The 54,913-nt window shown below is 60.8% G+C and carries 57 protein-coding genes and 1 pseudogene (2 of these 58 only partly in view); 26 read left to right on the forward strand and 32 right to left on the reverse strand.

Annotated features, from left to right (window positions below):
* Positions 1-196, forward strand: partial view of a cupin domain-containing protein gene (locus K3819_RS11990; RefSeq protein ID WP_007957093.1) — the 3' portion only. It extends 353 nt beyond the left edge of the window; the window shows 196 of its 549 coding nt (coding positions 354-549); the start codon falls outside the window, past its left edge; the stop codon is at positions 194-196.
* 137 nt (positions 197-333) lie between these two features.
* On the opposite strand, the gene K3819_RS11995 is transcribed toward K3819_RS11990, so the two are convergent.
* Entirely contained in the window at positions 334-696 is a 363-nt protein-coding gene (locus K3819_RS11995; protein WP_143492976.1) for a hypothetical protein, read from the reverse strand.
* 247 nt (positions 697-943) lie between these two features.
* Positions 944-1,219 carry a fructose-bisphosphate aldolase gene (locus K3819_RS12000; protein ID WP_085613025.1) on the reverse strand — a complete coding sequence of 92 codons (276 nt, stop codon included), beginning with the start codon at positions 1,217-1,219 and terminating at the stop codon, positions 944-946.
* 591 nt (positions 1,220-1,810) lie between these two features.
* Between K3819_RS12000 and K3819_RS12005 the strand changes: the two genes are divergently transcribed.
* From K3819_RS12005 to K3819_RS12030, 6 genes are all read left to right on the forward strand, one after another.
* A complete protein-coding gene (locus tag K3819_RS12005; RefSeq protein ID WP_039770908.1) occupies positions 1,811-2,236 on the forward strand; it encodes a hypothetical protein in 426 nt (141 codons plus the stop codon).
* A 62-nt stretch (positions 2,237-2,298) separates the two neighbouring features.
* Complete coding sequence (locus K3819_RS12010; RefSeq protein ID WP_007957072.1) at positions 2,299-2,712, forward strand: hypothetical protein; 414 nt, start codon at positions 2,299-2,301, stop codon at positions 2,710-2,712.
* Between the two features lie 201 nt (positions 2,713-2,913).
* Positions 2,914-3,303, forward strand: coding sequence for a hypothetical protein (locus tag K3819_RS12015; protein WP_221399375.1), 390 nt, complete (start codon positions 2,914-2,916; stop codon positions 3,301-3,303).
* Between the two features lie 15 nt (positions 3,304-3,318).
* On the forward strand, positions 3,319-3,741 hold the full coding sequence (locus K3819_RS12020; RefSeq protein WP_221399376.1) for an HD domain-containing protein: 423 nt from the start codon (positions 3,319-3,321) through the stop codon (positions 3,739-3,741).
* Between the two features lie 27 nt (positions 3,742-3,768).
* Positions 3,769-4,788 carry an AbrB family transcriptional regulator gene (locus K3819_RS12025; protein ID WP_221399377.1) on the forward strand — a complete coding sequence of 340 codons (1,020 nt, stop codon included), beginning with the start codon at positions 3,769-3,771 and terminating at the stop codon, positions 4,786-4,788.
* Between the two features lie 79 nt (positions 4,789-4,867).
* Positions 4,868-5,308 (forward strand): YMGG-like glycine zipper-containing protein, encoded by a 441-nt coding sequence (locus K3819_RS12030; RefSeq protein ID WP_064595416.1) that lies wholly within the window; start codon positions 4,868-4,870, stop codon positions 5,306-5,308.
* Here K3819_RS12030 and K3819_RS12035 read toward each other — a convergent pair.
* Genes K3819_RS12035 through K3819_RS12045 form a run of 3 tightly spaced genes read right to left on the reverse strand, consistent with a single transcriptional unit; the run spans position 5,293 to position 8,951 of the window.
* Complete coding sequence (locus tag K3819_RS12035; protein ID WP_221399378.1) at positions 5,293-6,318, reverse strand: DUF2955 domain-containing protein; 1,026 nt, start codon at positions 6,316-6,318, stop codon at positions 5,293-5,295. The genes K3819_RS12030 and K3819_RS12035 overlap by 16 nt on opposite strands.
* Complete coding sequence (locus K3819_RS12040; RefSeq protein ID WP_221399379.1) at positions 6,308-7,405, reverse strand: HlyD family secretion protein; 1,098 nt, start codon at positions 7,403-7,405, stop codon at positions 6,308-6,310. The genes K3819_RS12035 and K3819_RS12040 overlap by 11 nt, the downstream gene beginning before the upstream one ends.
* Positions 7,398-8,951: an efflux transporter outer membrane subunit gene (locus K3819_RS12045; protein WP_221399380.1), complete on the reverse strand. Its 1,554-nt coding sequence runs from the start codon at positions 8,949-8,951 to the stop codon at positions 7,398-7,400. The genes K3819_RS12040 and K3819_RS12045 overlap by 8 nt, the downstream gene beginning before the upstream one ends.
* 131 nt (positions 8,952-9,082) lie before the next feature.
* Between K3819_RS12045 and K3819_RS12050 the strand changes: the two genes are divergently transcribed.
* Positions 9,083-9,598 carry a transporter suffix domain-containing protein gene (locus K3819_RS12050; RefSeq protein WP_221399381.1) on the forward strand — a complete coding sequence of 172 codons (516 nt, stop codon included), beginning with the start codon at positions 9,083-9,085 and terminating at the stop codon, positions 9,596-9,598.
* Positions 9,599-9,624: 26 nt separating this feature from the next.
* On the opposite strand, the gene K3819_RS12055 is transcribed toward K3819_RS12050, so the two are convergent.
* On the reverse strand, positions 9,625-10,401 hold the full coding sequence (locus K3819_RS12055; RefSeq protein ID WP_085613032.1) for an NAD(P)H-dependent oxidoreductase: 777 nt from the start codon (positions 10,399-10,401) through the stop codon (positions 9,625-9,627).
* 84 nt (positions 10,402-10,485) lie between these two features.
* Here K3819_RS12055 and K3819_RS12060 point away from each other — a divergent pair, with 84 nt between their 5' ends.
* The 3 genes from K3819_RS12060 to K3819_RS12070 are packed head-to-tail and all read left to right on the forward strand — an operon-like array spanning position 10,486 to position 12,412.
* Positions 10,486-11,379, forward strand: coding sequence for a LysR family transcriptional regulator (locus tag K3819_RS12060; RefSeq protein WP_221399382.1), 894 nt, complete (start codon positions 10,486-10,488; stop codon positions 11,377-11,379).
* A 7-nt stretch (positions 11,380-11,386) separates the two neighbouring features.
* A complete protein-coding gene (locus tag K3819_RS12065) occupies positions 11,387-11,584 on the forward strand; it encodes a hypothetical protein (RefSeq protein ID WP_064595429.1) in 198 nt (65 codons plus the stop codon).
* Between the two features lie 42 nt (positions 11,585-11,626).
* A complete protein-coding gene (locus tag K3819_RS12070) occupies positions 11,627-12,412 on the forward strand; it encodes a DeoR/GlpR family DNA-binding transcription regulator (RefSeq protein ID WP_221399383.1) in 786 nt (261 codons plus the stop codon).
* Between the two features lie 49 nt (positions 12,413-12,461).
* Here the strand turns inward: K3819_RS12070 and K3819_RS12075 are convergent, their stop codons facing one another.
* The 8 genes from K3819_RS12075 to K3819_RS12110 form a co-directional block, all read right to left on the reverse strand.
* On the reverse strand, positions 12,462-13,745 hold the full coding sequence (locus K3819_RS12075) for an FAD-binding oxidoreductase (RefSeq protein WP_085613035.1): 1,284 nt from the start codon (positions 13,743-13,745) through the stop codon (positions 12,462-12,464).
* 143 nt (positions 13,746-13,888) lie between these two features.
* A complete protein-coding gene (locus K3819_RS12080; protein ID WP_085613036.1) occupies positions 13,889-15,253 on the reverse strand; it encodes a glutamine synthetase family protein in 1,365 nt (454 codons plus the stop codon).
* 424 nt (positions 15,254-15,677) lie between these two features.
* Positions 15,678-17,021 (reverse strand): chromate efflux transporter, encoded by a 1,344-nt coding sequence (gene chrA / locus K3819_RS12085; RefSeq protein ID WP_221399384.1) that lies wholly within the window; start codon positions 17,019-17,021, stop codon positions 15,678-15,680.
* Between the two features lie 71 nt (positions 17,022-17,092).
* Positions 17,093-17,554 carry a molybdopterin synthase catalytic subunit MoaE gene (moaE, locus tag K3819_RS12090; RefSeq protein WP_085613038.1) on the reverse strand — a complete coding sequence of 154 codons (462 nt, stop codon included), beginning with the start codon at positions 17,552-17,554 and terminating at the stop codon, positions 17,093-17,095.
* Positions 17,555-17,557: 3 nt separating this feature from the next.
* On the reverse strand, positions 17,558-17,809 hold the full coding sequence (locus K3819_RS12095) for a MoaD/ThiS family protein (protein ID WP_221399385.1): 252 nt from the start codon (positions 17,807-17,809) through the stop codon (positions 17,558-17,560).
* The gene (gene moaC, locus K3819_RS12100) at positions 17,806-18,291 is read right to left on the reverse strand and encodes a cyclic pyranopterin monophosphate synthase MoaC (protein ID WP_221399386.1); all 486 of its coding nucleotides are present in this window, start codon (positions 18,289-18,291) and stop codon (positions 17,806-17,808) included. Before moaC ends, K3819_RS12095 begins: the two co-directional genes overlap by 4 nt.
* Positions 18,288-19,130 (reverse strand): formate dehydrogenase accessory sulfurtransferase FdhD, encoded by an 843-nt coding sequence (gene fdhD, locus K3819_RS12105; RefSeq protein ID WP_085613040.1) that lies wholly within the window; start codon positions 19,128-19,130, stop codon positions 18,288-18,290. Before fdhD ends, moaC begins: the two co-directional genes overlap by 4 nt.
* A 160-nt stretch (positions 19,131-19,290) precedes the next feature.
* The gene (locus tag K3819_RS12110; protein WP_007957027.1) at positions 19,291-20,190 is read right to left on the reverse strand and encodes a LysR family transcriptional regulator; all 900 of its coding nucleotides are present in this window, start codon (positions 20,188-20,190) and stop codon (positions 19,291-19,293) included.
* A gap of 298 nt (positions 20,191-20,488) precedes the next feature.
* Here K3819_RS12110 and moaB point away from each other — a divergent pair, with 298 nt between their 5' ends.
* Together moaB and glp are read left to right on the forward strand one after the other, a co-directional pair.
* A complete protein-coding gene (gene moaB, locus K3819_RS12115) occupies positions 20,489-21,028 on the forward strand; it encodes a molybdenum cofactor biosynthesis protein B (RefSeq protein WP_039770868.1) in 540 nt (179 codons plus the stop codon).
* On the forward strand, positions 21,025-22,230 hold the full coding sequence (glp, locus tag K3819_RS12120; protein ID WP_221399387.1) for a gephyrin-like molybdotransferase Glp: 1,206 nt from the start codon (positions 21,025-21,027) through the stop codon (positions 22,228-22,230). Before moaB ends, glp begins: the two co-directional genes overlap by 4 nt.
* Positions 22,231-22,236: 6 nt before the next feature.
* On the opposite strand, the gene K3819_RS12125 is transcribed toward glp, so the two are convergent.
* From K3819_RS12125 to K3819_RS12145, 5 genes are all read right to left on the reverse strand, one after another.
* Complete coding sequence (locus K3819_RS12125; protein ID WP_221399388.1) at positions 22,237-23,034, reverse strand: MipA/OmpV family protein; 798 nt, start codon at positions 23,032-23,034, stop codon at positions 22,237-22,239.
* Positions 23,035-23,134: 100 nt separating this feature from the next.
* Entirely contained in the window at positions 23,135-23,623 is a 489-nt protein-coding gene (locus tag K3819_RS12130) for a GFA family protein (RefSeq protein WP_221399389.1), read from the reverse strand.
* A gap of 86 nt (positions 23,624-23,709) precedes the next feature.
* A complete protein-coding gene (locus tag K3819_RS12135) occupies positions 23,710-24,327 on the reverse strand; it encodes a DNA-3-methyladenine glycosylase (RefSeq protein WP_221399390.1) in 618 nt (205 codons plus the stop codon).
* 3 nt (positions 24,328-24,330) lie between these two features.
* Positions 24,331-25,128: an isocitrate lyase/phosphoenolpyruvate mutase family protein gene (locus tag K3819_RS12140; protein WP_221399391.1), complete on the reverse strand. Its 798-nt coding sequence runs from the start codon at positions 25,126-25,128 to the stop codon at positions 24,331-24,333.
* Positions 25,129-25,151: 23 nt separating this feature from the next.
* Positions 25,152-26,234 (reverse strand): bifunctional transcriptional activator/DNA repair enzyme AdaA, encoded by a 1,083-nt coding sequence (locus tag K3819_RS12145; RefSeq protein WP_221399392.1) that lies wholly within the window; start codon positions 26,232-26,234, stop codon positions 25,152-25,154.
* 109 nt (positions 26,235-26,343) lie between these two features.
* Here K3819_RS12145 and K3819_RS12150 point away from each other — a divergent pair, with 109 nt between their 5' ends.
* Positions 26,344-26,757 (forward strand): VOC family protein, encoded by a 414-nt coding sequence (locus K3819_RS12150; RefSeq protein WP_039770856.1) that lies wholly within the window; start codon positions 26,344-26,346, stop codon positions 26,755-26,757.
* On the opposite strand, the gene K3819_RS12155 is transcribed toward K3819_RS12150, so the two are convergent.
* The gene (locus K3819_RS12155; protein ID WP_085613047.1) at positions 26,754-27,374 is read right to left on the reverse strand and encodes a LysE family translocator; all 621 of its coding nucleotides are present in this window, start codon (positions 27,372-27,374) and stop codon (positions 26,754-26,756) included. The two genes, K3819_RS12150 and K3819_RS12155, sit on opposite strands and share 4 nt — an antisense overlap.
* A gap of 275 nt (positions 27,375-27,649) precedes the next feature.
* Here K3819_RS12155 and K3819_RS12160 point away from each other — a divergent pair, with 275 nt between their 5' ends.
* Together K3819_RS12160 and K3819_RS12165 are read left to right on the forward strand one after the other, a co-directional pair.
* Positions 27,650-28,255, forward strand: coding sequence for a biliverdin-producing heme oxygenase (locus tag K3819_RS12160; RefSeq protein WP_085613048.1), 606 nt, complete (start codon positions 27,650-27,652; stop codon positions 28,253-28,255).
* Positions 28,252-30,489 carry an ATP-binding protein gene (locus tag K3819_RS12165; protein ID WP_221399393.1) on the forward strand — a complete coding sequence of 746 codons (2,238 nt, stop codon included), beginning with the start codon at positions 28,252-28,254 and terminating at the stop codon, positions 30,487-30,489. The genes K3819_RS12160 and K3819_RS12165 overlap by 4 nt, the downstream gene beginning before the upstream one ends.
* 8 nt (positions 30,490-30,497) lie before the next feature.
* On the opposite strand, the gene K3819_RS12170 is transcribed toward K3819_RS12165, so the two are convergent.
* Entirely contained in the window at positions 30,498-31,253 is a 756-nt protein-coding gene (locus K3819_RS12170) for a type 1 glutamine amidotransferase domain-containing protein (protein ID WP_221399394.1), read from the reverse strand.
* A 141-nt stretch (positions 31,254-31,394) separates the two neighbouring features.
* Here K3819_RS12170 and K3819_RS12175 point away from each other — a divergent pair, with 141 nt between their 5' ends.
* A complete protein-coding gene (locus K3819_RS12175) occupies positions 31,395-32,021 on the forward strand; it encodes a LysE family translocator (protein WP_221399395.1) in 627 nt (208 codons plus the stop codon).
* 1 nt (position 32,022) lies between these two features.
* Here the strand turns inward: K3819_RS12175 and K3819_RS12180 are convergent, their stop codons facing one another.
* The gene (locus tag K3819_RS12180) at positions 32,023-35,676 is read right to left on the reverse strand and encodes a hypothetical protein (RefSeq protein ID WP_085613052.1); all 3,654 of its coding nucleotides are present in this window, start codon (positions 35,674-35,676) and stop codon (positions 32,023-32,025) included.
* Positions 35,677-36,363: 687 nt separating this feature from the next.
* Here K3819_RS12180 and K3819_RS12185 point away from each other — a divergent pair.
* Both K3819_RS12185 and K3819_RS12190 read left to right on the forward strand, forming a co-directional pair.
* Positions 36,364-36,735, forward strand: a complete 372-nt coding sequence (locus tag K3819_RS12185) for a DUF6124 family protein (RefSeq protein WP_085613053.1) — start codon at positions 36,364-36,366, stop codon at positions 36,733-36,735.
* Between the two features lie 185 nt (positions 36,736-36,920).
* Positions 36,921-37,658: a hypothetical protein gene (locus tag K3819_RS12190; protein ID WP_085613054.1), complete on the forward strand. Its 738-nt coding sequence runs from the start codon at positions 36,921-36,923 to the stop codon at positions 37,656-37,658.
* 38 nt (positions 37,659-37,696) lie between these two features.
* Here the strand turns inward: K3819_RS12190 and K3819_RS12195 are convergent, their stop codons facing one another.
* From K3819_RS12195 to K3819_RS12210, 4 genes are all read right to left on the reverse strand, one after another.
* Positions 37,697-38,530 carry an AraC family transcriptional regulator gene (locus K3819_RS12195; RefSeq protein ID WP_221399396.1) on the reverse strand — a complete coding sequence of 278 codons (834 nt, stop codon included), beginning with the start codon at positions 38,528-38,530 and terminating at the stop codon, positions 37,697-37,699.
* Positions 38,531-38,565: 35 nt separating this feature from the next.
* Positions 38,566-39,069 (reverse strand): VOC family protein, encoded by a 504-nt coding sequence (locus K3819_RS12200; protein ID WP_085613056.1) that lies wholly within the window; start codon positions 39,067-39,069, stop codon positions 38,566-38,568.
* Positions 39,070-39,187: 118 nt separating this feature from the next.
* Entirely contained in the window at positions 39,188-39,859 is a 672-nt protein-coding gene (locus K3819_RS12205; protein WP_221399397.1) for a bifunctional 2-polyprenyl-6-hydroxyphenol methylase/3-demethylubiquinol 3-O-methyltransferase UbiG, read from the reverse strand.
* Positions 39,860-39,897: 38 nt separating this feature from the next.
* Positions 39,898-41,046 (reverse strand): GGDEF domain-containing protein, encoded by a 1,149-nt coding sequence (locus K3819_RS12210; RefSeq protein ID WP_085613061.1) that lies wholly within the window; start codon positions 41,044-41,046, stop codon positions 39,898-39,900.
* A 110-nt stretch (positions 41,047-41,156) separates the two neighbouring features.
* Between K3819_RS12210 and K3819_RS12215 the strand changes: the two genes are divergently transcribed.
* Positions 41,157-41,549 carry a GFA family protein gene (locus K3819_RS12215; protein WP_221399398.1) on the forward strand — a complete coding sequence of 131 codons (393 nt, stop codon included), beginning with the start codon at positions 41,157-41,159 and terminating at the stop codon, positions 41,547-41,549.
* A gap of 38 nt (positions 41,550-41,587) precedes the next feature.
* Here K3819_RS12215 and K3819_RS12220 read toward each other — a convergent pair whose 3' ends face one another.
* A complete protein-coding gene (locus tag K3819_RS12220) occupies positions 41,588-42,418 on the reverse strand; it encodes an alpha/beta fold hydrolase (RefSeq protein WP_221399399.1) in 831 nt (276 codons plus the stop codon).
* Positions 42,419-42,658: 240 nt separating this feature from the next.
* On the opposite strand from K3819_RS12220, the gene K3819_RS12225 reads away from it, so the two are divergent.
* The 6 genes and pseudogenes from K3819_RS12225 (at position 42,659) to K3819_RS12250 (ending at position 48,653) form a co-directional block, all read left to right on the forward strand.
* Positions 42,659-43,114, forward strand: coding sequence for a (2Fe-2S)-binding protein (locus tag K3819_RS12225; protein WP_085613064.1), 456 nt, complete (start codon positions 42,659-42,661; stop codon positions 43,112-43,114).
* A gap of 17 nt (positions 43,115-43,131) precedes the next feature.
* Positions 43,132-45,294: a xanthine dehydrogenase family protein molybdopterin-binding subunit gene (locus K3819_RS12230; RefSeq protein ID WP_064595483.1), complete on the forward strand. Its 2,163-nt coding sequence runs from the start codon at positions 43,132-43,134 to the stop codon at positions 45,292-45,294.
* 1 nt (position 45,295) lies between these two features.
* Positions 45,296-45,874: a hypothetical protein gene (locus tag K3819_RS12235; protein ID WP_085613065.1), complete on the forward strand. Its 579-nt coding sequence runs from the start codon at positions 45,296-45,298 to the stop codon at positions 45,872-45,874.
* Positions 45,875-45,935: 61 nt separating this feature from the next.
* On the forward strand, positions 45,936-46,901 hold the full coding sequence (locus K3819_RS12240; RefSeq protein WP_064595489.1) for a sensor domain-containing diguanylate cyclase: 966 nt from the start codon (positions 45,936-45,938) through the stop codon (positions 46,899-46,901).
* A gap of 144 nt (positions 46,902-47,045) precedes the next feature.
* A pseudogene (locus K3819_RS12245) lies at positions 47,046-47,228 on the forward strand (LysR family transcriptional regulator); the annotation flags it as partial.
* 213 nt (positions 47,229-47,441) lie between these two features.
* Positions 47,442-48,653, forward strand: a complete 1,212-nt coding sequence (locus tag K3819_RS12250) for a hypothetical protein (RefSeq protein WP_143492978.1) — start codon at positions 47,442-47,444, stop codon at positions 48,651-48,653.
* Between the two features lie 62 nt (positions 48,654-48,715).
* Here the strand turns inward: K3819_RS12250 and fabI are convergent, their stop codons facing one another.
* The 5 genes in view from fabI to K3819_RS12275 are tightly spaced (at most 19 nt apart) and all read right to left on the reverse strand, a layout consistent with a single transcriptional unit that may run on beyond the window.
* Positions 48,716-49,510, reverse strand: a complete 795-nt coding sequence (gene fabI / locus K3819_RS12255; RefSeq protein WP_003202751.1) for an enoyl-ACP reductase FabI — start codon at positions 49,508-49,510, stop codon at positions 48,716-48,718.
* Between the two features lie 19 nt (positions 49,511-49,529).
* Positions 49,530-51,140, reverse strand: a complete 1,611-nt coding sequence (locus tag K3819_RS12260; protein ID WP_221399400.1) for an ABC transporter ATP-binding protein — start codon at positions 51,138-51,140, stop codon at positions 49,530-49,532.
* Between the two features lies 1 nt (position 51,141).
* The gene (locus K3819_RS12265; protein ID WP_007956945.1) at positions 51,142-52,161 is read right to left on the reverse strand and encodes an ABC transporter permease; all 1,020 of its coding nucleotides are present in this window, start codon (positions 52,159-52,161) and stop codon (positions 51,142-51,144) included.
* 1 nt (position 52,162) lies between these two features.
* Positions 52,163-53,236 (reverse strand): microcin C ABC transporter permease YejB, encoded by a 1,074-nt coding sequence (locus K3819_RS12270; protein ID WP_039770815.1) that lies wholly within the window; start codon positions 53,234-53,236, stop codon positions 52,163-52,165.
* Positions 53,237-53,240: 4 nt separating this feature from the next.
* Positions 53,241-54,913: the 3' portion of an extracellular solute-binding protein gene (locus K3819_RS12275; protein ID WP_064595499.1), read on the reverse strand. Its footprint extends 169 nt past the window's final position; 1,673 of the gene's 1,842 nt are visible here — the last part of the coding sequence; its start codon lies beyond the right edge, outside the window — the gene reads right to left on this strand; its stop codon occupies positions 53,241-53,243.

The following is a 54,913-nucleotide window of genomic DNA, read 5'->3' on the forward strand; positions in this document are numbered from 1 at the left end:
GCCGATTGTTCACTCGGAAGGTGAGGAGTGTGGGTTAGTGACCCGTGGCACCGTGGAGTTGACGGTGGATGGGCAGGTGAGCGTGTTGAGTGCGGGGGATGGGTATTACTTTCCGACGACGCTGCCGCACAAGTTCCGGAATATTGGGGCGGATGAGGCGGAGATTATTAGTGCGAATACGCCGGCGAATTTTTGATGATTCGCTTCGCGTTATGCAAGCTCTATTGTTGTCGGTTTTATTCAAAGCCATACCTATTACGCCAGGGGATGGCTTTGATTGATTTTTTATGATTAATGGGCTGGCGGTCCGAATTTTTCTAGGTTCTGACTTGCTTATTCGCCCCGATTTAGCTCCGCTGCCGTTACCCTTTGTGGCGTGTTTGACTCTTTGATAAAATCCATTTGAGCATAACCAGCACCATTTAGAGTGGCAGTCCAATTGTTAAAGGATGGCGCGCCGCCGACGTAGTCCGCTTCCCATCTCCAGGAACCATGTGAAGTATTGAATTGAAGTACTGTCTCATCTTGACCTTCCCCGTAAAAGTGGTAGTGGCCTGTCACTTTTTCCCACTTGTTTGTCTGAGCGTCGTGGAAGTAGCCGCTGCACCAACCGGTTGATTCGTTGAAGTTTTCAATCACAAGGCGGTATATGTTTCCGCTTCCGCCATCATAGTTTCCATTCAGTGGGTATGTCATTTTCAATCTCCAGTTTCGAAATGGGCGTGATTTCCAGAATGCATATTTCTGTGGAGTGATTGTGTTTTAGGTGAGAGATATTGTCACCTGTAATAAATGACAGGTTTTAATAACTTTCACTAATTGTGATTATTCCGATTGGTGCTTGTCCTTTCTTTTCAAGCGCCATGTACTTGGCAAGGCTTAAAACGGGCATAAAAGTTGAAAAGTTTAATTGTGTAAGTCCTTCAGCTTCCAGGCAAGAACATCAAAATCCTCGTTGCTCTATAACCCGAAACACGTCACTCACGTCCTGAATCAAGATTCTGGCGATGGTGCTGACGGTGTTGATGTCATGCTCGGCGTGGTCGGGGAGATGTATGCAGGCCATCAGATCCAAGTATTTCAGAACAGCATCGAGCCGTTCCCTAAGGCAGGCGTGAAGATCGCTCAGTGTGGTGTCGGCGTCGATGAGCAGGACAGGGTGGTCGGTAGCGGGATGGGACATCTTCGCGTGGCGGTGGAGCGGTGTTTTGATCGTCATATGGAAAGGTCTCTTGGTAAAGATGAGCCACCTTTCTGCTGCGAAACAAAGTGGGTGGCAGATGTGTGCGGGTTCGCAGACCGAGGAAGAGACCAAACCCGGCAGACCCGTAAGTCTCCCGCACACAACTGCCGTAAAACGTAATGCCGGCGAATTTTGCCAGAATTGTAGTTTGACGGTGTTAGTCAATTTTCCTTAGGGCTGCGAAACCCTATCGCCAAATTCGTTCAGCGACAGACCCACTCTAGGCACCGATTCCCACCGTCGCAATCAGCCTGTAGGACGTGAAATCACCACGTCTGGCCAGAGAGTTCGCTCCCGTTCGGCGGCGCAACCGGCGTAAATCAGGGGCTGCGGCGTGTCAGGGAAAAAACACTTGCCGGGTTTGGAACCGCTTCGCAGCCCCGCAAGAACAAGCTCCCTCACCACACGGAGTAATTTCCTACGCCGTTTTCAGATCAAAAAATCCCTCACACATTCCAACCCCGGAACTTTCCCCAAAACCGATGTCAATTTGATGGCGTGTCGCGACGCTCATTCATCGGCTCAAGCAGTGCCAGGCTGGTTCCTGGTCAACCAAGGAAGTGTGTGATGAGACTATTACTCGCAATGTTGTTGATGTTCAGCGGCTACAGCTTTGCCAGTTGCGGCAACATTGATGACCACGATCAGCGCGCCTATTGCAATGCAAGGGAGAGCGGCAGCAGTTGCGGCAACATCGACAATCACGATCTGCGGGCGGCTTGTAACGCGGAGCAGGGCGGCAGTTCCTGCGGCAACATCGACGACCACGACCAGCGTGCCTACTGCAATGCCAAAAAGAGCGGCAGCAGCTGCGGCAACATCGATGATCATGACCTGCGTGCGCGGTGCAACGCGGAGCAGGGGGGCAGTTCCTGCGGCAACATCGATGACCACGACCAGCGTGCCTACTGCAATGCCACAACGGGCGGCAGTAGTTGCGGGAACATCGACAACCATGATTTGCGTACGCGGTGTGAGGCCATGAAGCGCTGATCTGGTTTTGATTGCTTTACCCAGTGCCAGGCTGTTTCCCGGCAAGCTCAAGGAAGTGTGAGATGAAACTGATTCTTGCGATGTTGTTGCTGTTCAGCGGTTACGTTTCCGCCAGTTGTGCCAGCATCACTGACCCAGACAAACGCAATTATTGCCAGGCCATGGAGGAAGGTAGCAGTTGTTATTCCATCGACAATTACGATTTGCGCACGGCCTGCCAAGCGGAGAAGGGTGGTTCATGCGCGGGTATCCAGGATCGTGACCAGCGCGCCTATTGCGACGCCAAGAAAGGCAGTAGTTGTGCCTCGATCGATAATTACGATCTTCGCACCGCTTGCGAAGGGGAGAAAGGCGGTTCATGCGCGAGTATCCAGGATCGTGACAAACGCTCCTTCTGTGAAGCGAAGCAGGGCAGCAGCTGTGCGAGCATCGGCGACGGGGATCTGCGCAACCAGTGTGAAGCCATGAAACGCTGATCCATCAACCTGAATCCAAACGCAAAAAGGGACACCCAGCGGTGTCCCTTTTTTGTGGGCGACTGAAACAAAATCCCCGGACTACCCATTCAAACTTTTCACTTGCCACGTCCCGGCTCATCGCCAAAGGTTCCCCCCATCAGCACCACGTCGTAGACTGCGAAACAAGTTGTAACGCCTCTCCCACGGACGGAACCGCGCATGATTCAAATCGGCAGCCGCAACAACGCCCCCACGCCGCAGCACAAAACCCAGGACATCTACATCTTCAGCATCGACCTGTCTCGCCCGGCGACGCCGTTCTGCTTCGAGCAGTCGATTGGCGGCGGGCATGTCGAGCAGGGCGGTGCGCGGTGGCTGGCGCTGCATGAGCTGGATGGTTGGCCCGGTGAATGGCGTGAGCATTTGAAGAAGGCCGGATGTGCCTGGGTAGCCGAGTTGCTGGACGCGCGTTCGGGGGAGAGTCAGGCTGATCTGGTCTCGCTGATCCTTCAGCGGTACGCCGAGCCGGCGCAGCCAGCCGGACGTTTGCAGGCGATTGGGCGCTGGTTCAAGCGTCACTTCTATATTGGCGGCCGGTACGGCGTCTGACCCGAGGAAAAGCCCATGACTCAGACACTGGAACGCGCCATCGCCATTGCCGCCACGGCCCACGAGGGGCAGGTGGACAAGGGGGGGGCGCCGTATATTTTGCATCCGCTGAAGGTCATGTTGCGCATGAGCAGCCTGGAAGAGCGCATCGTCGCGGTGCTGCACGATGTGGTCGAGGACTGCGGCATCAGCCTGGAGGATTTGCGCAAGGAAGGCTTCAGCGAAGCGGTTTTGTCCGCCATCGAATCGGTGACCAAAGTGCCCGGTGAATCCTACGAGGACTTTGTCGAGCGCGCCGCGCAGAACCCGATCGGGCGGGTGGTGAAACTGGCGGATCTGGAAGAGAACAGCGACCTGTCGCGGATTGCCTCGCCGAGTTGGGAGGATCTGGAGCGGATCGAAAAGTATCGGCGGGCGATTGGACGGTTGCGCGCCTGACTCACTTGAATAGCCAGGAAGGCGACCATGAAATCCATTCTGTGTTTGTTGATTGCTGCCGGCTTCGGCGCACTGTTGCAGTTCGAAGGCGTGCCCCACGGTTTGCTGTTGGGCTCGATTCTCGTGACGGCACTGGTCGTCACCAAATTCAAATTCGCGCCAGCGACGCCCTATGGCTTGGGCTACATTCAGGTCACGCTGGGTATCGCCACCGGGTTGATGTTCGAAGCGTGGGACAGTGCGACGGTATCGACGATGTTGCCGAGCCTCGGCGTGTTGCTGCTGTGCCTGGCAGTGCAAGTGGCGTTGGCCGCCTGGTGGCTGTCGCGCGGTGCGGGGTGGAATCGAACGGATGCCTTGCTGGCGGTGTATCCGGGGGCGCTGGCGGCGGTGTTCGATTTGCTGGAATCGCATCAGGCGTCGAGCAAGGTGATCATCGTGCACTTGATGCGGCTGCTGCTGATCACGGTGCTGGTGAGTTTGCTGATTCCCGGAACTGCATCGGTTGCCGTGACCGAAGTTGATCCCCTGTCCACGGGCATGGCGCTGACCGTGCTGTCGGTGATCGGCTTGAGCGTGGTGGTTGGGCGATTGTTGCTGGCCGTTGGCGTGCCGGCGCCGTTCATGTTGACGGCAATCATCATCACCGCCGTGTTCGTGAAATCAGGATGGCTGCAGGGCTTCCACATGCCGGACTGGAGTTTGAATCTGGCGGCGCTGATTCTCGGTGTGCGGATTGGTTCGCGATTCCAAGGGCTTGGCCTCGCGGAGCTGGGACGTCACGGCCGCACGGCGCTGGTATCGGTCGGTTTGATGATTCTGGTGGCGGCGGTTTTTGCATTGGCGGCCGCGCGGTTGCTGGGCAGCGATGCTTTGTCGCTGTGGCTCGCGTACATGCCAGGAGCAATCGAAACCATCGCAATCGTGGCGTTCGCCGGCGGGCTGAATGTGGTGTTTATCCTCACTCACCATCTGGCGCGAATGGTGGTACTGCACTTCGCGCCGGCGTTGCTTGTGCAGGTTCGGCGGGTGCGGGAAGACGTTTGAACACGGGCTTTGCGCCCCGTGAACTACACTCCCAGATTACCCCGCCCCCCAGGCAAACCCCGCCGCGTCGGAGGTCATCATGTTCCGCTTCTCACTCTTCATCGCAGCGTGCCTGTGCGCCACACAGGCCAGTGCTGAATCCGTCGTCCCGCTCAAGGGTCAGACTTCCCAGCAAACCCAGATCGACATCAACGATTGCCATTCCATTGCGTCCACTTCAACTACGTCGACACCGCAAGCCGGTGGTCGGCTGAAGGGCGCCGCAGTGGGTGCCGCTGCCGGCGCTACTGCCGCTGAAGTGCGCGGGCGTCAGCACGACGAGTTCTATGAAGCCGTGGACGATGACCGCAAGCAGGATTACCGCCAGAACCGCGCCAAAGAGACGGCTGCCGCCGGTGCGGTGGTCGGCGGTGCGCGGCAGCGGCAGGATCGGCGCGAGCAGCGGCGGACCGATGCTTCAGCCAGTTCAAGCGCCTACACCGGTTGCCTGCAAGGGCGGGGTTATCAGGTCACGCCCTGACGGCTTTCCCGATGCGCGACGAGCAGGTGCATCATCACGCCGCTGTAGAGCGTCACCAGAATGAACAACCCCATGCGCACCGCGAAGGCGGTGTAGACGTCCTTGCCCGCCGCGCTGTCCTCAACGGACTGACCGAGCAGGATGATCATGGTGATCAGGGTGTTGAGCCAGAACCCCGGGGTGAGTTGCGTCGGGTGCAGCCGATAGAGTTTGCGCGCCAGAAACAGCCCGAACAGCAGCATCCAAAGAAAGAACATCCACAAGTGCACGAACAGGCTCAACGCGCACCAGAACAGCACCGCCAGCAGTCCGCCGAGCAAGGTTGAGCCGAGCAGTTCGCGCCCGGCATGGTGGGTGCGAGTCGTGGTGCTCTGCTGGCCGAGGCTGACGGCTTTGAGGATGATCGGCAGGTAGCTGGCCGGGTCGATCAGCACCAGCAGGAAGGTCGGCAGCACGATCAATGTTGCGCGCATCGCTACGCGAGGCACGTCTTCGGCGGGCAGGGCGGGAGCGGGTGGTGGCGCGGGGCTGTTGGCCGGTTCCGGGAACAGGATGTGGCTCAGGCCGACGATGACGACGGCCAGCAACAAGCCTTTGACCAGCGCGCTGATCACCGCCATCGCCAGTTCGAATGAGGCAAAACCGGCGGCGGAGATCATGGTCATGCCGATCACCAGAAACGTCATGATCAGCACGTTGCCGCCGCGCAAGCCGTAGGTGAACACCAGAAACAGTCCGACACCGATCAGCAGCACGCCGCACACCGGGTAATAACGCAGCAACGGCACCAGCAACAGCCCGAGGCTGGTGGTGAATGCGGCGACCAATGTCAGCACCAGCGCCATTTTGACTGGCAACGGTCGAGGCATGCTGGCCAGCAGCAACACCGCGAGCACCGGCGACAAAAACGACAGCGGCAAGGCGAGGCCGTAACTGGCGGCGGTGCACAACGCCGTGCCGCAGGCCAGGCGCAAGGCACGTTGCGCCGGAACGCTGCGTTCAGTAGGCATACGATAGCCAGCTCATCAACCAGACAAACATCCGCCCGAGTGGATTGAGCAGATTGCCCTCGCTCGGAAACGCCATGACTTCCGCCTGCCCGCCGGCGCGAATCGAACGGCTCTCGAACAGGCGCTTTTTCGCCTCTTCGCTGAACTCGATGATCACCGGAAAACGCTGGGCCGGACGCAGCCAGTCGCGGCTGTTCTGGATTGTCGGCAGGGTGCCGGGCGGCGGCGTCTGGCCGACGCTGACGCCATAACCGACGCTGCGCACCCGGCCATCGAGCACTTCGCCGGGCAGGGCGTCGAGGATGATCGATACTGGCGTGCCGGGCTTGATTCGGCCGAGATTGTTTTCGGTGAGGTCGGCGCTGACCCACACGTCCTGGATCGTGATCAGCGTCATCACCGGGCTGCCGGCAGCGGCGAACTGGCCGACATCGGTACGCAGGTCGGTGATCAGGCCCGCCGAACGCGCACGAATGCGGGTGTTGGCCAGATCCAGTTCGGCCTTGGCCAGCGTGGCGGCGGCGCTGAGCAGTTTGGCGTTGGTGTCGGTGTTGCCGCCTTCCTGCTCCTGGGCGCGCAGTACTTCGGCCCGAGCGGCGGCGACCTGGCTGACAGCGGCCTCGTGATTGGCCCGGGACACTTCCAGCAGCCGAACCGAAACCGTGCCCGGATCTTCTTTGTACAAGCCTTCCAGCCGTCGATTGTCCTGGCGCGTTTTGAGTTCATTGGCTTGCGCGGCCCGCAACGACGCCTGTGCCGAAGCGATGCCCGCGGTGCTGGCGCCGACCGTGCGCCGGGTGTTTTCCAGATCGGCGCGGGCCCGGTCGACAGCAATTTGCAGCGGCTGCGGATCGAGTTCGAAAAGGATGTCGCCGGCCTGCACGTCCTGATTGTTGCGCACGTTGACCTTGATCACCCGGCCCGCGACTTCCGCCGCCACCGGGATCACGAACGCGCCGACCCGCGCTTGCTGGGTGTAGGGCGTAAAACGGTCGGCCAGCAGATACCAGACCAGGCTCAGCACAATCACCAGCAGCACCCGGCGGATGCCTTTTTTCGCCGGATCCGGCGGCGCTTCATCACTCATGGCGGTCTACCTGCGAGGGAATCGGATAGGTCGGTTGCGGCGGCGGGGCGCTCAGCAGATCGCCCCAGTCGGTGCGTTGCTGCATCTGCTGCCGGGTCGCTGAATCAATCTGCGGCCCGGCGCTTTGCCAGCCGCCGCCCACGGCGCGGTACAGGGAGATCAGGTTGCTCACGGCGTTGCTGCGGCTGACCAGATAGTTGTCCTGTAGCTCCAGCAACGCGCGCTGGGCGTCGAGCACCCGTTGAAAGTCCGAATAGCCTTCGCGATATTGGGTATTGGCCAGCACCAGCGAACGCCGCGCCGCGCCTTCGGCCTCGCCGAGAATGCGTTCGCGCTCCAGCGCTTTGGTCAGGCCGCTGGCGGCGTCGTCGGCCTCGCGGGCAGCCTGGCGGACCTTGTCGCGATAGGCTTCGATCAGTTGCTGCAAGCGCGCATCCTGCACGCGAATGTTGTTGTGAATACGACCGTAATCGAACAGGTTCCAGCGCAGGCTCGGGCCGCCGATCAGATCGAGGCTGCGCGGGGTGGCGCCGAGGGTGTCGCTGGACCAGACGATGCTGCCGAGCAGGGTCAGCGAGGGATACAGATCGGTCTCGGCCACGCCGACCAGCGCCGATTGCGCGGCAACGTTCAGCTCTGCCGCGCGGACATCGGGACGGCGCAGCAGCAGGTTGGCCGGGACATCCTGCAACACGGCGCGATCCACCAGCGGAATCAGCCCCGGTTGCTCCGCCAGAAACGCCGCGCCACCGGGCGGCTGGCCGACCAGCACCGCCAGCGCATTGCGGGTGCGCAGCAACTGGTCTTCGAAAGCCGGAATGCTGCTCAGGGTGCCGAGGTATTGGGTTCTGGCCTGTTGCAGGTCGAGTTCGGCGGTCTGGCCGCTGCGAAAGAGTTTTTCGGTGATCTCGAAATTGCGTTTTTGCTGGGCGGCATTTTCCCGTGCGACCCGCAGCCGGGCTTCGGTGGTGCGCAGGGCAAAGTAGGTATCGGCCACTTGAGCGCGCAGCAGCACGAGGGCGTCTTCGTAGTTGGCCTGGGCGGCGAAGTAGCTGGCGTCGGCGGATTCGATGGCACGGCTGAAGCGCCCCCAGAAATCCAGTTCCCAACCGACATCGAATGCGGCGCTGTGCTGCCAGAAGTGCAAGTCCTGCGGGTTGTTGCCGCCGGACTGACGGCGGTCGATGTACAGGCTGTCGGCGCTGGCCTGTTGCAGCTGCGGGTAGCGACCGCTGTCGGCGATGCCCAGTTGCGCGCGGGCTTCGAGGACCCGCAGGCCGGCGATTTTCAGGCTGCTGTTGCGGGCTTCGGCGTCGCTGATCAAACGGTCGAGGATCGGATCGGCAAACACCTGCCACCACTGGCGCAGATCCGGCACGGTGCCGCGTTCGCTGGCCTGCTCGAGCGCCGGACTTTGCCACTGCTTGCTCCAGTCCTGCGCCGGTGGCTGGAAATCCGGGCCCAGCCGCAGGCAGCCGCCAAGGCTCAGCGCACCGAGCAACAGCAGGTGGCCGGGACGGATCAGCAGGGCTGGCGTTGCAGGCATACCGGGAGGCCCCAGCGGGAAATGTCACTGGAGCATAGACCGCAGATTGCGGGTTGTTCGAAGCAATCAGCTGCTACGCTTTTTCAGGCGAACGCCACCGAACCCCGCCCCGGATAAAAAGGTAGGAAGCCATGGACACTGCTCAAGAACCGCTTGCCCCCTCCAGCGCCAGTTGGCGTTTCAAGGTCGGCGTGGCAATCATCTGCCTGATGCTCGGTTCGTGGCTGATGGTGCCGATTGCCGCCGCCCTCGACGTGCCGGGCTCGAAAGTCGCGGCGCTGACCGGGGTGCTGTTCATCAGCAATAAAGTGCTGTTGCTGCTGGTGATCGCGGTCATGGGCAAGGCCGGGTTCGCCGAACTCAAGCGCACGATCGGCCACTACATTTCCGGCGTGATTCCGACCCCGGTGGCCGAAGTCAGCCCGATGCGCCACAAGATCGGCGTGGTGATGTTCTGCCTGCCGCTGCTGTCGTCCTTCCTGGAACCGTATTTCGATAACTTCTTTCCGGGTGTGCGGCCCAACCTCTGGCAGATGCAGGCGCTGGGCGACTTGATGTTCGTCGGCAGCTTTTTCGTGCTGGGCGGCAATTTCTGGGACAAGGTGCATGCGTTGTTCGTGCGCAAGGCGCGGGTGGTGGTGGAATGAAAACAGGGGGCATAAGCCCCCCTGTGTCATTTGAGGTGGGCGGCGAAGCCCTCGCTGCCTGGCGCAATGTCGTCCTTTAAGGTCAGCGACGGAATCTCGTAATCACCGCCATTTTGCTGCCGATACGCGATCGGCCGCGTGCTCCACAGTTCATCGAGCCGCGTGCCCAGCGCCTCACAGGTCTGGGCAAACCGGGCTTCATCCATCCGGCTGGTGCGGTACACCACGAAGGGCGGCATCACGTCAAAGCCAGGGTAGTAGAGGATTCCGTGCTGGATGGGGAACAGCACGTCGTCGATCGGGCCGTTGATCCCGCGCGGGCTGTAGTGTGATTCCCAGCCTCCGGTGGTGACCATCAGCATGGCCCGCTTGCCTTTCAGGTGGCCTTCACCGTAGCGGTCGCCCCAGCGAGCATCGGAATGCTCGCCCACGCCGTAGGCAAATCCGTAGGCATACACGCGCTCGACCCAGCCCTTGAGAATCGCCGGCATGGAGAACCACCACAGCGGGAATTGCAGGATCAGTGCGTCGGCCCATTGCAGTTTTTCCTGCTCGCGGGCGATGTCGGCGGCTTGTCGGCCCTGCTCGAAAGCAAGTTTCGAATCGAGGGAGGCATGAAACGGCCGGGTCGTGTCGCGACCGGGACTGTCGTCGGCGTCGAGGGTGGTTTTCCAGTTCATCGCATAGAGGTCGGAGACCTGCACGGTATGGCCGGCGGCTTGCAGGCGCTGGACGGTGAAGTCTTTGAGCGAGCCGTTGAGTGAGGTCGCTTCGGGATGGGCATAGACCAGAAGTACATTCATGTTGAAGCTCCGTTGCTGTGTGACAGCAGGATCGACGTTTGCCGGGTATATTGGAAATGAATGTCTGATATGTCTGGTATAGCCATGAATAATTTGAGACGGCTGGATATCAACCTGCTGCTGACCCTCGATGTGTTGCTCGCGGAGCACAACGTCACCCGTGCCGCCCAGCGGCTGAACCTGTCGCAGCCGTCGGTAAGCGTGCATCTGGCCAAGTTGCGGGACATCTTCGGCGATCCGCTGTTGCTGCCCGGCCCACGAGGCATGCGTCCGACGGCGCGGGCGGATGAGCTGCGCGAGCCGTTGCGGGACGCACTGGAGGCGCTGGAACGAGCGGTGGCGCCGGCCAGGCCGTTCGACCCGGCGCAAGCGACGAATACCTGGAAAATCGCGGCAACGGACTACGGCGGGTCGACCATTGTCCTGCCGGGCCTGAACGGTTTGCGCAGGCAGGCACCGGGCACACGGCTGGCGGTGATCGACCTGATGCCCAGAGAAATGGTCAAGCAGGCGGAGCAGGGGGTGTTCGATCTGGCATTGCACATCACCGAAGACGCGCCACTGGAGTTGTATCAGCGCCGGCTGTTCACCGAGCGTTATGTGTTGGCCGGACGAGTCGGGCATCCGGGCCTGAACGCCAGACCGACTCGCGAACAGTTCTGCGCGCTGGAACACGTCATGGTGTCGCGCGAGGGCGGGGGCTTTTTCGGGGTGACGGACAAGGCGCTGGCCGAAGTGGGCCTGTCGAGAAAAGCCGTGCTGTCGGTGCCGCACTTTCTGTTGGTGATGTCGGTGCTCGCCAGCACTGATCTGGTGGCGATGCTGCCGTCACGCCTGGTGCGTGACAACCCTGCACTGCAAGTGGTCACTGCGCCGCTGGAGGTGCCGGGCTACGAGATGGCGATGTTCTGGGGCGAACGATCCCATCGTGATCCAGCGCACAGATGGTTGCGCGAACACCTGGCGGCGTCGGTGTGAATCAAGCGTGGCCGAGGGCAATGGCAAACGACACGACGACCATGCAGGCGAAAGCGAAATTGAGGTTCATGGGGGTGTTCATCCTGGTCCTTTTGAAAGTGGGGCCATTCTGCCGGGGGCCGGTCAAAAGAAAAAATTCGGCTTTGTGATTCCAATGATCGAAGCCATTGATACCGGCGTTGTGTTTGCCGGTTTGCTTGGCTAAGCTCGCGAAAACCTGCAATTAAAAGCACAAACAGGCAAAACCATGCACGATCATTCCGCTTCCGAGCTTCCCTCCCTGCGCCGGCAGAAAATCCTTCTGATCCTCGAACGTGACGGCAAGGTCATGGCGTCCGAGTTGAGCCAGCACTTTGCGGTGTCTGAAGACACTATCCGCCGCGATCTCGCCGAGCTGGACAACGCCGGACTGGTGCAGCGAGTGCACGGCGGCGCGCTGCCGCGGCCGAAGGACACCGGCAAGGATTACTTCACCCGGCTGGACGAAATCGACGAGGTGAAAATCCGCTTGGCGCAGTTGGCGGCGCAGCAGGTACAAAACGGGCAGACGGTGATGTTCGACTCCGGTTCCACCTCGTTACAAGTGGCGCGCTCGTTGCCCAGGGATATCAGCCTCACGGCGGTCACGGCGTCGCCGATGACGGCGATCGCGTTGTCAGAATATCCGGGCATCAAGGTGATTCTGGCGGGTGGGCAGCTCAATCCGAAAACCATGTCGGCTGGCGGTCACGAGGCGTTGCGTCTGCTGTCGGGGATCAAGGCGGATCTGGCGATCACCGGGGTCTGCGCGATTCATCCGGAGGTGGGCATCACCTCGCTGCATTTCGACGAAGTGCCGGTCAAGCAGGCGCTGCTCGACTGCGCGGCGCGGGTGATTGCCGTGACCACGGCGGACAAGCTCGGCGCGGTGGAGCCGTTTGTGGTCGCGCCTTGCGAGCGCTTGCACACGCTGATCACCGAGCGGCATGTGGCGTCGGGGAGTGTCGAGGATTATCGGCGGTTGGGGATTGAGGTGGAGCAGTTGCGTGACTGAGGTTTTGCGGCAAAAAGAGGCCCCATCACTGGCGATGGGGCCCGCTCGATCAGCGCAGTTTTTCCAGCATCTGGTAGTACCACATGCCCGCCGCCAGCATCGGATTCCCCAGCAGATCGCCCATCGGCACGCGAATGTGCGAGCACGCGGCAAACGTGTCGAACTGCTGCATCTGCCCGGTGATCGCCCGGCTCATGATCTCGCCCATGATGTGGGTCGTGGCAATGCCGTGGCCGGAGTAGCCCTGGCAATACCAGACGTTGTCCGAGAGCTTGCCCAGTTGCGGGATGCGGTTGATGACGATGCCCATCGCGCAGCTCCACTGGTAGTCGATCTTCACCCCTTTGAGCGCCGGGAAGGTCTGTTCGATGCACGGCCGCAGTTCGCCGGCGATGTCCCGTGAGTCCTTGCCGCTGTAGTTGGCGCCGCCGCCGAACAGCAGGCGCCCGTCGGCGGTGAGGCGGTAGTAGTCGAGCACGAAGCGGCAGTCGTAGACGGCGAGGTCTTCAGGGTTGATCTGTTTGGCCAGATCGCCCAATGGTTCGGTGGTGACGATGCCGCCCATGGCCGGGAAAATCTTGCCCTTGAGCTGGCCCGGTTCGAGTTTGTGGTAAACGTCGCCGGCCAGCAGCACCTGATTGGCGTCGATCCGGCCGTGGGCGGTGCGCACGGCAGGGCTGTCGCCGTGAATGATCTCCAGCACTTCGCTGTTTTCGAAGATCAGCGCGCCGAGGCTTTGCGCCGCTCGCGCCTCGCCGATGCACAGGTTGAGCGGGTGCAGGTGCATGTTGCGGGTGTTCTTGATGGCGCCGTGGTAGAGATCGCTTTGCAGCAGATCACGGACCTGGCTGCGGTCGAGCAGACTGACCTCATCGCCCATGCCTCGGCGCACGGCTTCGTCGTAGTCGCTGCGCAAACCGGCCATATGGCTTGGCTTGTATGCCGCATGCAAATGGCCGTGCTTGAGGTCGCAATCGATCGCGTATTTCTCGACCCGTTGCTTGATGATTTCGTGCCCACGCCAGCGCAGGTGCCAGATGAAATCGTCGACCTCATCGCCCAATGTGTTGCGCATCTGTTTGCGCATCGCGCCGTCGCCGGACAGGCTGCCCGTGACCTGCCCGCCATTGCGCCCGGTGGCGCCCCAGCCGATCTTGTGGCTTTCGACGATGGCGACTTTCAGGCCTTTTTCGGCCAGTTCCACGGCCGTGGCAACGCCGGTGAAACCGCCGCCGATGATCACCACATCGACCTTGTGCCGGCCTTGCAGGGTCGGGTAGTCGGTGTCGCGGTTGAGGGTCGCGGTGTAGTAGGAATTGCTGCGTTCAGTCATTTCAGTGTCCAGATTCGGGAGTCGGTGCACGGACCCTGTGGGAGCGGGCTTGCTCGAGAAAGCGATGTGTCAGTCACCTGAAGTGTTGGATGTGACGACGCCTTCGCGGGCAAGCCCGCTCCCACAGGGGAAGTTGTGAAAGATCAGGCCTCTGTGAGGTACCAGCGCCAGTCCTGCTCACCCACTTCGGCCATGAACTGCCGGTATTCCGCACGTTTCACTGCCAGATACACCCCGAGAAATTCCTGCCCCAGCGCATCCCGCGCCCACACCGAATTTTCCAGCGCCGTAAGCGAGGTCAGCCAGTCGGTCGGCAGCAATTCTTTCGCCTGCGCGTAACCGTTGCCTTCCACCGGTTCACCCGGATCGATGTCTTCTTTTATCCCGCGATGAATGCCCGCCAGGATCGCCGCCGCTGCCAGATACGGGTTGGCATCGGCGCCGCAGATGCGGTGTTCGATGTGCCGGGTGTTGGCCGGGCCGCCGGGCACGCGCAGGCTGACTGTGCGATTGTCGACGCCCCAGGTCGGTGCCAGCGGTGCGTAGCTGTTGGCCTGGAAACGGCGGTAGGAGTTGGCGTTCGGGCAGAACAGCAGCAGCGAATCGAGCAGGGAGGCGAGCATCCCGCCAATCGCCGTGCGCAGCAGCGGGGTGCCGGCCGGGTCTTCGGAGGCAAACAGATTGCGCCCCTCGGCATCGGCGAGACTGACGTGCATGTGCATGCCGGTGCCGGCCAGGTGATCGAACGGCTTGGCCATGAACGTCGCCTGCATCCCGTGCTTGTGCGCCACGGCTTTGACCAGCCGTTTGTAGCGCACGGCCTGGTCCATCGCCTCCAGCGCATCGCCGTGTTCGAGGGTGATTTCCACCTGGCCCGGCGCGTATTCCGAGATAGCCGTGCGCGCCGGAATGCCGTGCAGTTTGCAGGCGCTGTAGAGGTCGGCAAGGAACGGTTCGATCTGCTCCAGCTCACGCAAACCGTAGACCTGCGTGTGTCGCGGTCGCCCACCGTCGGCATCCAGCGCCGGTTGCGGACGGCCGTTGTGATCGCGTTTGGCGTCGAGCAGATAGAACTCCAGCTCGCAGGCCATGACCGGGTGGTAACCCTCGGCTTTCAAGCGGTCGATGACCTTGATCAACAGGTGGCGCGGGTCGGCGATGCTCGCTGGCATGCCTTGTTCCGGGTGCATGCTGACCTGCACCGCCGCAGTCGGAATCTGCCGCCACGGCAGGCGCACCAGACTGCCTTGCAGCGGGTAGGCGCGGCAGTCGATGTCGCCGACGTCCCACACCAGGCCTGAGTTCTCCACGTCTTCGCCATGCACGGTCAGGCCAAGGATGGTACTTGGCAGCGGCCGGCCGCTTTCGTATACGGCGAGCAGTTCTTCGCGGTGCAACAGCTTGCCGCGCGGCACGCCGTTGGCGTCGAGGATGAACAGCTCGATCATGTCGATGTCGGGGTTCTGCTCGAGAAAGTGACGGGCGTCTTCAATGGCTGCGAATTTCATAATCAATCACTCACGGTGGCGCCGCACAGGCGCGCAGATTCGGGCCGGACGCAGCTCGGCAAAAGGCGCGGGCGTCCTGGCAGGGATATCGAAAAAAGAGGGGGAGCTGTCGCGGTTTTTACCGGCGCGATCAGACAGGCAGGCAGATATCCGGCGGGCGTGCGGAGTGACGCAGCTTGGAACGGCTCAGGGCCATGGGGAGATTGACGATGCGATTCATGCGCGGCCCCTGTGAAGGAGGGCGCACGGTGCAGAGACGTTCAACGATTCTGATTGTTGGAGTGACGTGCTCATAACGCGTGTTTCCGTTGGCGGAAAACGTCGGCGGCGGGAGTGTCCCGCCAGGCCGGTGTGGCTGGATAGTAAGGGGGAATCCCCGGATAAGTAAACGCCTGTTTCCGCAGGCGTTGGCGTGCACCCCGGTTCAGCGCAGCAGGTAAAACCCCAGCCCGACGAGGGCGCAAACGATCAACACCTCGATCACCCCGCGCTTGAAAAAGAACAGGGCGACGGCGGCAGCCAGGGCCAGCAGGATCGAGAAAATGTCCGGTTGCCCGGCGAATCCATTGGGCCAGAACACATGCCAGGCAAAGAAACACGCCAGATTGAGGATCACCCCGACCACCGCCGCTGTGATCGCGGTCAGCGGCGCGGTGAACTTCAGTTCATTGTGCGTCGACTCCACCAACGGCCCGCCGGCGAGGATGAACAGGAACGAGGGCAGAAAAGTGAACCAGGTCACCAGCGTCGCGGCCAAGGCTCCGGCGGCGAACGCGTGTTCCGGGCCGAACGTCGGTTGCACGTAAGCGCCGACGAACCCGACAAACGCCACGACCATGATCAGCGGTCCCGGCGTGGTTTCGCCCAGGGCCAGGCCGTCGATCATCTGCGTTGGCGTCAGCCAGCCGTAATGCCCGACCGCGCCCTGATACACGTAGGGCAGCACGGCGTAGGCGCCGCCGAACGTCAGCAGCGCCGCTTTGGTGAAGAACCAGCCCATCTGCGTGAAGGTGCCGTCCCAGCCGAACAACGAGGTCAGCAACGCCATGGGCAGACACCATAGCAACGCACCGATCAGCGCCAGACGCAGCAGCCTTGGCAACTTGAACTGCGCATGTTCGGGCGGCGGTGTGTCGTCATCGATCAGCGCCGGGCCGAAGGATTTTTCGCCGCCGCGATGGCCGCCGTTGCTGAACCGCTGCGGCGCCCAGCGTCCGCCGAAATAACCGATCAATGCCGCGCCGAGCACGATCAGCGGGAACGGCACGTTGAAGGCAAAAATCGCCACGAACGCCGCTCCGGCGATCGCCCAGAGCCAGCTGTTCTTCAAGGCTCGGGAGCCGATGCGATGGGCCGCGTGCAGCACAATCGCGGTCACCGCCGGTTTGATCCCGTAAAACACCCCGGCCACCGCCGGCACGTCGCCAAGCGCAATATAAATCCAGGAAAGAGCGATCAGGATCAGCAACGAGGGCATCACAAACAGCGCTCCGGCCAATATGCCGCCACGGGTTCGGTGCAGCAGCCAGCCGATGTAAGTCGCCAGTTGCTGGGCCTCCGGGCCGGGCAGCAACATGCAGTAGTTGAGCGCATGCAGGAAGCGCCGTTCGGAAATCCAGCGCCGACGCTCCACCAGTTCCTGATGCATGATCGCGATCTGCCCGGCGGGGCCGCCGAAGCCGATGCAGCCAAGTTTCAGCCAGAAGGGCCAGGCCTGGCGCAGGCTGACGGGTTGAGGGCGGGGCAAGTCCTTTGGCGTTTGGCTCAAGTGCGGCTCCACGTTCGAATCGGCGAGAGTCGCTATCTAATCAGGCTTTTGTCGCATTCGACAGTACCCGGTTAGGCATGCGCCAGACTCCAGCGAAACGCCGCATCCTGATCACTCTCCCGCGGCTCAACCCAATGCGAACCCTCCGGCGTGGTCTCACGTTTCCAGAACGGTGCACGCGTCTTCAGCACATCCATGATGAACGCACAGGCCTCGAACGCCGCATGCCGATGCTTGCTGCTGACGCCAACGAACACGATCGGTTCGGTCACCGACAGCGCGCCGACCCGATGCACAATCTCCACCGTCAGCAACGGCCAGCGCTCCCGGGCCTGTTCGGCGATCTGCTCCAGAGCCTTCTCGGTCATGCCCGGATAATGCTCCAGAAATAGCTCGGTCACCGACTGCCCGACGTTCAGATCCCGTACATAACCAATGAAATTCACCACCGCGCCCACCCGTGGATTGCGCGCATGCAGATCGGCAATCAACTGACCGGCATCGAAGCCTTTACGCTGGACTCGAACACCCATGTTTCAACCCCCCGTGACCGGCGGGAAAAACGCAATCTCGTCGAAATCCTCGATTGCCTGATCCGGCTGACACAGTTCCTGATTCACCGCGCACATCAGGTTGCCGGCGCCGAGCACTTCACGCCAGACATCGCCGCGCTGCATCAGCATCTGCCGCACGTCCTCGACACAGGTAAGGGTGTCGCTGGCCGGAATCTTTTCACCGCCCAGATTGAGCCGGTCACGGTAGCTGGCGAAGTAGTTGATCAGAATCATTGCGGGTTCTCCCATTGAAAGTGGCCGGAGCGGCCGCCCTGTTTGCTGAGCAGGCGGATGTCGCCGATGACCATCGCCCGGTCCACCGCTTTGCACATGTCATAGATCGTCAAAGCGGCGACGCTGGCGGCGGTCAGGGCCTCGAGTTCGACGCCGGTCTGGCCGGTGAGGCGGCAGGTGCTGGTGATCTGTACGCGGTCCGGTTCGCAGGCTTTGAGCTCGACGTGGATCGAGCTGAGCAGCAGCGCATGACACAGCGGAATCAATTCGTGGGTACGCTTGGCCGCCTGGATCCCGGCGATCCGCGCCACGGCGAACACATCGCCCTTGGGATGGCCGTTGGACTGGATCATTTGCAGGGTTTCCGGGCGCATCTGCACCCAGGCCTGGGCGGTGGCTTCGCGGCGGGTGGCGGCTTTGTCGCTGACGTCGACCATGTTGGCGCGGCCCTGATCGTCGAGGTGGGTGAGGGCGTTACTCATGCGGTGGGCTCCTGGATCGGGCTGTAGATTCGCGGGGCGTTGCGGTGCGGGACGTGGATCAGGTTCAAGCGGTGTTTGAGCGCCCAGCGCACGGTCAGCGCAGTCGGGGCGGACAGGCTCACGAGGGTGCCGAGGCGGGCGCGCACGGCTTTGTGGATCAGTTCGAGGCTGCAACGGCTGGTGACCACGACGAAGCCCTGACGCGCATCGAGACCTTCGAATTGCAGGGCGCCGATCAGCTTGTCGAGGGCGTTGTGGCGGCCGATGTCTTCGCGGCACAGCAGCGCTTCGCCGTCGGCGTCGAAGTACAGCGCCGCGTGCAGGGCACCGCTGCTGCGGGCCAGTTGCTGGGCCTGCTCGATGCGCTGGCGGATGCCGTTGAAATGCGCGGCGGGTGGCAACGGTGTCGGGGTCAGGATCTCCAGTTGCGGCAGCGCCTGCTCAAGGGCTTCCACGCCGCAGAGGCCGCAACCGCTGGTGCCCGCCATCTGCCGGCGATGATCCTTCAGGGCCCAGAACGCGCGGCTGGAAATCTGCACGTCGGCCTGGCAGGCCTGGTCGAAATGAGTCAGGCGGATGTCGTGGATATCGTCGAGGCGGTCGACGATGGCATTGCTCAGGCTGAAGCCGCGAATGAAGTCTTCGATGTTGCCCGGCGAGACCATCATCACCGCCTGATTCAGGCCGTTGTAGCTGATGGCCAGGGCGATTTCCGCCGCCAGCGCCGCGTGGGACAACGGCGCGTCGTCGAGGTATTCGCGGTAGGCCACTTGCGCCGGTTGTGGCGCGGGGGCGTTGGCGTCGCCCGGTTCGATGAGTTGTTCAACTTGGCACAGCATCTTGAAAAGTCCCCGAAGCGCTGAAGTGGGTTCAGGCTACGGGGCAGGGAAAAGTGCGTCCAATCGCTTGTTCCGATGCAGTGATTGGATTGGTCGATCACTGCTGGCGAACCTGAAGACGCTGCACCGAAGTGCAACGTTTCAGGCAACTTGGGGAGGGTTAAACGGCAGGCGCCTCGATCCCGAACATCTTGCGCGCCTCGGCAAAACACTTCTCGGCAATCGCCGAGCGCGGTTCGGTCTTGCGCATCACCAACCCCAGCGGCGCGAGCACGCTGGCATCCGGCAGGTTAATGAAAGCCAGGTGCTCGATCGGCTCTTCCAGCCCGCTGTCCAGCGGCATGATCGAGCAGCAGAAGCCCTGGTGAATCGCCTGCAGCAGTTGATAGGTCGAGTCGCTTTCCATGATTGGCTGCGGATTCAACCCGCGACTGCGGAAGCTCAGGTCGATGGATTTGCGGTAGTGCATGCCGGTGGTGATCATCCCCAGCGGCAGTTCGGCGGCGTCTTCCCAGCTCATTTCCGGGCCTTCGAAATGGAAGTGGCGGGTGTCGTAGAGCAGGCCTACGCGTGTTTCGCCGATCTCGAAGAACTCGAAATAGTTCGGGTTGACGTGGTCCAGATAACACACGCCCAGGTCCAGTTGATTGTTGCCCAGGCCCTCGATGATCTCGTCCGAACTCAGCGACGACAGGCTGTATTTCAGCTCCGGATAAGTCCCGGACAAACCCTGGATGTAATTGACCGGATTGAAGTTGCTCAGCGGCACCAGCCCCAGCCGCAGGCTACCCACCAGTTGCCCCCGGCAGGCAGCGGCTTCGGCAAACAACCCGTCGTGGGCCGCCAGCAGCGTGCGGGCCCAGGCCAGTACGCGCTCGCCGGCCTGGGTGAAACCTTCGAAGCGCTGGCCGCGATTGACCAGCACCAGATCCAGCTCGTCCTCCAGATTGCGCAGGCGCATCGACAGGGTCGGCTGGGTGATGTGGCAGCGCGCGGCGGCCTGGCCGAAGTGGCGGGTTTCGTCCAGCGCGATCAGGAACTTGAGTTGTTTGATGTCCACGACGGCACCTGCTCGATAAGGAATTTTGGTTGAGTATTGACGCAGATGCGTACAGCGCACGGAAAGCGCAGGGAACGACGATCCCACTGATGGTTTTTTTCGTCCAATCGGCAGTGTTTAAGAGCCTATCGAGGGTTTCGATGACCCCCGGTTTCATTGGGCCGGACAGTGGTCGAGGGGCTGAAAAAAAACACCGATAGAGCAGGTCGATAGTGTGGTTGGCCAGAGTGATTAGACAGTCCTCACAGGCGGCACTTAGGCTCGTCATCCATTGAATTGACGACGGCCGGAGAGTGCCATGAGTGTGAAATCGGATGCCTTGTTCGTTCCCCTGAATATTGCCGTGCTGACGGTCAGCGATACCCGCGATTACGCCAGCGACACCTCCGGCCAGTTGCTGGTCAGCCGCCTGCTGGAGGCCGGCCACACCTTGAGCGAACGCAACCTGCTCAAGGACGACCTGTACAAGATCCGCGCCCAGGTCGCGCAGTGGATCGCCGACGACGGCATTCAAGTGGTGCTGATCACCGGCGGCACCGGGTTCACCGGGCGTGACAGCACACCGGAAGCCGTGGCTTGCCTGCTGGACAAGCAGATCGACGGTTTTGGCGAGCTGTTCCGCGCCATCTCGATTCTCGACATCGGCACCTCGACCGTGCAAAGCCGCGCGCTGGCGGGGCTGTCCAACGGCACGCTGGTGTGCTGCCTGCCGGGTTCCACCGGCGCTTGCCGCACCGCGTGGGAAGGCATCCTCGCCGAACAACTGGATAACCGTCATCGCCCGTGCAATTTCGTTCCGCACCTCAAGCCGGTGCAAGCCTGCGGGCCGCGCGGATGAGCAAGCCGGAATTGATGCCGGTCGAGGACGCCCTCGACCAACTGCTGGCGATGGCCGATGAACAACGTCTGCCGGACAGCGAATCGGTGGCGCTCAATGACGCGCGCGGGCGCGTGCTGGCCAGCGATCTGGTCGCCACCCTCGACTTGCCGCCGTGGCCGAACAGCGCCATGGACGGTTATGCCTTGAACCTCGCCGACCTGCATCGCCAGCCGTTGAGCGTGTCACAGCGGGTCTACGCCGGGATGGCGCCGGACGCCTTGCTATCCGGCACCTGCGCACGGATTTTCACCGGTGCGCCGTTGCCCATGGGCGCCAATTGCGTGGAGATGCAGGAAAACGTCGAAGTGCTGGAGGACGGTCGCGTACGTTTCCTGCAACCGCTGAAGGTCGGCCAGAACATCCGTCCCCAGGGCCAGGAAAACCGCGTCGGCGACACCTTGCTGCGCGCCGGCAAACGCCTCGGCCCGTTCGAGTTGGCCGTCGCCGCAGGGCAGGGCATGACCCATTTGCCGGTGGTGCGTCGTCCGCGCGTGGCGTTGCTGTCGACCGGGGATGAACTGGTGGAACCGGGCCAGCCCTTGCGTCCCGGTAGCATCTACAACAGCAACCGCACCTTGCTCGACCACTGGTTGCGTGAACTGGGTTGCGAAGTGATCGACGCCGGGATTCTGCCCGATCGTCCGGCGCAGACGCGGCTCAAACTCGAGCAACTGCAAGTGGCAGCCGATCTGATTCTGACCACCGGCGGCGTATCTGCCGGTGATGCCGATTGCCTCGGCCAGGTGCTGCGCAACAACGGCAAACCGCTGCTGTGGAAACTCGCGATCAAACCCGGCAAACCGCTGACGGTCGGCCATTTCGGCACAGTGCCGGTGATCGGTCTGCCCGGCAATCCGACCTCGGCGCTGGTGACCTTCGGTCTGCTGGCGCGCCCGTATCTGCTGCGCATTCAAGGCGTGGAAGAGGTGATGCCGCTGAGCTTCACGGTCAACGCCGGTTTCGACTGGCCGAAACCCGGCAGCCGTCGCGAATACCTGCGGGTGCGTCTGGAGGGCGGGCAGGCGGCGCTGTATCCGAACCAGAGTTCCGGGGTGCTGCTCGGCGCGACCTGGGCCGACGGATTGGTGGAAATTCCCGAGAACAGCACCTTGCAGCTCGGTGATCCGCTGCGTTTCATTCCGTTCGGCGAGCTGTTCTGAGCGCGATCAGAAGCTGTAGACCACTTGTCCGGCCAGCGAGGTCTGCAACCGGCGTTCGACAATCGGGCTGTCGGCCGCTTCGTGGCTCAGGTACTGCACCGCCAGAACGGTCGATACGCTCCATTGCTCATTCAGCGGCAACGACCAGGTCAGGTCCGCACCGCGACTGACCAGCCCACCTCGAGCGTTGTAGGCCCGGAACTGGCTGCGCGAGGCCTGGGCATCGCTGACGCCGTACCAAGTGCGCATGTAATTGCTGTCGCCGAACTGGCTGTTGAGGCCGCCGGTGACTTTGCCGAAACGTCCTTCGTAGAGCGGCGCGCTGATGCTCAGCTTGAGGCGGTTCCACGATGAGCCGGTGTCATGGTCATCGTCATCCTTTTCCAGCGCATGTTCGAAACTCGCGCCGAGGATGATCGGGCCCATGTGATACGTGCCGTCGAGCCCGATCACCGGGCGCGACTTGATCGAACCCATGCCGTTGAGCTCGTCCGAGCCTTTGAATCCGGTCTTGCGATCCTTGCGCACGTCGCTGGCGCCGACGTAGACGCTGAGGCCGAAATCCTCTTCGTCGAAGCCCCAGCCGAGGCCCCGGCTGCTGTCGAGAAACACACCATAGGGGCTGACGATTTCGACCCCCACCAATGGCGCCACTACCCGTTCATCACTGCCGCTGTAACGCGGCGCACTGGCGGCCCCGGCACGCAGGGTGGCGTGCCAGTCTTCGGCGCGCAGCGAATCGCCCGGCAGCAGCAGGCAGAGGGAAGTCAGGGACAGCGAAAATGTGCGTAACGAAACCGGCATGGGGCACCCGAGGGGAAATTGGATGCGCCCATGCTAGTGAGGGGGCGGCCGGCAATCTTTGGCAGCTTTGTCGGGAAACTGTCGAAGACTGTGAAGGCGGTTATCGGGTCAATTTCAGTCGTTCGTGCCATTGGGCGATGGATTCTTCCGGGTAGACCTCGAATTGCTGGTCCCTGGCGCTCGCCTGCACTTCGACCCACGGGGCTTTCGAGCCGAGCATCAGATGAGTGTGTTCCGGCGGCACCGGCAGCGGTGTGTCGATGGCCGAGGCGAACGGGTGGATCAGCTCCGGCCATTCCGGGCTGAACAGCCACAGGCCGCTGCCGCACTGCGAGCAGAAGTGCCGCTCGGCGCTGCTGCGGTGGGCGCGGGCGTCGCCTGCGTCTTTCATTTTCGCGTGGTAGATCGTGATGTATTTGCGCCCGCGCACCTTGAGGCTGGCCGCATCGCCGCCCAGGTTGATCGCAAAACCTCCACCGCCCTGGGTCATGCGGCAGATCGAGCAGTAGCAGCGCTGATAAGGGTAGGGGTGGGCGCTGTCGAGGGTGAATGAAACCGCGCCGCAGTGGCAGGAGCCTTCGAGGTGCATGAGTGGCCTCCGGTGTTTTTTGTCGGTGCGGTTCAGCCTGGAAGAGATGGGGTGAGTGTGCTGCTCGTGATGAGCGATAACGCGTTCTACGGCTTGGCTACCCGCCACAAATACCATGCCGCCACCGTGCGAAACGGGCTCCACGCCAATCCGATGTCAATCATCTGCTTGCGCGTCGGTTGCACCTCCAGCCCCTTTAACCGCCGATACCCCTCGCGAACCCCAAAGTCATCCGCCGGCAGAATATCCGGGCGTTCCAGGCTATAAATCAGCAACATCTCGACCGTCCAGCGCCCGACCCCGCGCAGGCTGACCAACCGCTCGATCAGCGCCTCATCCTCCATCGCCAGCGCGGTCGAGTAATCCGGCACCACACCGTCCAGGGTCGCCTGGGCAATCCCCTGAATCGTCGCAATCTTGCCTGCCGAAAACCCGCAACTGCGCAGTCGGTCGAAGCCCGTCGCCAGAATCTGCTCCGGACGCGGAAACGATTGCCCGGGAAACAATCCCACCAGCCGCCCGACAATCGCATCGCCCGCCCTGGCGTGCAGTTGCTGATAGGCAATCGCCCGCACCAGCGACTCATAGGGATCGCGCGTCGGATGCGGCTGATGCAGACAAGGGCCTATGGCAGCAATGTGGCGCTGCCAGTCGGCGTCGAGGCTGGCCAGAAACTCGCTGGCCGGTTGGTAGGGATCGGGCATGAGTTACTTCAGCAGACCGTTGACTTCGCCATAGGTGAAGGCCTTGAGGTCATGGGTGTCGAGCTTGCCGCTGGCGAGAAAACTCTTCACCAGCGAGCCCATGGCGCCGTACAGGAACTCGGCGATCCCGGAACCGGCGCTCAAGCGGCGCACGCCGAGGGTTCGCAGTTCTTCGGGAGAGGGCAGGCAAGCGAAGCCCAGGACGTTGACCGGCAGGGTCGTACCTTTGCAGATCGCTTCGATTTCGTAGGAGGACGTCACCCCGGCAGCGAACAACCCATCGGCCCCGGCTGCCTGATAGAGCGCGGCGCGGTGCAGGGTTTCGGCGACGCGATCCTCGGCAGGCACCAGGCTTTTCAGATAAACGTCGGTGCGGGCATTGATAAACAGCTTCGCATTGTGCTTCTCGGCCACTTGCCGCGCGACCTCGATCTTGCGCACCAGCAGTTCCGGCGTGCCGCTGCCGTCTTCGATATTGATCCCGACCGCACCCGCTGCGATCACGGCATCGATCACTTCAGCGACCCGGCGGAGGTCATCGGAATAACCGGCCTCGATGTCCACGCTCAACGGCACTTTGATGACCCGGGCAATTGACTCCACGCTGCTGATCAAACGCTCGAGCGGCAGGGTGTTGCCGTCCGGGTAACCGTGGGCCCAGGCGACCGCGGCGCTGCTGGTGGCGACCGCTTTGCCACCCAATTGCTCGACCAGTCGCGCGCCTGTGGCGTCGGCGACGTTGGTCAGGATCAGCAGGCCATCGTGGTGCAACTGGTGAAACTGAGTGTCGAGCGCGTTCATCGAGATCCCTTCTTGTCGGTTGTTCAGAAAGCCAGTTGTTGCGTCAGCTGCACGGCGGCATTTTCCAGCCTGAGCAAAAACGCCTTGCGCGGTTGTCCACCACCATAGCCCGTCAATGAGCCGTCCGCACCGATCACCCGATGGCATGGCACCACGATCGACAGCCGATTGTGCCCGTTGGCCAGCCCCACCGCGCGACTGGCGCCGGGTTTGCCCAGCCGTGCGGCGATGGTGCCGTACGTGCTGGTGTGGCCGTAGGGGATTTGCCGCAGTTCGCTCCAGACCTGGCGGGCAAACTCGCTGCCGGGCAGGTGCAGCGGCACGCTGAATTCGCTCAGCTTGCCGGCGAAATACAGCGCCAGTTCGTTTTCGATCTGCTGCAAATGCGCGTTGTGCCCCGGTGCGACCACGTAGCCGTAGCGGTTTTGCAGTTCCTCGACTTCCCGGGTCAGCGCCGGGCGGTCGAGAAACTCCAGCAGCACCAGTCCACGGCGTTCGGCCATGGCGATCATCGGCCCCAGCGGCGTGGTCAGGCGAGTGAACAGCAGCGGCTCGCTGGCTGCCGCGCGTCCCGGCGTGATGTGGAACGATTTCTGAAACGCATCGCGAAAACCGCTGAGGGATTCATAGCCGGAATCGAACGCGGCGTGGTCGATGGACGTGCCTTGCTTGATCCCGCCCAACGCCATGCCGAGCCGGCGGGTGCGCAGCCACGCGTGGAAGGTCATGCCGAAATGCTGCTTGAACCAGCGCCGCAATTTCAGCGGCTCGATGCCCTCGGCGAGCAATTGCGCATCGCTCCAGCGCAGTTCCGGATCGGCGTCGACCGCTTTGAGCAGCCGCTGCACCCAATCCGGAGCGATGGCGGCAGCATCCAGCGGTTTACAGCGCAAGCAGGCGCGGTAACCGGCGGACAGGCATTCGTCAGCGTGGGCGAAGAACTCGACATTTTCCGGTTTCGGCTTGCGCGCGGTGCAACTGGGGCGGCAGAAGATCCCGGTGGTTTTCACGGCCGTGAAGAACACGCCTTCATAGGCAGTGTCGCGTTCGAGCATGGCGCGAACCATTTCGGCGTGAGGGGGCAGGACAGCGGTCTGTATGTTCATGGGCCGAGGATAAAACCAGTTATTCGATGGCTCCACCGAAAAATCGACAGTGAATTTTCGGGCCGCTGCACTACAGTGATCGGGTCGCTACAACTCGGGAAATGAAGGTATGCCACCGTTCACGATTCAACACATCGATCACATCGTGCTGCGCGTTGCGGATCTGCAACGCAGCATTGATTTCTACGACCGGGTTTTCGGTGCCGAAGTGGTCAAACGCAATGAAAAGTTCGGTCTGGTGCACCTGCGCGCCGGTACGTCGATGATCGATCTGGTCGACCTCGACGGGGAAATCGGCCGCAAGGGCGGCGCCGCTGCCGGCAGCGAACGGCGCAATGTCGATCACTTCTGCCTGCGCATCGAGCCGTTCGATGAAGCGGCGCTGGTCAGTCATTTGCAAGCCTGCGGCCTGACCGTCGAAAAAGCCGCCACCCGTTTTGGCGCCGAGGGCTACGGCCTGTCGCTGTACTGCTTCGACCCGGATGGCAATCAGGTCGAACTCAAGGGCCCGTCCGAAGCTTAGGCGCGCTTGGCCATTAACAATACCGAAGCCGCCGCCGACAGCAGCCCGGCGCAGCAACGGTTGAAGATCCGTTTGCCGCGCGGCTCGGCGAACCAGCGGCGCATGTGCAGGCCCATGTAGGCGTAAGCGCTGATGGCGATCCATTCCAGCAGCAGGAACAACACGCCCAGCAGCATGAACTGCGGGGTGATGGCGCGGGCCGGGTCGACGAATTGCGGCAGGAATGCGGTGAAGATCAGTATTGCTTTGGGATTGCCTGCCGCCACTAAAAACTCCTGACGCGCCAGGGCCAGAAGCCCGTTTGACGGCGCTGCAACCGCGTCTTCGGTGGCAGGATTGGCCCGCCACAGCTGCCACGCCAGATACAACAGATACCCTGCGCCAATAATCTTGATCCCATAGAACAACAGTTCAGACGTTTGCAGCACCACCGCCAGCCCCGCCGCCGCGAGGGCGATCATCCCGGCGAACGCCAGCAACCGACCGATCCCGGCCACGCAGGCGCGACGATAGCCGTAGCGGGTGGCATTGCTGACCGACAGCAGGTTGTTCGGCCCCGGCGCCATGTTCAGGGCAAAACAGGCGGGCAGGAACAGGGAGAGGGTGGCAAGATCCATGGGGCGGGCTCCGGTGACGGGAGCGGTATTTTTATCACGCGGGCGTGGGGGCCTGAACCGTACAGTCAGGCGGCAGAGTCGCAGTACAGCGATGGACGGGCGTCAATCCGTTCGAACTTTCTGCGCTCTCGTCAACTCTGAAACCGTCACAGGGTGATGAATCCGCCAGAAAAAAATCATCTGGCGGGTCAGAAAGGCCAATTGCCGTGTAAGCTTTCGCGCAATGCTTCTCCATTCCCCCATGGCCCCAGGCGGCCCACTGTACGAGCGACTACATGCAAGCAAAGGCCCGCGAGGTTCATGTACCACCGGTGTTGCAGGATCTGCGCGCCGGCACGGCCGAACTGCACATTGCTCTGGAAAAACGCCTTCCTTTCTTCTCCGATACCCTTGATCTGCAGGCTTTCGAGCGATTGATGCGCGCCTATTACGGCTTCTATCAGCCACTGGAAAGCGCATTGCAGGACAGCGGCGAGATCCCCGCCGATTTCGATCTGGTTTCGCGCCTCAAGACCCCGACCCTGCAACGCGATCTGCAGGCGCTGGGCGCAAGCGGCGGAGAGTTTTCGCTCTGCCGCCAGTTGCCCGCCATCGACTCCGCCGCCGCCTGCCTTGGCGTGCTGTACGTGCTGGAAGGCGCAACCCTTGGCGGACAGATCCTGCGCCGGGAGATCGCCACGCGGTTGAATCTCGGCGCGGACAACGGCGCAGCGTTTCTGGACATCTACGGCGCTGCCACGGGCCGGCGCTGGCGCGATTTCATCGAATACCTGGGCAGTCGCCCGATGGACGCCGACGAGCGTGAAGCCGTCGTGGCGGCCGCCCACACTACATTCAGCTGTTTCGAGCAGTGGCTCGAAAGCCAGGAGGTTCTGGTATGAACCCGCAAGACAAAGAAGCCTTTGAAGAGTTGCTGGCCAACTGTGCCGACGAGCCGATCCGCTTTCCAGGCGCAATCCAGCCGCACGGTTTGCTGCTGACCCTGAGCGAGCCGGACCTTTCGATCATTCAGATCAGCGCCAACGTCGAGACCCTGCTCGCACGCCCGGCGCAAGAGCTGATCGGCCAGCCCCTGCAAAGCCTGATCGGCGATGCCCATGCCGCACAGGTTCGCCAGGCCTTGCAGCAACCGGCCCTGTCCGATGCGCCGCCGCTGCACTTTCGCCTCAACGGCACCGCGTTCGAAGGCTTGGTGCACCGGCATCAGGATGTGCTGATTCTGGAGCTGGAAATCCACGTCGAAAACTTCCAGCCGCGTAACGTCGCCGGCACAGAAACCCATCTGGGGCGGATGCTCGCGCGCCTGCAAAAGGCCCAGAGCCTGCAGGCGCTGTATGACATCAGCGTCAAGGAAATCCAGGCCATGACTGGTTACGACCGGGTATTGATCTACCGTTTTGAGGAAGAGGGCCACGGTCAGGTCATCGCCGAAGCGTCCGATCCGTCGATGGAAGTCTTTAACGGTCTGTTTTTCCCGGCCTCCGACATCCCCGAGCAGGCCCGGGAGCTGTACCGCACCAACTGGCTACGGATCATCCCGAATGCCGACTACCAACCGGTGCCGCTGGTGCCCAAGTTGCGCCCGGACACCCAGACCCCGCTGGACCTGAGCTTTGCGACACTGCGCAGCGTGTCGCCGATCCACTGCCAGTACATGAAAAACATGGGTGTGCTGTCCTCGATGAGCATTTCCCTGCTCAAGGGGGACAAGCTCTGGGGCCTGATCAGTTGCGGCAATCGCCAGCCGCTGCATGTACCGCATGAATTGCGTACCGCGTGCCAGACCATCGGCCAGGTGCTGTCGTTGCAGATCAGCGCGATGGAAGCACTGGAAGTCAGCCGTCAACGGGAAGAAAAAGTCGAAGCGCTGGCGCTGCTCAATCAGGCGATGATCGATTCGCCACAGAACGTCTTCGATGGCCTGGCCAACCAGCCACAAGTTTTGATGGCGCTGGCCAATGCCGGCGGCATCGCGATCATCGAAGACAAGCAATTGCACCGTTACGGCAACTGCCCGGAGCCGGAAGAGATTCGTGCCCTGCACAAATGGTTGCAGGAGCGTGGCGAGCCGGTGTTTGCCAGTCATCACCTGGCCAGCGTCTATCCGCCGGCCGCGCACTATCAGCAGGTCGCCAGCGGTGTGCTCGCCATGAGCCTGCCCAAACCGGTGGACAACGGCGTGCTGTGGTTCCGCCCCGAAGTCAAAGAGAACATCAACTGGAGCGGCGATCCGCGCAAGCCGCTGGACCTGGAAAACTCTGACGCCGGCCTTCGTCTGCGGCCGCGTACTTCGTTCGAAATCTGGAAGGTCGAGATGGCCGGGATCTCCACCAAGTGGAGTCACGGCGATCTGTTCGCCGCCAACGACTTGCGTCGCTCGGCCCTGGAAAATGATCTGGCCCGTCAGGTGCGCCGGGAGCAGGAAGCGGTGCGTGCCCGCGACGAGCTGGTGGCGGTGGTTTCCCACGATCTGCGCAACCCGATGACCGTGATCTCAATGCTGTGCGGCATGATGCAGAAGGCTTTCAGCTCCGACGGGCCGCACACCTCGCGGCGCATCTCCACCGCCATCGACACCATGCAACAAGCCGCCGGACGCATGAACACGCTGCTGGAAGACTTGCTCGATACCTCGAAAATCGACGCCGGCCGCTACACCATCGCGCCGCAGAAACTCGATGTCGCGCAGATGTTCGAAGAGGCGCAATCACTGCTCGCGCCGCTGGCGCTGGACAAGGACATCAGCATCTCGTTCGAGGCCGATCCCGACCTGAGCATCCATGCCGACCCCGAGCGGTTGTTTCAGGTGCTGTCGAATCTGGTCGGCAACGCGATCAAGTTCACTCCGCGCCTGGGCACGGTCGACGTGTATGCCAAATCGGTCGGTGACGACATCGTCTTCACGGTGCGCGACAGCGGCGAAGGCATTCCCAAGGATCACCTGCCGCACGTATTCGACCGTTACTGGACGGTGAAGGAAGGCAATCCGACCGGCACCGGGCTGGGCCTGTACATCACGCAGGGCATCGTCGAGGCCCATGGCGGGCAGATCGTTGCCGAGAGTGAGCCGGGGCAGGGCAGCGAATTCCGCTTCACCGTGCCGCGTCTGGACTGAAACGCGGATCAGCGCTCGGGTGGCTGCAACATGGCCACCCACTCGGCGGCGAATCGATGGCAGTCGCCGGGCCAGCGCGCCGTCAGCAGTTGGCCGTCGCGCACCACAAATCCTGATTGCAGTTTCTGCGCACAATCGCGTTTGGCGATCAGCGGCCCGCGTTTGAAGTCGGCTTTGCTGGCCAGCGCGGTTTTCACTTCCGCCTCGACGGTCTGCTTGTAGGTGCGGTAGTAGCGCCCCAGCCAGGCAGCCGTCATCAGCCACGCCGGCAGCTCCATGGTTGCCGCGAGCAATGCCGTCACTTTGCGCCCGAACAACACCGACCGCCCGGTATCGGGGTCGAGCGTCCGGGCCAGCAACAGCACGCCATGACACACCGCCGCCACGGGTTTTTCGGCCTTGAAAAATTGCAGGGCGATTTGCTGTGCCTGCATCGATTCCAACAGCGTGCGCATCCCTTTGGCGTGGCCGCCGGGAATCAGCAGACCCTCAAATTGGCTCGTATCGACATCGGCATACGCCAGCGGCTGCCTGAACGCTTCGGACTCGATCATCTGCGTGTAAATGCCCAGATCGGCCTTGCGCGTCATCAGCATCGGGCTCAACGGGCCGAAGCCGATATTCACCAACCGTGGATCGGCGTGGGCAGGCAAGCCTTGCGGCGTGGCAAAACGTACTTCGATGCCCGCATTGCGCATCGTCTGCCAGGGCACGCTGCTTTCGGTCGGGTCGTAATCGGCGGAGGGCAACAGAATCAGAATCATCGCGGGCAGACTTCCTGGTCAAAGTGGTCGCATAGCCAGAGCGTAGTGGGTCTGCGCGAGCGGGGGTAATTTCCTTCAATACCGCCTGCTGTGCGCCGGCTACCGTGAGCGCCTTGTTCCTCGATTTGAAGCAGGTGTGCGATGAGTCTGATTGTATCGATGGCGGCGTTTGCCCTGGCCGCGTCCATTACCCCGGGGCCGGTGAACATCGTGGCATTGAGTTCGGGGGCGCAATTCGGTTTTCGCGCCAGCCAACGGCATGTGGCCGGGGCGACGCTGGGGTTTGTGCTGTTGCTGGTGTTAATGGGCTTGGGGCTGCATGAAGTGCTCAAACTGTGGCCGTCGTTGACCCGCGTGGTGCAACTGGCCGGGGTCGCGTTTCTGCTGTTCATGGCCTGGAAACTGGCCACCGATGACGGCCAGTTGAGTGCAGGCGAATCGAAACGTGCGCCATCAATGCTCTATGGCGCAGTGATGCAATGGCTCAATCCCAAGGCCTGGCTGGCGTGCGTGGCGGGGATGGGCGCGTTTGTCGCCGATGGCGAAGCGCGGCTGGTGTGGCAGTTTGCGGCGGTGTATCTGGTGATCTGTTATCTGTCGGTGGGGTGTTGGGCATATGCCGGGACCTTCTTGCGCGGTTATCTAGGGAATCCGGCGGGGATGCGCTTGTTCAACCGGGTGATGGCGCTGCTGTTGGCGGTGAGTGCGATTTACCTGCTGGCGCCTCAAGCCCCGTGGGAATCACTCCCACGGGTATTTGCAGGTTGAATCAGTTCAGTCCGCTCAGGGCGTCTTCAGCCGCTTTACCTAAAGGATGAAAGCGATTTTTGCGCAGCTCCGCAATCGCATACACCGCTCGCGCCGTGCGCCCGTTGCCATCGACAAAGCTGTGATAACCGAGCATCGCCCCCAGCATCTGCCGGGAAAAATGTTCGCCCTCAGGATCCAGAGATTTGGCGTGTTGTTCCAGCAACGCTGCGCCTGAAACATTGGAAGGATAGCGTGCCTCCCCCGTTGGGCTGCGCAAGCCGCCGGCATCCTTGGGAGCAATGCGTTTGTGCAGCTCGGCGTATACCGCCGGATCGTTCAGTGGCTTGTTGTTACGGCTGAATTCGAGCAGAAGGTCCGTCACACGATCGACGTCGTTACGAGAACTGGATGCGTGAACAATCCAGGCCGCGGCGCGCTCTGTGTTATCGGTCAGCCCAGCGGGATTGAACTTCAGTTCATCCAGTATGCTGTCGAATGGCGCCTTGCCCAAATCCATGGTCAGCAGTGTGCGCTGGTGGTTGTGCATGAACTGCAGGTTTTTGTATTCAATGGTCAACGTCGTTTCGAACAACTCGGGCAGTGTCTTGTGATTGCTGAACTGGTGGAGATTAGCCAGCGTATATTTTTTCGCCTGTTGCCTGATCAGACTTTCGACCACTTGTGGATCCAGCACTTTCTTCAACGACTGGGCCGCGTCGGACTGGCGTGCAATGTCGCCCAATGTCTTTTCCAGCAGGTGCGCGATCTCCGACTCGGGAATCTTGCTCAATCGTTTTGCGTCGTTTGCATGCAGTTTCTGCAGAACCTGATGCGCATCCTCTATGAGATCATTTTTGAACAGTGCTCGAGCGTGAGCGACGGTATCCAGCGACGTTCGAAGTTGGGTAGCCGAGCCGGTGTGCTCAATGGCTTTGATCAGGTCGTAGCTGTTGGCACCGGTCAGAAACCTGAGTTGCTGCTTGGCTTGATGTGCCAGTGAGAGCGTATGGCCGCTCAGTTTCGTCAGCCCTCGTCCGATCAGTTTGCCACCCGCCTTGAGCAGTTGCGGCAAACCCGATAACGGATTGAACAGGCTGAGGGCCGTCTTTGCCAGAACCCGCGAAGCGGACAGCAGTTTGCCGGCGATGGCCGCAGCTTTGCTGGCGGCGGCAGCGATCGCCACAGGCGCAGTGAAAACGGTCATCGCCAGTACGGCGGCATCGACAATGCAGTCGAAAATTGCACCATTCTGTTTTTTTGGATCCCCTGAGCTCAGTCCTTCCACGCAGCCCTTGAAGGGAATGATCAGGTTGAGAATCACGTTGAAGATGGCATCGGTCTTTTCAATCGCCTTTTCCCGTACGGTTTGATTGAGACCCAGTTGGTGAATTTCGCTTTCGGTGATGTAAGGGTTCTTTTCGGCGATCAGGCGCGCAAGCGCCACAATGCGTTCAGAGCTGAAAGAGGGAATCGGATCGTAGTCATCGGTGTAGACACTGGCAGCAGCAAGCACACCAATCTTGCGTACGTTGATTCTCCTTTTAAGGCCGACCGAGGGGGCTACGTTCGTTAAGTAGGCCTTCAGATCGACAGGAACTTTTGTCATTTCTCGTTGATCGGCGAATCGGCTGTCGAGATTGAAGAAACCGCCGGAAACCAGCGGTGAAAAGAAACTTGTCAAATCCGGGTTGTAGCGACACTCCATGCGCAATGGAAACAACTCAAAGCATTTGATGGTGTGGTTGTGATGTGCGCACAAAATGACGCCGTAACGCCCAATTTCGCCAGGGGTGTAGGTGGCAGGTCTGACACCACCGCGTCCGTTGGTTCTTGCGGGTATGTAGTTGATTTTCTGAACGCAGTAAACGCCAATTGCAGCTTGTTTGAAAAATTCCGAATCCTGTAGAAACACATTGGAAATGGCGATCTGGGCGTTGCGTCTCAGGCCTTCGACAATGGCATTGAAGCTGCGGGATGTTTCTGTTTCATAAAGTTCGGCGACGGGAAACAGAGAGGGCAGGGACGGAAAGGATTTGTAGATACTGGTGCCTTTGATTCGGTCCCAATCTTGAGTGTGAAGCTCATCTCCCATGTAAAGATCCAGCACCGATACTTTCCTGCCGGCACCACCGCCACTGCCGCGATGTTTCACCAGCAGTTCATTGGGGTCGCAATTTCGTTCCTGTGACTTCAGCTCTTGCAGAGCCAGTTGTCTACGGTCGGGCAATGGCCTGGAAAATCGTTCGACAGCTTCCAGCATCATGTCGACGTACTGATCATATTCGCGTATGGCGTGCTTGATGTCCTTTGCGCTGAAGTTGCCTTGTGCATCCCGATTGATGAGTTCGTTCATCCATGCCCAGGTCACCACCGGATCCACTGAGCCTTCGGCCTGCAAAGCAGCCAGTGGCGCGAGTGATTTCGTTGACTGGCTGAATCCCATCAGATGCTGATAGGTCAATTGGCGGCTGACACCGGGTACCAGCGTTTCTACCAGATGCACAGCTTGCGTAGCGATCACCCAGGCCGGTGTCCCCATCTGCAGGCTGGGCGGCCAGTCGGTAAAAAGATATTCCGGCGCCATGCCTGCCAGGATCATTTGTGATACCAACGGGGCGAGCGCAGGCGCGACGTGCAGGTTCTTGATCAGATGCGCTTCCAGTTCCGTTCGAACCTGGGTCGGATGCTGTTTGAAGTAACGTCTGGAATACAGATCGAACCCGGCGAAGTGGGTATTGGTGATATCGAGCGTCGGGTCGAGATCAAGCAATATCGCGGCAACCGCCAGTTGCTCTGCGAGTTCAGTCGATTGTTGGGTGGCAGCTGCTTCATTAAGCCAGCCCAGTCGGGACAGATAATCTTGCCCGTGCCGGGACGCTGCACTTTCGAGCAATTGTTGAAGGCGGTAGTCCATGCTGGTTGTAGCGCCGTCGCTTGCTCCGGTCTCAATCAGCACGCGTCTGCCGAGGACATTGATGACGGCTTCAGAATACAGGGTAAAACTTTGTTTCAGATCAAGAATGATTGCCCGGTTGTTTCCCTCAAGCTTGAATGGCGACGTGTCTGGCGCGTCCAGTAATTGCCAATAGTTTCCATACTTCGGGGGCTCGGGCAATGTCGAGAAGTTCAACAGGTCCAGCAAGTCACGGGTCTCTTGTTCGTTTGTCGGTACTTGCAATCCGTTGAATCGCAGCCATTGGCCGACACTGATGTCGTCTCCTGACACGATCCATCCGCCGCTGGATGCGGCGACCCTGGCCAATAACCGCAGGTCGTCTTCGAAGTCCGCCTGACCTGCGACATCCACGGTGATATCCCGGAGAGAAACAAACGGGGTAGCAGGTCGGTCGTTGCTGGAAACCGAGCTTCGATGACTGAAGTAGAGCCGGCCTCGCTCATCCAGCAGAAAAATCGCGTTGTCCGGAATCTGGTGGCGAGCGCGGACAAAGTGAAAATCGTCGTGGCGAAGAAGTATGGAAAGCGAAAGTTTACCGCTGCGATGAATTCGCTCAAATATGCTGTCCTCCACGCACGGAACCAGAATTTCATCCCATTTCCAGCCAAGACGTTCATTGGCGTATTTATCACTGATAAAGTTTGTAATGGTCTGGCTTACTGTCTTCTTTTGAAGTGTGTTTTTGGAATCGTAAAGATAGTTGTCCATTGGCTTCATGATTCAGAATCCATTCTCTGATAGCGAAATAAATGAGATGTGGTGGTTGTTTATTGATTGTCATGCTTGTGCGGTAGACAGGTTTTTAGAGTAAGGCTCCAAGGAGAAAAGTTGGCGTGGATTAATGTTCGAAGTGTTTCTTTGTGGTGGCGCGAATAAGGAGGGAGAGACTGTTTTTAAAGACCTGAAGCTTTGTCGGCGATAAATATGTATATCTTTCCGGGTGTGTAGACTTATGAAAGTGACCGGGTAAACCCAGTTGAGCGCTCTGAATACAGATTTGAAATGGTACGAAAAAGAGTGGGGGAGCAATCAACTGTGGCGCAACGGAGGACTGGCTGGGGTGGTTTAAAGGTGTTTAAGAATACTTCCGGCAAGCCACAACACCTTGCGCCGCTGCCTACGCATCCGCCAGAATCCGCCGGCTTGTGCGCCTTGGGGGCGGGTTCTATTGTGGATCGGTCGCTGACGAATCAGCGATCGGGTTTCGCAGCCCGGATCAATCAAGGCGCCCAGAGCGTCGTTTCCGTTCAGCTTTTTTGGCTGATCGCGTAATGGCGGTTGTGCGCGGGATACCTTCGGGTATGCCGGGTTCCTTGATTCCCGGTCTGCGAACCCGCGTACAGCTGTCACCTCCCTTCGTTTCGCAGCGAATCGTGGCAGCTCCATCAATCAGGGAGTTTTACCATGATCAAACCAACGCCAAACCCGCCTGAAACCGACCCGACTTCGCCCTACGAAACCCTCGATTCCAAGAAATTCCACGAAGCCGCCGAATGCGCCCTCGATCACTACCTCAATCCGCTGCTCCCCCGAAAACCGCTGCTCAAACCCAACACCCGCTACCTCATCGCCCCCGGCATCGACAGCGAAGAACTGCTGGCCGACGCCTGCGAAACCCTGACCTCGGCCAAAACCATGGCCACCGACTTCGCCGGCTTGGTGGACGGCTCGCATCGGCATGTGCTGCTGGGGATTGCGCAACTGATCATGCTGGGGGAGCTGGCGGTGAATCGGGCGCTGGATAATCTGGAGGTGACAGCGGAGTCGACTGTCTGATGCGTTGAACAAGAAACGGCCTGCAGGCCGTTTTTTTCTGTCTGGAAAAGCGGATGAACCACCATGACCACTCATCGCTACTGTCAGAGTTGACAGTAGCGTGACTCTGGCCGGTGGGTGTTCGATGGCATATGTCGAATGTGGTCAATGCTGCGTCGGCCTACCTGCCAACAAGGAGCGTTTCCATGACAAGCCAGACTCCAAGCTTCGCCGGGTGCACTACTTATCCCGGTGGAACCCCTATTTTGAACGGGGGACAAACTTCATCCACGGGCATTGAGCTGATAAGTCGGGATGGCGTGCCCCATAGTCCATTCGAGATACTCGACAATAACGTTGTTGTGAGTAAGCCGAACAGTCAATTCAATGCCAGTGGTGCATTCGTCGAGCAGTTTCAGGGTCTAGCTCTGGGGGGGCATCACTACCAACTGCGCGCAAATGCCAGTTCGTTGCCGACCTCCGAGTGGAGGTTGACGGTCAGCCAGCAGGCGTTGGGCGAGAACTTCGAAACAGTGCCACAGCAAGTGATTGTTCAACCCGGGCAAATCATTGATTGCCCGACCATGACTATCTCGTTTACAGGGCCTGGTGCCGTGGCGATCGGTACTTACAATTACCCGATGCCGCCGATTTCAGGGCATTTCGTTTTTATCAGTCCCAATAATCAGTCCACGGAGCGCACGCAGTTTCGGCTCAAGTCAACTTACTCTCGGGTCAGCTTCTGGTACACGTCCACGCTGCGTCCCGCTACGGCTTACAGTTACGACGGTAACGGTAATTTGCTGGAAACCAGACCCATGCAACTGCTTAATATTCCAGCGACGGCACAAATGCTCTTCACTGTGCCCGGGATCAGAACCGTCGAGATTGCCGGTACTTTGAGAGACAACCTTATCGTGGACAATTTCGAGTTTGTTGTCTGATTCACGGGAGCGAGAACAGCATTGAAGCTGCACGGTTCTCACCCCCGATACTGCCCCGGCGTAGCCGCCAAATGCTGCTTGAACGCCCGCTGAAAATGCGCCTGATCGGCAAACCCCGCCTCTAGCGCCACATCCGCAATCAACTGCCCGCGCCGCAGACGCTCGCGGGCGAACTGGATGCGCTGGTTGACCAAAAACGCATGGGGCGTCATGCCGAAGTGCTGTTTGAAAGCACGGATCAGGTACGACGGTGACAGTTCGGCAGCGGCGCAGATGTCGTCGAGGCTGAGCAGGTCGGTGCAGTGCTGGCGGATGAAGTCGGCGGCACGTTCGAGTTTGAAATTCGGTTCGCGGATGGGTTGTTCGATGGGGTTCAGGCGCAGTTGCAGCTCGCTGAAAAACTCCACGGCGGCGCTCTGTTTGCGCAGCACGTCTTGCTGATCGTCGACCAACACGCCGTACAACCCATTCAAGTCGCGATACAGGTGGGCGTCATTCAAATGGGTATCGGAAAACCGCCGAAATTCGAGCTCCGCGCTGAACCCCAACTGATGCTGCAGATCGGTCAGCCACGGCGTTTCCACGTACAACATCAAATACGACCACGGCTGATCATCGATCGGGTTGCACGCGTGCACGTCCCCCGGATTCATCAGCACCACCGTGCCGGCCGCCACCTCGAACGAGGATTGCTCATGCACATAGGTGCTGCGCCCGGCGGTGATCGCGCCGATGGAAAAGTGCGCGTGGGAGTGTCGTGAATAGCAGACCTCACGCCCGTCGGCGATCGCCCGCGCTTCGATGAAGGGCAGGGCGTCGTCGCGCCAGAAGCGCGGGGCTTGTTCGGAGTTTTTGGCGGCAGCGTGTTTCATTGTTGGGGTTCTCGGCAGGCCAGTGCCCGAGTGTATTAGCTCTGGCCGGCGAAGGCTCGTTCGAGTTCGGCGATGTCGAGTTTTTTCATCCCGAACATGGCCTGCATTGCCCGTTGGGCTTTGGTCTGGTCGGGGTCGGTCATCATGTGCATGAACGCCACCGGCACGATCTGCCACGACACGCCGAACTTGTCCTTGAGCCAGCCGCATTGCTGCGCTTGCACCGGCCCGCCGGCGCTGAGGTTACCCCAGAAATGGTCGACTTCCTCCTGGTTCTGGCAGTTGACCTGAAACGAAATCGCCTCGTTGAACGTAAACACCGGGCCGCCGTTGAGCCCGGTGAAGGTCTGGCCGTCGAGTTCGAAACTGACGGTCATCACCGAGCCTTCCGGGCGGCCATGGAATTCCTGGCCGACCTTGCTGTAGTGGGTGAGGGCGGTGATTTTCGAATGATCGAAGATCGAGCAGTAAAACTTCGCCGCCGCTTCCGCCTGATCGTCGAACCACAGGCACGGCGTCAGCTTTTGAAAGCGTTGCATGGCAGTCATCCTCGGCAGGTTGGACACGCTGGTTTAATAGCGTAGTCAGTCTGTGGTCGGCTGGCAGCGCAACGGGCCGAATGGTCAATTGCTGCGAATCAAGCCGAGGCTCCAGGGTTTACCCGCGACGCTCGGCAATCATCAGCAACGATTGCGGCACCGGGCTTTGCGGATGTTGCGGTTCGCGCAGGCCGGTCAACTGCAGGCCGGCCATGTCCAGCGCATTCAGCCAACTGGACAGGGTGCGGAAATACCATGGCATCGGCTGCCACTGGCCTTTGAACCCGTCGAAGGTTTCTTCCCGCCAGCCATCCTGATAATCACCGGCGGCCGCCGACCACGGATGCAGCGTCTGGATCACCAACGCACCGCCCGGCACGAGCAGTGCATGCATCGCCGCGAGCAGCGGAATGATGTCCTGATGCAGCAGGGAAAAATTGGCGCAGATCAGGTCGTAATCGCGGCCAATGTCGACCTTCGCCTCAACCAAGTCTTCGTAGCTGGCGACCTGCACGGGCGATGAACCGGCCACTCGCGCGGCCTCGACCAGCGTCACATCGCCGTCTACGCCGACCGCCTCCAATCCTCGCTCGGCCAGCGCCCGCAACAGCCAGCCCTCACCGCATCCGAGATCGAGCACGCGCTCCGGCTGGCGCCCCATCACCGCCAGCAACATGGCCTGATCGGTCACCTGCCGGCGACTCTCGATGGCGCCGCTGCGCACGGCTTCGGTCCAGGCCCGGGCGTTGTGGTGCCAGCTCTGGAGCAGGGTGGATTCAGGCGAGGACATGACGGACTCCGGGATCACGGGATGCAGGCAAGGATAGGTCAGGTGTAGTCGGCCAGTTGAATCCGGTTGCGACCGCCGCGCTTGGATTCGTAGAGCGCGCTGTCACCCTGTTCGATCAACGCTGCGAGGCTGGCCGGCGGCTGATCGAACACTTTGGCGCCGATGCTCAGGGTGACGGCCTGCGGGGTGGTGTAGCTCTGGGAAGTCATCTGCTGAAACTGCTTACGCAGCGCACAGCCCAGATCCATGATCTGGGCGTGGGACGCATCGCCCAGCAGCATCACGAATTCGTCACCGCCCAACCGCGCCGCCAGTGCGCCTTTGGGCAGCACCGCGCGGATCATTTCGCTAAGGGCGATGAGCAACCGGTCGCCGGCGGTGTGGCCGTACAGGTCGTTGATCAGTTTGAAATTGTCGATGTCGATCAGCAGCAGCGCGCCCGGGCGGGCGCTGGAGACTTCGTCGAGCAGGCGCGGTGCGCGGACTTCCAGGGCGCGGCGGTTGTACAGCGCGGTCAGCGGGTCCCGGGCGGCCAGTTCGGCAATCTGTTTTTCCCGCCGGTAGCGCTCGGTGCCGGTCATCGACAGCGCGATCAGCATGATCGCCATCGCGCCCTCTACCAGGGAAATCTGAATGATCTCGCCGCGCAGCGACGCCAGATCGATCAGCGTGCCTGGAATCACCGCGATGATCGCCTTGGTGAAATAGAACGCGCCGTGGATCAGCAACACATAACGCAACTGCACCGCGCCGACGCTCAACGACTTGCCATGAGGGCGCAGCAAGAGGCTGGCCCGCAGCATCGATGCGGCCACCAGCAGCGAGTTGGCCATCAGCATGATCTTCGACCACGACGGGTCTTCCGGTAACAGCAGCAACGAAAGCCAGAGCAGGAACATCAAGTACCAGGCCCGCGACAACCGTCGCTGCGTAAACCGCGCGACCCCGAGCAGAAACAGCCAGTGCGCGACCACCAGCAAGCCGTTGGCGAACCAGATGCCGATCAGCGGATAGCCGTTGGCGCGCAGCAGGGCCAGGCTAGAGCCGACGGTGATGGTGGCGAAACCGGCGCTCCAGAGCAGCAGGGAAGATTCGCGGATACTGCGCCATTCGACCGCCAGATACAGGGCGGCCGCCGCGGCCAGGGCGGTGGAAATGGTGAGCATCGTGAGAGGATCGAGCGCCATGAAAGGACTGGTCTGCCTGGATAGTGTTAATGGGCCACGATTGTAAGCGTTCCCCCAATGGGCTGCTATTTTCACTCACCGGATATTCCATTTTCAGGCGGAGGTGTCCCATGGACCGATTGACCGGCGGTTGTCTGTGCGGCGAAGTGCGGATCGAGGCGTCAGGGCGACCCTACAGGGTTGGCGTTTGCCATTGTCTTGACTGCCGCAAACACCAGGGCGCGCTGTTTGCCGCGTCGGCGATCTTTCCCGAGACGGCGGTAACGATCAGCGGCGAGACCCATGACTACGCGGGGCGACATTTCTGCCCGCGCTGTGGCTCGTCGGTGTTCGGCCGCAGTGGCGATGAAGTCGAGGTCAATCTCGGCGCGCTGGATGCACCGGATCAATGCCAGCCCACGTACGAGCTGTGGACGGTGCGTCGCGAGTCTTGGTTACCGGCCTTTCCATTGGCCAGACACTACGTGCGCGATCGCGACAGAACGGGGCGAACCGAAGAATAGCCGGGGTCAGGCAGGGCGCCTGACCCCGGCGGATATGATCAGCCGCGAATGAACGCCAGCAAATCCGCGTTGATCGTCGCAGCCTCGGTGGTCGGCATCCCGTGGGGGAAGCCCGGATAGATCTTCAGCGTGCTGTTTTTCAGCAGTTTCGCCGACAGCACGCCGGCGTTTTCATAAGGCACGATCTGGTCATCGTCGCCGTGCATCACCAGCACCGGGATCGAGATGCTTTTAAGATCAGCGGTGAAGTCGGTCTGGGAAAAGGCAACGATGCCGTCGTAGTGAGCTTTGGCGCTGCCGATCATGCCTTGGCGCCACCAGTTCGCAATGATCCCTTCGGATGGATTGGCGCCGGGGCGGTTGTAGCCGTAGAACGGCCCACTGGGCACGTCGCGATAGAACTGCGCACGATTGGCTGCCAGTTGCGCCTGAAGATCGTCGAACACTGATTTGGGCAGGCCGCCGGGGTTGCTCTCGGTTTTCACCATCAGCGGCGGCACGGCGCTGATGATCGCGGCTTTCGATACCCGATCCTCGCCATGCCGGGCGATGTAGTGAATCACTTCGCCGCCACCGGTGGAGTGGCCCACATGCACGGCTTTCTGCGTCCCCAGATGATTGACCACCGCCGCCACATCATCGGCGTAGTGATCCATGTCGTGGCCGTCCCAGACCTGGCTCGAACGTCCGTGGCCCCGTCGATCATGGGCCACGACCCTGAATCCCTGCGCCAGGAAGAACAGCATCTGCGCATCCCAGTCGTCCGCGCTCAGCGGCCAGCCGTGGTGGAAGTGAATGACCGGGGCGTCCTTGGGCCCCCAGTCCTTGTAGAAGATTTCGACGCCGTCTTTCGTTGTGACAAATCCCATGTTCGCGACTCCTGGAAAGTGTGAAAGGGCAGTTCTTGCGGTGACAAGCGGTATCAACTGTAGGAGCAAAAACGACACCCTGATCGATGATTTTCCGAACGGTGCCGGATGACCGGTGGTCGCGGCGGCTGGTCGTCGGGTCAAAATGCGCTTAGCTGAAAGGGATAAGCCGAGGCGCGCACCGCCAACGATGGCCGTAGCAGCGCCCTTCAGAACACCGTGAGTCTGAGGAAATCCCCGATGCTGACCTTGAACATCAATGGCAAGGATCAGGAGCTCGATGTCCCCGCGGACATGCCGTTGCTCTGGGTCCTGCGCGATGTCGCGCACCTGACCGGTACCAAATTCGGCTGCGGCATGGCCCAGTGCGGTGCCTGCACCGTGCACGTCGATGGCGCACCGCTGCGCTCGTGTATCACCCCGGCCACGGCTGTCGCCCATGGCCAGAAAATCCTCACCATCGAAGGCCTGTCCAGCGACGGTTTGCACCCGGTGCAGCAGGCCTGGGCCGAACTGGACGTGGTGCAATGCGGCTACTGCCAGTCCGGGCAGATCATGTCCGCCGCCGCATTGCTGGCGAAAATTCCCAAACCCACCGACAGCGATATCGATCAGGCGCTCTCCGGCAACATCTGCCGCTGCGGCACCTATCCAAGAATCCGCGCGGCGGTCAAACGTGCTGCCGACATCGGCTGAACGAAGGGAGGTGGGTGATGAACAGTCCAGTATCCCGTCGCGGATTTCTCAAGGGCAGCGCCGTGCTTGGCGGTGGTCTGGTGGTGGCGTTCGTGGTGCCTGGCGGCAACCGCTTTGCCATGGCGGCCGAGAATGAAGGCAAGGTGTTTGCGCCGAACGCGTTCCTGCGCATAGCGGCAGATAACAGCGTCACCGTGCTGCTCGGCCATTCGGAAATGGGCCAGGGCATCTGGACCGGCCTGACCATGTTGATCGCCGAAGAGCTGGACGCCGACTGGTCGAAGATTCGCGTTGAGCACTCGCCAGCCTCGGCGGCGGATTACGGCATGCCCGGTTTTGGCGGAATGCAGATTACCGGCGGCTCCACTTCAACCTGGATGGAGTTCGACCGTTACCGCCTCGCCGGCGCCACCGCCCGGCAGATGCTGATCGAGGCGGCGGCCAAGCGCTTCAACGTGGCGCCGTCGACGATTCGCACCGAAGCCGGCGTGGTGATTGCCGGCGATAACCGCGCCACCTACGGCGAGCTGGCGGACGCCGCCGGTCAACTGCCGGTGCCGGATCCGAAGTCGATCACCTTTAAAGAAGCCAAGGACTGGAAAGTCATCGGCAAACCCACCAAACGCCTCGACACCCCGGAAAAAATCACCGGTCGCGCCAAATTCGGCATGGACGTGCAGTTCGACGGATTGATGACCGCGATGGTTGCCCGAGCGCCGGCGTTCGGCGCCACGGTGAAATCCTTCGAAGGCGCTGAGGCGTTGGCGATTCCCGGCGTGCACAAAGTGGTGCAAGTGCCGACCGGTGTGGCGGTGGTCGCCGAGCATTACTGGGCGGCGAAACTCGGTCGCGATGCGCTGAAGGTCGATTGGGATCTGGGGCCGAACGCTGATCTGAGCAGTGAAAAGCTGTTGGCGAGTTTCCGCAAACTGGCGGCCACACCGGGCACCTCGGCGGCGCAGGCCGGCGATGCCAAGGGCAATTTCGGCAAGGCAGCGAAGAAAATCGACGTCGAATACAGCGTGCCGTACCTGGCTCATGCGCCGATGGAACCGCTCAACTGCACGGTGAAGATCAGCGCCGACAAATGCGAGATCTGGACTGGCACCCAGTTCCAGACGCTGGACCAGATGGTCGCCGGCAAAATCACCGGGCTCAAGCCGGAGCAGGTGGAGATCCACACCGAATTTCTCGGTGGCGGTTTTGGTCGCCGAGCCAACCCGACCTCGGACTTTGTCGCCGAAGCGGTGCAAGTGGCCAAGGCTGCTGCGATGCCGGTGAAAACCGTGTGGTCGCGCGAAGACGATATTCGCGGTGGTTACTACCGCTCGATGTTTCTGCATCAGGCGAAGATCGGCCTCGGCGCCGACGGCCTGCCGCTGGCCTGGCAGCACGTGCTGGTCGGGCAGTCGATCATGGCCGGCACCATGCTCGAGAAAACCATGGTCAAGAACGGCGTCGACCAGACCTCGGTCGAAGGCGTTTCCGACAGCCCGTACATCAAGGGCCTGGCCCATCATCAGGTCGACCTGCATTCGCCGACCACCGGCATCAACGTGCTCTGGCTGCGTTCGGTGGGCCATAGCCACACCGCGTTTGTCATGGAGTCGCTTATCGATGAAATGGCCACGGCGGCGGGCAAGGACCCGGTGGAGTACCGACGAACGCTGCTCAAGGATCACGCCCGGCATCTCGGCGTGTTGAACCTGGCGGTGGAGAAGGCCAACTGGAAAGCCCCGCTGCCGGACGGCCATGCGCTGGGCGTGGCGGTGCATGAGTCGTTCGGCAGTTACGTGGCGCAGGTGGCGGAAGTGTCCCAGGACAATCTGGCGATCCGCGTGCATCGGGTGGTGTGCGCGGTGGACTGCGGGATTGCGGTCAACCCGCAGAGCATCGCGGCGCAGATGGAGTCGTGCATCACCTTCGGCCTGGGCATGGCGCTGCACAGCAAACTGACGCTCAAGGACGGCCATGTCGTTCAGTCCAACTATCACGACTATCAGGTGTTGCGGCTCAATGAAATGCCGCTGGTCGAGGTGCACATCGTGCCGAGCAGCGAGAAGCCCGGCGGCATCGGCGAGGCGGGTGTGCCGCCCACGGCGCCGGCGGTGGCCAACGCAGTGTTCGCCCTGACCGGGCAGCGCCTGCGGGAACTGCCACTGCAAATGTCGGGGGTGTGAGATGAAACGACATCTGTTGTTGGGCACGGTGATTCTGCTTGGGCTGGGCGGTTACGCCTCGGATCTGTTTGCCGACGATCAGGACGCCTTGAAAGCTTTCGGCACGGTGCAGAAAGTCTTCCAGAGCCCGCGCTGCCAGAACTGCCACATTCCCGGTGATTCGCCGTTGCAGTTCGACGCCGGCATCCCCCACGCGATGAACGTGGTGCGCGGCATGGACGGCAAGGGCGCCGCCGGTTTGCCCTGCGCCACCTGCCACGCCGAAAGCAATCCGCCGGCCAGTTACGGCCCTCACGCGCCACCGGGTGCGCCGCACTGGAGCCTGCCGCCGGCCGCGCACAAAATGGCCTGGATCGGTCTGCCGCCGGATCGTTTGTGCGCAATGATCAAGGACCGCGCCAGCAACGGTGACCGCGATTTCGCCGCGCTGATCAAACACGTCAGCGAGGACAAACTGGTGCTCTGGGGCTGGAGTCCCGGGGCAGGGCGCGCGCCGGTGCCGGTGCCGCACGATATCTTCGTGACCCAGTTCAAGCTTTGGGCCGATGCAGGCGGGCCGTGTCCGGTGGCCGGCGAATGAGAGGTTGAGTCATCGCTGATTCGGGCTACGCTCAACTGCATCGACGACAAAGGAGTGTGTGATGCTGGTACCCGGCAAACCCGCCAATGAAGCTGTCCGAGTTCAAGTGCTGCATGATTTGAAATTGCTCGATTCCGCACCGGAAGAGCGCTTCGACCGGCTGACGCGACTGGCCAAGCGGCTGTTCAACGTGCCGATCGCGCTGGTCACGCTGGTGGACAAGGAGCGGCAATGGTTCAAGTCCTGCGTGGGTCTGGACACGACCGAAACGCCACGCTCTGTTTCATTCTGTGGCCATGCGATTCTCAGGGACGAGCTCATGCTGGTACCTGACGCCCGAGAGGACGAGCGTTTCCACGACAACCCTTTGGTTACCGGGGAGCCGAACATCCGGTTTTACGCCGGTTATCCGCTGACCGTACCCAGCGGCAACAAGATGGGCACTTTGTGCCTGATCGACACCAAACCCCGCGATCTCGACGAAGAGGAGCGTGCCCTGTTGCGCGATCTGGCCGGCATGGCCGAGCAGGAACTGATGGCCGTGCAGATGGCGAGCATGGACGAGCTGACGCTTCTGTCCAACCGTCGCGGCTTCAAGATGCTGGCCCAGCACGCGCTGGACGCCTGCGCACGGCTGGAAAAACCGGCAACGCTGCTGTTTTTCGACCTCAATGACTTCAAGCAGATCAACGACCTTTACGGCCATGCCGAGGGCGACAGCGCGCTCAAGACTTTCGCCGATGTGCTGCGCATCGCCTTTCGCGAGAGCGATGTGGTGGGACGGCTAGGCGGTGATGAGTTCGTGGCGTTGCTGACCGGCTCAAGCCATGTCGAAACGACGGCGATCATGGCGCGACTCAAGGAAATCCTCGAAGAGCGCAATGCCACGTTGCACCGCGGCTACGCGATTCGCTTCAGCGTCGGCCAGATCGAATACAACCCGCAGCGCCATGACACCGTGGATAAGTTGCTGGCGGATGCGGATGCGGCAATGTATGAGCACAAGCAGGCGTTGAAGCGTTGCTAGTGCTGACCTCATAGCGAGCAAGCTCGCTCCCACAGCAGGCGTATTTCAACGGTTGGGATGAACTGAGTCTAGCGCCGTGCTTTTCGATTGAAAGACGATAGTTTTTGCGCCGAGCTCAAATTATTTCGATCAGTCTAGACGCCCATGCTGCGTGAACTGAAAACCTTTCTGGCGGTGGCACGGCATGGCACGTTTGCGGCGGCCGGTCTGCATGTCGGCCTGGCGCAATCAGCTGTCAGCGCGCAGATCCGCAATCTGGAGCAGGCCTTGGGCGTGCGTCTGTTCGATCGCACCGGGCGGCATGCGATTGATCATCCAGCGATACAGCTGCCGCAACTTGCCGCTGCGAATAATGTTCAGCAAATGTCTGCAGATCGAAAGCGAAAAGCCTTTCTGATGAAAGTCAACTGTCAGTCCTGACAGTGTCTTTATCTGTTATCAGGCGTTAGCGTGGGCGCTGTAAAAGACATTCTGCCGGAGTCGGGAAGACTGGTTGTTTTTTCTCAGGGCGGAGAATATTGACAATCAGAGGAAAACCCCATGTCAACCCTGGCCAAAACACATCGCAATGCTGGTGATCTGGATCCAACTTTTGCCAAAAATGGAGTCATTCATATCGGACCAGGCAGTTGCGGCTCCGTGGTGGAGACAAAAACTGGACGTATTGTTTATGTTCATGATTCGGGAGACGGATTGAAGCTGATTCGGGCCTACGGCGATGGTTCTATCGACCCTTCATTCGCGAATCCACCTTGGCAATATGGGCCAAAATATTCCGCTTCGCGTCAACTTGCCATTCAAGACGATGACGGTATCGTTGCTATCGGTAGCACTGGCGATGGCTTTAACCGGTTAGCTGCAGTCACGAAGTTCAATGAGCACGGCAGTCAGAATCTGGTCTTTGGCACGAAAATCTTTCCCGACATTCCACTTGACCCTGGGCAAAGTGTGACAACTCACGAAGCAAAGGGTTGTGCCCTCTCCGATGGGCGTGTCCTGTTGGGTCAAAGCCACATTCTGCATGATGGAACAGGAGCTCCCGTTAAGGGGAGTGGAACCATCCGCTGCTATCTCCCTAATGGCGATCTTGACGATACATTCGGTGGAAATGGCGAAGTTAAGATCATATTCGACAACGCACGCTACTCGAGTATCGAGAGCATCAAGCCGAAGCTGCAGGGAGGGTTCATAGTCAGTGGATCGCTCGATAACTCCACCGGCAATGAATCAGAAGCCAAAAGTGTTCTGGCTAGTTATGACGAAAGCGGAAAGTTGGACAAAGGGTTTGCAACAGGCGGTCTGTACAAGATTTCTGAGGGATTCAGTTTATTTAACAACATAGGCGTATCGCGTCACGGAATAACCTTTGCGGCATCCGTACACTCTGCCGAAGGAATTAGCGTCGCAACTGTACGCTTGCAGAATGATGGAACGCCCGATCCCCGTTTCAACAATGGCCAAGTACTGTGGACCGACATTAATGGACGCTTCGTGACTATTCAAAACGTGGTCGTTCCACCAGATGGAAGCATCATTGTGGGGGTGCGTTCCGACCTTGTGCTGACCCTTCTGCGTATTCTGGAAGACGGTAAACTCGATGATAACTTCGGGGTTGGAGGCGTTGCCAGGTTGGAGGGGTGGCGCATGAATGACTGCATCGTCCAGAGCAATACAGGGAGAATCATCGCTGCTGCTGACGAGATTGATCCTGCGGGTAAACCGCCGGCGCAGGTGTTGGGTTTCGTGGGATGAAGGGGACCCGCGAGCAAAAAAACCCGCCAGAACTGGCGGGTTTTTTAGCGGCTAGCCGAAGATTACTCTTCGATGTTGCCCATGGCGGTGGTGTTGAAACCGCCGTCCACGTACATGATTTCACCGCTGATGCCCGACGCCAGGTCGGAGCACAGGAAGGCGCCGGCGTTGCCGACTTCTTCGATGGTGACGTTGCGGCGCAGCGGAGTTTGCGCTTCGTTGGCGGCCAGCATCTTGCGGAAGTTCTTGATGCCGGAAGCCGCCAGGGTGCGTATCGGGCCGGCCGATACGCAGTTGACGCGGGTGCCGTCCGGGCCCAGGGAGCCGGCGAGGTAACGCACGCCGGCTTCCAGCGACGCCTTGGCCATGCCCATCACGTTGTAGTTCGGCATGGTGCGCTCGGCGCCCAGGTAGGACAGGGTCAGCAGGCTGCCGTTGCGGCCTTTCATCATTTCGCGACCGGCTTTGGCCAGGGCCACGAAGCTGTAGGCGCTGATGTCGTGAGCGATGCGGAAGCCTTCACGGGTGGTGGCTTCGGTGAAGTCGCCGTCCAGTTGGTCGCCCGGGGCGAAGCCGACGGAGTGCACGATGCAGTCCAGGCCGTCCCACTTCTTGCTCAGTTCTTCGAAGACCTTGGCGATTTCTTCATCGCTGGCCACGTCGCACGGGAAGCACAGCTCAGGGCTCGAACCCCAGCCCTGTGCGAACTCTTCTACGCGACCTTTCAGTTTGTCGTTCTGATAAGTGAAGGCAAGCTCAGCGCCCTCGCGATGCATGGCGGCAGCGATGCCGGATGCGATGGACAGCTTGCTGGCGACACCGACGATCAGTACGCGCTTACCGGCGAGAAAACCCATGTGTTGCTCCTCTTTCAGGTTATTGCGCAGTGGCTGGTGCCAGGAAAGCGGCCTCCAGCAACTGCTGTGTATACGGATGTTGGGGGGCGGCAAAGATACTTTGCGCGTCTCCCTGTTCGACCACTTGGCCATGCTTGACCACCATCAGCTGGTGGCTCAGCGCTTTCACAACAGCCAGGTCATGGCTGATGAACAAATACGTCAGGTTGTACTTGGCTTGCAGTGAACGCAACAGCTCCACCACTTGCCGCTGCACCGTCCGGTCGAGGGCCGAGGTCGGCTCGTCCAGCAGGATCAGCGCCGGTTTGAGCACCAGGGCCCGGGCAATGGCGATACGCTGCCGCTGCCCACCGGAAAATTCGTGGGGGTAGCGGTGCCGGGTTTCCGGATCCAGACCTACCTCCTTCAATGCCGCAATAATCGCCGCTTCCTGCTCGGCGGCGGTGCCCATCCTGTGGATCCGCAGGCCTTCGCCAACGATGTCATTCACGCACATCCGCGGGCTCAGGCTGCCGAACGGGTCCTGAAACACCACCTGCATCTCCCGGCGCAGCGGCCGGACCTCGCTCTGCGTCAGGCAGTCTAGCTGCTTGCCCTCAAAACGGATCCCGCCCTGGCTGCCGATCAACCGCAGGATCGCCAGACCCAGGGTGGATTTGCCGGAACCGCTTTCCCCCACGATTCCCAGGGTCTGACCCTGAGGCAGGCTGAAATTGATGCCGTCCACTGCCTTGACGTGATCCACCGTGCGCTTGAGCAGGCCTTTCTTGATCGGGAACCAGACTTTCAGATCCTCGACTTCAAGCAGCGGCGCCCCGATTTTATTGCTCGCCGGGCCTCCGCTGGGCTCCGCGCCAAGCAGTTCCCGAGTGTACGGATGCTGCGGCGAACGGAACAGCTCTGCGCACGATGCCTGTTCGACGATGCAACCGCGCTGCATGACACATACACGATGCGCAATTCTTCGCACGAGGTTCAAATCGTGACTGATCAGTAACAGCGCCATGCCCAATCGGGCCTGCAATTCTTTGAGCAGGTCGAGGATTTTCAGCTGAACGGTCACGTCCAGCGCAGTGGTCGGTTCGTCGGCAATCAGCAGTTCCGGCTCGTTGGCCAGGGCCATCGCAATCATCACCCGCTGGCGCTGGCCGCCGGACAATTCGTGGGGCAGGGCCTTGAGGCGCTTGTGCGGCTCGGGGATGCCGACCATCTCCAGCAGCTCCAGCGTGCGCTTGGTCGCGACCTTGCCGGTCAGGCCCTTGTGGATGCCCAGCACCTCGTTGATCTGCTTCTCGATCGAGTGCAGCGGGTTGAGCGAGGTCATCGGCTCCTGAAAGATCATCGCGATCCGGTTGCCACGAATGTGACGGATGGTCTTTTCGCTCAGCTCCAGCAGGTTCTGCCCGGAATAGGTGATGCTGCCGGCCGGATGCCGCGCCAGCGGGTAGGGCAGCAGGCGCAGGATCGAGTGCGCCGTCACCGACTTGCCCGAGCCGCTTTCGCCGACCAGCGCCAGGGTTTCGCCGCGCTTGATATCGAAACTCACGCCTTCGACCACCCGTTGCACGCGATCACCGATGCCGAATTCGACGGCCAGGTCGCGGATTTCGATCAGATTGTCCTGATTCATGTCACTTCCTCGGGTCGAAGGCATCGCGAGCGGACTCGCCGATGAACACCAGCAAACTCAACATCAGCGCCAATACCGCAAACGCGCTCATGCCCAGCCACGGCGCCTGCAGGTTGGATTTGCCCTGGGCCACCAGTTCACCCAGCGACGGACTGCCGGCGGGCAAGCCGAAACCGAGGAAGTCCAGGGCGGTGAGGGTGCCGATGGCGCCGGTCAGGATGAACGGCATGAAGGTCATGGTCGAAACCATCGCGTTGGGCAGGATGTGGCGGAACATGATCGCGCCGTTCTGCATGCCCAGCGCCCGGGCTGCGCGCACGTATTCGAGGTTACGCCCGCGCAGGAACTCGGCGCGCACCACGTCCACCAGGCTCATCCACGAGAACAGCAGCATGATCCCCAGCAGCCACCAGAAGTTCGGCTGGACGAAACTGGCAAGAATGATCAGCAGGTACAGCACCGGCAACCCCGACCAGATCTCCAGGAAACGTTGGCCGGCCAGATCGACCCAGCCGCCATAGAAGCCCTGCAAGGCGCCGGCGATCACGCCGATGATCGAGCTGAGCACGGTCAGCGTCAGGGCGAACAGCACCGACACCCGGAAGCCGTAGATGACCCGCGCCAGTACATCGCGGCCCTGATCGTCGGTGCCCAGCAGGTTGTCCGCCGACGGCGGTGCGGGGGCCGGGACTTTCAGGTCGTAGTTGATGCTCTGGTAACTGAACGGAATCGGCGCCCACAGCACCCACGCATCCTTGGCCTTGAGCAGTTCGCGGATGTACGGGCTCTTGTAGTTGGCTTCCAGCGGGAATTCGCCGCCGAAGGTGGTTTCCGGGTAGCGCTTGATCGCCGGGAAGTACCAGTTGTTGTCGTAGTGCACCACCAGCGGCTTGTCGTTGGCGATCAGCTCGGCACCGAGGCTCAGGCCGAACAGGATCAGAAACAGCCACAACGACCACCAGCCACGCTTGTTGGCCTTGAACAGTTCGAAGCGCCGGCGGTTGAGAGGGGACAGGTTCATCTCAATGCTCCCGGCTGGCAAAGTCGATGCGCGGATCGACCAGGGTGTAAGTGAGGTCGCCGATCAGTTTCACCACCAGCCCCAGCAGGGTGAAGATGAACAGGGTGCCGAACACCACCGGGTAATCGCGGTTGATCGCCGCTTCGAAACTCATCAGGCCGAGGCCGTCGAGGGAGAAGATCACTTCCACCAGCAACGAGCCGGTGAAGAATATGCCGATGAATGCCGAGGGGAAACCGGCGATCACCAGCAGCATCGCATTGCGGAACACATGGCCGTAGAGCACGCGGTGGCGGGTCAGGCCCTTGGCCTTGGCGGTGACCACGTACTGCTTGTTGATTTCGTCGAGGAAGCTGTTTTTGGTCAACAGGGTCATGGTCGCGAAGTTGCCGATCACCAGCGCCGTCACCGGCAGCGCCAGGTGCCAGAAATAATCGAGGATCTTGCCGCCCAGGCTCAGCTCGTCGAAGTTGTTCGAGGTCAGGCCGCGTAAAGGAAACCAGTCCAGATAACTGCCGCCAGCAAACACCACGATCAGCAAAATCGCAAACAGGAACGCCGGAATCGCATAGCCGACGATGATCGCCGAACTGGTCCAGACGTCGAAATGGCTGCCGTGCCGCGTGGCCTTGGCGATCCCCAGCGGGATCGACACCAGGTACATGATCAGCGTGCTCCACAGCCCGAGGGAGATCGACACCGGCATCTTTTCCTTGATCAGGTCGATGACCTTGGCATCGCGAAAGAAACTGTCGCCGAAATCCAGCCGGGCGTAGTTCTTGACCATGATCCACAGACGTTCCGGGGCCGACTTGTCGAACCCGTACATCTTCTCGATTTCCTTGATCAGCGCCGGGTCCAGGCCCTGCGCACCACGATAGGAGGAGCCGGCCACCGACACTTCGGCACCGCCGCCGGCGATGCGGCTGGTGGCGCCTTCGAAACCTTCGAGCTTGGCGATCATCTGCTCCACCGGCCCGCCGGGCGCGGCCTGGATGATCACGAAGTTGATCAGCAAAATGCCGAACAGGGTCGGGATGATCAGCAGCAGTCGCCGAAAAATGTACGCCAGCATCTGATTACTCCGTGCCCACAGGGTCGGCTTGCAGTTGGGTTTCGACTTCTACCGCAGGTTTCGCATCGGGTTTGACCCACCAGGTGTTAATGCCGATGTCGTACTTGGGGGAGACTTTCGGGTGGCCGATGTGGTTCCAGTACGCCACGCGCCAGGTCTTGATGTGCCAGTTGGGGATCACGTAGTAGCCCCATTGCAGCACACGGTCCAGAGCGCGGGCGTGGGCCACCAGGCTTTTGCGCGAATCGGCGTTTATCAGGTTTTCCACCAGATGGTCGACCACCGGGTCCTTGAGGCCCATTGAATTGCGGCTGCTGGACTTGTCGGCGGCGGCGCTCATCCAGAACTCGCGCTGTTCGTTACCCGGCGAGTTGGACTGCGGGAAGCTGCCGACGATCATGTCGAAATCCCGCGAACGCACGCGATTGACGTATTGCGAGACGTCGACGCGGCGAATCACCAGATCGATGCCCAGATCGCTGAGGTTGCGCTTGAACGGCAACAACACACGCTCGAATTCGGTTTGCGCCAGCAGGAATTCGATGGCTACCGGTTTGCCAGTGGCGTCGACCATTTTGTCGTCGACGATTTTCCAGCCGGCCTCTTGCAGCAGCTGATACGCCTCGCGCTGTTGCGTGCGGATCATGCCGCTGGCGTCGGTTTTCGGATTCTCGAAGGCTTCGCTGAACACCTGCGCCGGCAGCTGGCTGCGGAACGGATCGAGGATTGCCACCTGTTCTGCATCCGGCAGGCCGGTGGCGGCCATTTCCGAGTTTTCAAAGTAGCTGCGGGTGCGCGCATAAGCGCCGTTGAACAATTGCTTGTTGGTCCATTCGAAGTCGAACAGCAGGCCGAGGGCCTGGCGTACCCGCACGTCCTGAAACACCGGACGGCGCAGATTGAAGACGAAGCCCTGCATGCCGGTCGGGTTGCTGTTGGCAATCTGTTCCTTGATCAGCCGCCCTTCGGTCACTGCTGGCACGTTGTAGGCATTGGCCCAGTTTTTCGCGGCCATTTCCAGCCAGTAATCGAACTGCCCGGCTTTCAACGCTTCCAGTGCGACGGTGTTGTCGCGGTAATAGTCGGTAGTCATTACGTCGAAGTTGTAGAAACCGCGATTGACCGGCAAATCCTTGCCCCAGTAGTCCTTGACCCGCTCGTAACGCACCGAACGCCCGGCCTTCACTTGGGTGACCTTGTACGGGCCGCTGCCAAGAGGAATTTCCAGGTTGCCCTTGTTGAAATCGCGCTCGGCCCACCAATGTTTGGGCAGCACCGGCAACTGGCCGAGGATCAGCGGCAGTTCGCGGTTGTTGGTGTGCTTGAACTTGAACAGCACCTTGAGCGGATCTTCGGCGATTACCTCCTCAACGTCGGCGTAGTAACCGCGATACATCGGCGCGCCTTCCTTGGTCAGGGTCTGGAAGCTGAACACCACGTCGTCGGCGCGTACCGGGTGGCCGTCGTGAAACTTCGCTTCGGGACGCAGGTAGAAGCGCACCCAGCTGTTGTCCGGGGCCTTTTCGATCTTGCTGGCGATCAGGCCGTATTCGGTGAATGGCTCGTCCAGGCCCTGTTTGGCCAGGGTGTCGTAGATCAGCCCGATATCGTCCGCCGGCACGCCTTTGCTGATGAAAGGATTGAGGCTGTCGAAGCCGCCGAAGCCGGCCTGGCGGA

This window comes from Pseudomonas sp. 3-2 (assembly GCF_019710535.1).
In the GTDB taxonomy this organism is placed as follows: domain Bacteria; phylum Pseudomonadota; class Gammaproteobacteria; order Pseudomonadales; family Pseudomonadaceae; genus Aquipseudomonas; species Aquipseudomonas pharyngis.

What these genes read in the sequence shown, in the direction of transcription:
- K3819_RS11995 (WP_143492976.1), bottom strand. Translation starts at nt 696, where the DNA reads ATGACATACCCACTGAATGGAAACTATGATGGCGGAAGCGGAAACATA.
- K3819_RS12000 (WP_085613025.1), bottom strand. Translation starts at nt 1,219, where the DNA reads ATGACGATCAAAACACCGCTCCACCGCCACGCGAAGATGTCCCATCCC.
- K3819_RS12005 (WP_039770908.1), top strand. Translation starts at nt 1,811, where the DNA reads ATGAGACTATTACTCGCAATGTTGTTGATGTTCAGCGGCTACAGCTTT.
- K3819_RS12010 (WP_007957072.1), top strand. Translation starts at nt 2,299, where the DNA reads ATGAAACTGATTCTTGCGATGTTGTTGCTGTTCAGCGGTTACGTTTCC.
- K3819_RS12015 (WP_221399375.1), top strand. Translation starts at nt 2,914, where the DNA reads ATGATTCAAATCGGCAGCCGCAACAACGCCCCCACGCCGCAGCACAAA.
- K3819_RS12020 (WP_221399376.1), top strand. Translation starts at nt 3,319, where the DNA reads ATGACTCAGACACTGGAACGCGCCATCGCCATTGCCGCCACGGCCCAC.
- K3819_RS12025 (WP_221399377.1), top strand. Translation starts at nt 3,769, where the DNA reads ATGAAATCCATTCTGTGTTTGTTGATTGCTGCCGGCTTCGGCGCACTG.
- K3819_RS12030 (WP_064595416.1), top strand. Translation starts at nt 4,868, where the DNA reads ATGTTCCGCTTCTCACTCTTCATCGCAGCGTGCCTGTGCGCCACACAG.
- K3819_RS12035 (WP_221399378.1), bottom strand. Translation starts at nt 6,318, where the DNA reads ATGCCTACTGAACGCAGCGTTCCGGCGCAACGTGCCTTGCGCCTGGCC.
- K3819_RS12040 (WP_221399379.1), bottom strand. Translation starts at nt 7,405, where the DNA reads ATGAGTGATGAAGCGCCGCCGGATCCGGCGAAAAAAGGCATCCGCCGG.
- K3819_RS12045 (WP_221399380.1), bottom strand. Translation starts at nt 8,951, where the DNA reads ATGCCTGCAACGCCAGCCCTGCTGATCCGTCCCGGCCACCTGCTGTTG.
- K3819_RS12050 (WP_221399381.1), top strand. Translation starts at nt 9,083, where the DNA reads ATGGACACTGCTCAAGAACCGCTTGCCCCCTCCAGCGCCAGTTGGCGT.
- K3819_RS12055 (WP_085613032.1), bottom strand. Translation starts at nt 10,401, where the DNA reads ATGAATGTACTTCTGGTCTATGCCCATCCCGAAGCGACCTCACTCAAC.
- K3819_RS12060 (WP_221399382.1), top strand. Translation starts at nt 10,486, where the DNA reads ATGAATAATTTGAGACGGCTGGATATCAACCTGCTGCTGACCCTCGAT.
- K3819_RS12070 (WP_221399383.1), top strand. Translation starts at nt 11,627, where the DNA reads ATGCACGATCATTCCGCTTCCGAGCTTCCCTCCCTGCGCCGGCAGAAA.
- K3819_RS12075 (WP_085613035.1), bottom strand. Translation starts at nt 13,745, where the DNA reads ATGACTGAACGCAGCAATTCCTACTACACCGCGACCCTCAACCGCGAC.
- K3819_RS12080 (WP_085613036.1), bottom strand. Translation starts at nt 15,253, where the DNA reads ATGAAATTCGCAGCCATTGAAGACGCCCGTCACTTTCTCGAGCAGAAC.
- moaE (WP_085613038.1), bottom strand. Translation starts at nt 17,554, where the DNA reads ATGGGTGTTCGAGTCCAGCGTAAAGGCTTCGATGCCGGTCAGTTGATT.
- K3819_RS12095 (WP_221399385.1), bottom strand. Translation starts at nt 17,809, where the DNA reads ATGATTCTGATCAACTACTTCGCCAGCTACCGTGACCGGCTCAATCTG.
- moaC (WP_221399386.1), bottom strand. Translation starts at nt 18,291, where the DNA reads ATGAGTAACGCCCTCACCCACCTCGACGATCAGGGCCGCGCCAACATG.
- fdhD (WP_085613040.1), bottom strand. Translation starts at nt 19,130, where the DNA reads ATGCTGTGCCAAGTTGAACAACTCATCGAACCGGGCGACGCCAACGCC.
- moaB (WP_039770868.1), top strand. Translation starts at nt 20,489, where the DNA reads ATGAGTGTGAAATCGGATGCCTTGTTCGTTCCCCTGAATATTGCCGTG.
- glp (WP_221399387.1), top strand. Translation starts at nt 21,025, where the DNA reads ATGAGCAAGCCGGAATTGATGCCGGTCGAGGACGCCCTCGACCAACTG.
- K3819_RS12125 (WP_221399388.1), bottom strand. Translation starts at nt 23,034, where the DNA reads ATGCCGGTTTCGTTACGCACATTTTCGCTGTCCCTGACTTCCCTCTGC.
- K3819_RS12130 (WP_221399389.1), bottom strand. Translation starts at nt 23,623, where the DNA reads ATGCACCTCGAAGGCTCCTGCCACTGCGGCGCGGTTTCATTCACCCTC.
- K3819_RS12135 (WP_221399390.1), bottom strand. Translation starts at nt 24,327, where the DNA reads ATGCCCGATCCCTACCAACCGGCCAGCGAGTTTCTGGCCAGCCTCGAC.
- K3819_RS12140 (WP_221399391.1), bottom strand. Translation starts at nt 25,128, where the DNA reads ATGAACGCGCTCGACACTCAGTTTCACCAGTTGCACCACGATGGCCTG.
- K3819_RS12145 (WP_221399392.1), bottom strand. Translation starts at nt 26,234, where the DNA reads ATGAACATACAGACCGCTGTCCTGCCCCCTCACGCCGAAATGGTTCGC.
- K3819_RS12150 (WP_039770856.1), top strand. Translation starts at nt 26,344, where the DNA reads ATGCCACCGTTCACGATTCAACACATCGATCACATCGTGCTGCGCGTT.
- K3819_RS12155 (WP_085613047.1), bottom strand. Translation starts at nt 27,374, where the DNA reads ATGGATCTTGCCACCCTCTCCCTGTTCCTGCCCGCCTGTTTTGCCCTG.
- K3819_RS12160 (WP_085613048.1), top strand. Translation starts at nt 27,650, where the DNA reads ATGCAAGCAAAGGCCCGCGAGGTTCATGTACCACCGGTGTTGCAGGAT.
- K3819_RS12165 (WP_221399393.1), top strand. Translation starts at nt 28,252, where the DNA reads ATGAACCCGCAAGACAAAGAAGCCTTTGAAGAGTTGCTGGCCAACTGT.
- K3819_RS12170 (WP_221399394.1), bottom strand. Translation starts at nt 31,253, where the DNA reads ATGATTCTGATTCTGTTGCCCTCCGCCGATTACGACCCGACCGAAAGC.
- K3819_RS12175 (WP_221399395.1), top strand. Translation starts at nt 31,395, where the DNA reads ATGAGTCTGATTGTATCGATGGCGGCGTTTGCCCTGGCCGCGTCCATT.
- K3819_RS12180 (WP_085613052.1), bottom strand. Translation starts at nt 35,676, where the DNA reads ATGAAGCCAATGGACAACTATCTTTACGATTCCAAAAACACACTTCAA.
- K3819_RS12185 (WP_085613053.1), top strand. Translation starts at nt 36,364, where the DNA reads ATGATCAAACCAACGCCAAACCCGCCTGAAACCGACCCGACTTCGCCC.
- K3819_RS12190 (WP_085613054.1), top strand. Translation starts at nt 36,921, where the DNA reads ATGACAAGCCAGACTCCAAGCTTCGCCGGGTGCACTACTTATCCCGGT.
- K3819_RS12195 (WP_221399396.1), bottom strand. Translation starts at nt 38,530, where the DNA reads ATGAAACACGCTGCCGCCAAAAACTCCGAACAAGCCCCGCGCTTCTGG.
- K3819_RS12200 (WP_085613056.1), bottom strand. Translation starts at nt 39,069, where the DNA reads ATGCAACGCTTTCAAAAGCTGACGCCGTGCCTGTGGTTCGACGATCAG.
- K3819_RS12205 (WP_221399397.1), bottom strand. Translation starts at nt 39,859, where the DNA reads ATGTCCTCGCCTGAATCCACCCTGCTCCAGAGCTGGCACCACAACGCC.
- K3819_RS12210 (WP_085613061.1), bottom strand. Translation starts at nt 41,046, where the DNA reads ATGGCGCTCGATCCTCTCACGATGCTCACCATTTCCACCGCCCTGGCC.
- K3819_RS12215 (WP_221399398.1), top strand. Translation starts at nt 41,157, where the DNA reads ATGGACCGATTGACCGGCGGTTGTCTGTGCGGCGAAGTGCGGATCGAG.
- K3819_RS12220 (WP_221399399.1), bottom strand. Translation starts at nt 42,418, where the DNA reads ATGGGATTTGTCACAACGAAAGACGGCGTCGAAATCTTCTACAAGGAC.
- K3819_RS12225 (WP_085613064.1), top strand. Translation starts at nt 42,659, where the DNA reads ATGCTGACCTTGAACATCAATGGCAAGGATCAGGAGCTCGATGTCCCC.
- K3819_RS12230 (WP_064595483.1), top strand. Translation starts at nt 43,132, where the DNA reads ATGAACAGTCCAGTATCCCGTCGCGGATTTCTCAAGGGCAGCGCCGTG.
- K3819_RS12235 (WP_085613065.1), top strand. Translation starts at nt 45,296, where the DNA reads ATGAAACGACATCTGTTGTTGGGCACGGTGATTCTGCTTGGGCTGGGC.
- K3819_RS12240 (WP_064595489.1), top strand. Translation starts at nt 45,936, where the DNA reads ATGCTGGTACCCGGCAAACCCGCCAATGAAGCTGTCCGAGTTCAAGTG.
- K3819_RS12250 (WP_143492978.1), top strand. Translation starts at nt 47,442, where the DNA reads ATGTCAACCCTGGCCAAAACACATCGCAATGCTGGTGATCTGGATCCA.
- fabI (WP_003202751.1), bottom strand. Translation starts at nt 49,510, where the DNA reads ATGGGTTTTCTCGCCGGTAAGCGCGTACTGATCGTCGGTGTCGCCAGC.
- K3819_RS12260 (WP_221399400.1), bottom strand. Translation starts at nt 51,140, where the DNA reads ATGAATCAGGACAATCTGATCGAAATCCGCGACCTGGCCGTCGAATTC.
- K3819_RS12265 (WP_007956945.1), bottom strand. Translation starts at nt 52,161, where the DNA reads ATGAACCTGTCCCCTCTCAACCGCCGGCGCTTCGAACTGTTCAAGGCC.
- K3819_RS12270 (WP_039770815.1), bottom strand. Translation starts at nt 53,236, where the DNA reads ATGCTGGCGTACATTTTTCGGCGACTGCTGCTGATCATCCCGACCCTG.